At 47.7% G+C, this 54,943-nt stretch carries 67 protein-coding genes (1 of these 67 cut by a window edge); 8 read left to right on the forward strand and 59 right to left on the reverse strand.

The window, feature by feature from the left end:
* The 16 genes from ACYQ2N_RS04435 to ACYQ2N_RS04510 form a co-directional block, all read right to left on the reverse strand.
* Positions 1-617: ATP-binding protein (locus ACYQ2N_RS04435; RefSeq protein WP_459997774.1), on the reverse strand; the 617-nt coding region annotated here is incomplete at its 3' end.
* Positions 618-850: 233 nt separating this feature from the next.
* Positions 851-2,119 carry an AAA family ATPase gene (locus ACYQ2N_RS04440; RefSeq protein WP_459996751.1) on the reverse strand — a complete coding sequence of 423 codons (1,269 nt, stop codon included), beginning with the start codon at positions 2,117-2,119 and terminating at the stop codon, positions 851-853.
* A complete protein-coding gene (locus ACYQ2N_RS04445; protein ID WP_459996753.1) occupies positions 2,116-2,679 on the reverse strand; it encodes a hydrolase in 564 nt (187 codons plus the stop codon). The genes ACYQ2N_RS04440 and ACYQ2N_RS04445 overlap by 4 nt, the downstream gene beginning before the upstream one ends.
* A complete protein-coding gene (locus ACYQ2N_RS04450) occupies positions 2,676-3,065 on the reverse strand; it encodes a DUF7768 domain-containing protein (RefSeq protein WP_459996755.1) in 390 nt (129 codons plus the stop codon). Before ACYQ2N_RS04450 ends, ACYQ2N_RS04445 begins: the two co-directional genes overlap by 4 nt.
* 56 nt (positions 3,066-3,121) lie before the next feature.
* Positions 3,122-3,691, reverse strand: coding sequence for an HNH endonuclease (locus tag ACYQ2N_RS04455; protein WP_459996757.1), 570 nt, complete (start codon positions 3,689-3,691; stop codon positions 3,122-3,124).
* An 8-nt stretch (positions 3,692-3,699) separates the two neighbouring features.
* Positions 3,700-4,188: a 3D domain-containing protein gene (locus tag ACYQ2N_RS04460; protein ID WP_459996759.1), complete on the reverse strand. Its 489-nt coding sequence runs from the start codon at positions 4,186-4,188 to the stop codon at positions 3,700-3,702.
* 9 nt (positions 4,189-4,197) lie between these two features.
* Positions 4,198-4,410: a hypothetical protein gene (locus ACYQ2N_RS04465; protein ID WP_459996761.1), complete on the reverse strand. Its 213-nt coding sequence runs from the start codon at positions 4,408-4,410 to the stop codon at positions 4,198-4,200.
* Positions 4,411-4,412: 2 nt separating this feature from the next.
* On the reverse strand, positions 4,413-4,664 hold the full coding sequence (locus tag ACYQ2N_RS04470; RefSeq protein WP_459996762.1) for an AbrB/MazE/SpoVT family DNA-binding domain-containing protein: 252 nt from the start codon (positions 4,662-4,664) through the stop codon (positions 4,413-4,415).
* 19 nt (positions 4,665-4,683) lie between these two features.
* Positions 4,684-4,983 (reverse strand): CpXC domain-containing protein, encoded by a 300-nt coding sequence (locus ACYQ2N_RS04475; protein ID WP_459996764.1) that lies wholly within the window; start codon positions 4,981-4,983, stop codon positions 4,684-4,686.
* A gap of 39 nt (positions 4,984-5,022) precedes the next feature.
* Complete coding sequence (locus ACYQ2N_RS04480) at positions 5,023-5,166, reverse strand: hypothetical protein (protein WP_459996766.1); 144 nt, start codon at positions 5,164-5,166, stop codon at positions 5,023-5,025.
* A 182-nt stretch (positions 5,167-5,348) separates the two neighbouring features.
* Positions 5,349-5,546 carry a hypothetical protein gene (locus ACYQ2N_RS04485; RefSeq protein ID WP_459996768.1) on the reverse strand — a complete coding sequence of 66 codons (198 nt, stop codon included), beginning with the start codon at positions 5,544-5,546 and terminating at the stop codon, positions 5,349-5,351.
* The gene (locus ACYQ2N_RS04490) at positions 5,543-5,902 is read right to left on the reverse strand and encodes a hypothetical protein (protein ID WP_459996770.1); all 360 of its coding nucleotides are present in this window, start codon (positions 5,900-5,902) and stop codon (positions 5,543-5,545) included. Before ACYQ2N_RS04490 ends, ACYQ2N_RS04485 begins: the two co-directional genes overlap by 4 nt.
* 148 nt (positions 5,903-6,050) lie before the next feature.
* Positions 6,051-6,290, reverse strand: a complete 240-nt coding sequence (locus ACYQ2N_RS04495) for a hypothetical protein (RefSeq protein WP_459996772.1) — start codon at positions 6,288-6,290, stop codon at positions 6,051-6,053.
* On the reverse strand, positions 6,290-6,454 hold the full coding sequence (locus ACYQ2N_RS04500) for a hypothetical protein (RefSeq protein ID WP_459996774.1): 165 nt from the start codon (positions 6,452-6,454) through the stop codon (positions 6,290-6,292). The genes ACYQ2N_RS04495 and ACYQ2N_RS04500 overlap by 1 nt, the downstream gene beginning before the upstream one ends.
* Before the next feature lie 33 nt (positions 6,455-6,487).
* The gene (locus ACYQ2N_RS04505; RefSeq protein ID WP_459996777.1) at positions 6,488-6,658 is read right to left on the reverse strand and encodes a hypothetical protein; all 171 of its coding nucleotides are present in this window, start codon (positions 6,656-6,658) and stop codon (positions 6,488-6,490) included.
* Between the two features lie 21 nt (positions 6,659-6,679).
* Positions 6,680-6,970 (reverse strand): Rpo12/RPC10 RNA polymerase subunit family protein, encoded by a 291-nt coding sequence (locus tag ACYQ2N_RS04510; protein WP_459996779.1) that lies wholly within the window; start codon positions 6,968-6,970, stop codon positions 6,680-6,682.
* Positions 6,971-7,064: 94 nt separating this feature from the next.
* Here ACYQ2N_RS04510 and ACYQ2N_RS04515 point away from each other — a divergent pair, with 94 nt between their 5' ends.
* Complete coding sequence (locus ACYQ2N_RS04515) at positions 7,065-7,205, forward strand: zinc ribbon-containing protein (RefSeq protein ID WP_459996780.1); 141 nt, start codon at positions 7,065-7,067, stop codon at positions 7,203-7,205.
* Positions 7,206-7,376: 171 nt separating this feature from the next.
* Here the strand turns inward: ACYQ2N_RS04515 and ACYQ2N_RS04520 are convergent, their stop codons facing one another.
* The 4 genes from ACYQ2N_RS04520 to ACYQ2N_RS04535 are packed head-to-tail and all read right to left on the reverse strand — an operon-like array spanning position 7,377 to position 9,131.
* Positions 7,377-8,048, reverse strand: a complete 672-nt coding sequence (locus ACYQ2N_RS04520; protein ID WP_459997776.1) for an antA/AntB antirepressor family protein — start codon at positions 8,046-8,048, stop codon at positions 7,377-7,379.
* Positions 8,048-8,650 (reverse strand): GIY-YIG nuclease family protein, encoded by a 603-nt coding sequence (locus tag ACYQ2N_RS04525; RefSeq protein WP_459997777.1) that lies wholly within the window; start codon positions 8,648-8,650, stop codon positions 8,048-8,050. The genes ACYQ2N_RS04520 and ACYQ2N_RS04525 overlap by 1 nt, the downstream gene beginning before the upstream one ends.
* Positions 8,651-8,702: 52 nt before the next feature.
* Positions 8,703-8,885 (reverse strand): hypothetical protein, encoded by a 183-nt coding sequence (locus ACYQ2N_RS04530; protein ID WP_459997779.1) that lies wholly within the window; start codon positions 8,883-8,885, stop codon positions 8,703-8,705.
* Between the two features lie 12 nt (positions 8,886-8,897).
* On the reverse strand, positions 8,898-9,131 hold the full coding sequence (locus ACYQ2N_RS04535) for a helix-turn-helix transcriptional regulator (protein WP_459997780.1): 234 nt from the start codon (positions 9,129-9,131) through the stop codon (positions 8,898-8,900).
* 195 nt (positions 9,132-9,326) lie between these two features.
* Here ACYQ2N_RS04535 and ACYQ2N_RS04540 point away from each other — a divergent pair, with 195 nt between their 5' ends.
* The 3 genes from ACYQ2N_RS04540 (at position 9,327) to ACYQ2N_RS04550 (ending at position 12,005) form a co-directional block, all read left to right on the forward strand.
* A complete protein-coding gene (locus ACYQ2N_RS04540; RefSeq protein WP_459997782.1) occupies positions 9,327-9,662 on the forward strand; it encodes a helix-turn-helix domain-containing protein in 336 nt (111 codons plus the stop codon).
* Positions 9,663-9,679: 17 nt separating this feature from the next.
* Positions 9,680-10,333, forward strand: a complete 654-nt coding sequence (locus ACYQ2N_RS04545; protein ID WP_459997784.1) for an ImmA/IrrE family metallo-endopeptidase — start codon at positions 9,680-9,682, stop codon at positions 10,331-10,333.
* Between the two features lie 79 nt (positions 10,334-10,412).
* Positions 10,413-12,005, forward strand: a complete 1,593-nt coding sequence (locus ACYQ2N_RS04550; RefSeq protein ID WP_459997785.1) for a recombinase family protein — start codon at positions 10,413-10,415, stop codon at positions 12,003-12,005.
* Here ACYQ2N_RS04550 and ACYQ2N_RS04555 read toward each other — a convergent pair.
* The 21 genes from ACYQ2N_RS04555 to ACYQ2N_RS04655 all read right to left on the reverse strand — a co-directional run bounded on the left by ACYQ2N_RS04555 (position 11,940) and on the right by ACYQ2N_RS04655 (position 31,618).
* A complete protein-coding gene (locus ACYQ2N_RS04555) occupies positions 11,940-13,199 on the reverse strand; it encodes a GspE/PulE family protein (RefSeq protein ID WP_459997786.1) in 1,260 nt (419 codons plus the stop codon). The genes ACYQ2N_RS04550 and ACYQ2N_RS04555 overlap by 66 nt on opposite strands.
* A 14-nt stretch (positions 13,200-13,213) precedes the next feature.
* Positions 13,214-13,681: a hypothetical protein gene (locus ACYQ2N_RS04560; RefSeq protein WP_459998003.1), complete on the reverse strand. Its 468-nt coding sequence runs from the start codon at positions 13,679-13,681 to the stop codon at positions 13,214-13,216.
* Entirely contained in the window at positions 13,588-14,094 is a 507-nt protein-coding gene (locus tag ACYQ2N_RS04565) for a type II secretion system protein (protein WP_459997787.1), read from the reverse strand. Before ACYQ2N_RS04565 ends, ACYQ2N_RS04560 begins: the two co-directional genes overlap by 94 nt.
* A gap of 116 nt (positions 14,095-14,210) precedes the next feature.
* Positions 14,211-14,597, reverse strand: a complete 387-nt coding sequence (locus tag ACYQ2N_RS04570) for a type IV pilus modification PilV family protein (protein WP_459997789.1) — start codon at positions 14,595-14,597, stop codon at positions 14,211-14,213.
* A gap of 15 nt (positions 14,598-14,612) precedes the next feature.
* Positions 14,613-14,984, reverse strand: coding sequence for a competence type IV pilus major pilin ComGC (locus tag ACYQ2N_RS04575; protein ID WP_459997791.1), 372 nt, complete (start codon positions 14,982-14,984; stop codon positions 14,613-14,615).
* 245 nt (positions 14,985-15,229) lie between these two features.
* On the reverse strand, positions 15,230-15,511 hold the full coding sequence (locus tag ACYQ2N_RS04580) for a hypothetical protein (protein WP_459997793.1): 282 nt from the start codon (positions 15,509-15,511) through the stop codon (positions 15,230-15,232).
* A 67-nt stretch (positions 15,512-15,578) separates the two neighbouring features.
* Positions 15,579-16,664: a 3-dehydroquinate synthase gene (gene aroB / locus ACYQ2N_RS04585; protein WP_459997795.1), complete on the reverse strand. Its 1,086-nt coding sequence runs from the start codon at positions 16,662-16,664 to the stop codon at positions 15,579-15,581.
* Positions 16,657-17,181, reverse strand: a complete 525-nt coding sequence (locus ACYQ2N_RS04590) for a shikimate kinase (RefSeq protein WP_459997796.1) — start codon at positions 17,179-17,181, stop codon at positions 16,657-16,659. The genes aroB and ACYQ2N_RS04590 overlap by 8 nt, the downstream gene beginning before the upstream one ends.
* Positions 17,182-17,199: 18 nt before the next feature.
* Positions 17,200-18,348, reverse strand: a complete 1,149-nt coding sequence (gene aroC, locus ACYQ2N_RS04595; protein ID WP_459997798.1) for a chorismate synthase — start codon at positions 18,346-18,348, stop codon at positions 17,200-17,202.
* A gap of 27 nt (positions 18,349-18,375) precedes the next feature.
* Positions 18,376-18,774: a prepilin-type cleavage/methylation domain-containing protein gene (locus tag ACYQ2N_RS04600; protein ID WP_459997800.1), complete on the reverse strand. Its 399-nt coding sequence runs from the start codon at positions 18,772-18,774 to the stop codon at positions 18,376-18,378.
* 169 nt (positions 18,775-18,943) lie between these two features.
* Positions 18,944-19,798, reverse strand: coding sequence for a shikimate dehydrogenase (gene aroE / locus ACYQ2N_RS04605; protein WP_459997801.1), 855 nt, complete (start codon positions 19,796-19,798; stop codon positions 18,944-18,946).
* 153 nt (positions 19,799-19,951) lie between these two features.
* Positions 19,952-20,482 (reverse strand): YqeG family HAD IIIA-type phosphatase, encoded by a 531-nt coding sequence (locus ACYQ2N_RS04610; RefSeq protein ID WP_459997803.1) that lies wholly within the window; start codon positions 20,480-20,482, stop codon positions 19,952-19,954.
* Between the two features lie 82 nt (positions 20,483-20,564).
* Positions 20,565-21,107 (reverse strand): oxidoreductase, encoded by a 543-nt coding sequence (locus ACYQ2N_RS04615; RefSeq protein WP_459997804.1) that lies wholly within the window; start codon positions 21,105-21,107, stop codon positions 20,565-20,567.
* A 53-nt stretch (positions 21,108-21,160) separates the two neighbouring features.
* Positions 21,161-22,507 carry an acetyl-CoA carboxylase biotin carboxylase subunit gene (locus ACYQ2N_RS04620; RefSeq protein ID WP_459997805.1) on the reverse strand — a complete coding sequence of 449 codons (1,347 nt, stop codon included), beginning with the start codon at positions 22,505-22,507 and terminating at the stop codon, positions 21,161-21,163.
* Between the two features lie 4 nt (positions 22,508-22,511).
* Positions 22,512-22,739 (reverse strand): biotin/lipoyl-containing protein, encoded by a 228-nt coding sequence (locus ACYQ2N_RS04625; RefSeq protein WP_459997807.1) that lies wholly within the window; start codon positions 22,737-22,739, stop codon positions 22,512-22,514.
* 124 nt (positions 22,740-22,863) lie between these two features.
* A complete protein-coding gene (locus ACYQ2N_RS04630; protein ID WP_459997808.1) occupies positions 22,864-23,604 on the reverse strand; it encodes a 5-oxoprolinase subunit PxpA in 741 nt (246 codons plus the stop codon).
* Positions 23,605-23,622: 18 nt separating this feature from the next.
* Complete coding sequence (locus ACYQ2N_RS04635) at positions 23,623-24,606, reverse strand: 5-oxoprolinase subunit C family protein (RefSeq protein ID WP_459997810.1); 984 nt, start codon at positions 24,604-24,606, stop codon at positions 23,623-23,625.
* A gap of 19 nt (positions 24,607-24,625) precedes the next feature.
* The gene (locus ACYQ2N_RS04640; RefSeq protein WP_459997811.1) at positions 24,626-25,612 is read right to left on the reverse strand and encodes a carboxyltransferase domain-containing protein; all 987 of its coding nucleotides are present in this window, start codon (positions 25,610-25,612) and stop codon (positions 24,626-24,628) included.
* Between the two features lie 140 nt (positions 25,613-25,752).
* The gene (locus ACYQ2N_RS04645) at positions 25,753-27,294 is read right to left on the reverse strand and encodes a purine-cytosine permease family protein (protein ID WP_459997812.1); all 1,542 of its coding nucleotides are present in this window, start codon (positions 27,292-27,294) and stop codon (positions 25,753-25,755) included.
* A gap of 318 nt (positions 27,295-27,612) precedes the next feature.
* Entirely contained in the window at positions 27,613-29,571 is a 1,959-nt protein-coding gene (locus ACYQ2N_RS04650; RefSeq protein WP_459997813.1) for a hydantoinase B/oxoprolinase family protein, read from the reverse strand.
* A 1-nt stretch (position 29,572) separates the two neighbouring features.
* Complete coding sequence (locus ACYQ2N_RS04655; protein ID WP_459997814.1) at positions 29,573-31,618, reverse strand: hydantoinase/oxoprolinase family protein; 2,046 nt, start codon at positions 31,616-31,618, stop codon at positions 29,573-29,575.
* 425 nt (positions 31,619-32,043) lie between these two features.
* Here ACYQ2N_RS04655 and ACYQ2N_RS04660 point away from each other — a divergent pair, with 425 nt between their 5' ends.
* Genes ACYQ2N_RS04660 through ACYQ2N_RS04670 form a run of 3 tightly spaced genes read left to right on the forward strand, consistent with a single transcriptional unit; the run spans position 32,044 to position 38,065 of the window.
* Positions 32,044-32,211 carry a CBS domain-containing protein gene (locus ACYQ2N_RS04660; protein WP_459997815.1) on the forward strand — a complete coding sequence of 56 codons (168 nt, stop codon included), beginning with the start codon at positions 32,044-32,046 and terminating at the stop codon, positions 32,209-32,211.
* The gene (locus tag ACYQ2N_RS04665; protein ID WP_459997816.1) at positions 32,212-33,870 is read left to right on the forward strand and encodes a sigma-54 interaction domain-containing protein; all 1,659 of its coding nucleotides are present in this window, start codon (positions 32,212-32,214) and stop codon (positions 33,868-33,870) included.
* Positions 33,871-33,886: 16 nt separating this feature from the next.
* Complete coding sequence (locus tag ACYQ2N_RS04670) at positions 33,887-38,065, forward strand: hydantoinase B/oxoprolinase family protein (protein ID WP_459997817.1); 4,179 nt, start codon at positions 33,887-33,889, stop codon at positions 38,063-38,065.
* Positions 38,066-38,091: 26 nt separating this feature from the next.
* On the opposite strand, the gene sigK is transcribed toward ACYQ2N_RS04670, so the two are convergent.
* The 15 genes from sigK to ACYQ2N_RS04745 all read right to left on the reverse strand — a co-directional run bounded on the left by sigK (position 38,092) and on the right by ACYQ2N_RS04745 (position 51,563).
* Positions 38,092-38,835, reverse strand: a complete 744-nt coding sequence (gene sigK / locus ACYQ2N_RS04675) for an RNA polymerase sporulation sigma factor SigK (protein ID WP_459997818.1) — start codon at positions 38,833-38,835, stop codon at positions 38,092-38,094.
* A gap of 126 nt (positions 38,836-38,961) precedes the next feature.
* The gene (locus ACYQ2N_RS04680; RefSeq protein WP_459997819.1) at positions 38,962-39,540 is read right to left on the reverse strand and encodes a Uma2 family endonuclease; all 579 of its coding nucleotides are present in this window, start codon (positions 39,538-39,540) and stop codon (positions 38,962-38,964) included.
* Positions 39,541-39,633: 93 nt separating this feature from the next.
* Positions 39,634-40,239, reverse strand: a complete 606-nt coding sequence (locus tag ACYQ2N_RS04685) for a type 4a pilus biogenesis protein PilO (protein WP_459997820.1) — start codon at positions 40,237-40,239, stop codon at positions 39,634-39,636.
* Between the two features lie 18 nt (positions 40,240-40,257).
* Positions 40,258-40,836, reverse strand: a complete 579-nt coding sequence (locus ACYQ2N_RS04690; RefSeq protein ID WP_459997821.1) for a PilN domain-containing protein — start codon at positions 40,834-40,836, stop codon at positions 40,258-40,260.
* On the reverse strand, positions 40,837-42,141 hold the full coding sequence (locus ACYQ2N_RS04695) for a hypothetical protein (protein WP_459997822.1): 1,305 nt from the start codon (positions 42,139-42,141) through the stop codon (positions 40,837-40,839).
* Positions 42,142-42,173: 32 nt separating this feature from the next.
* A complete protein-coding gene (locus ACYQ2N_RS04700) occupies positions 42,174-44,009 on the reverse strand; it encodes a DUF6701 domain-containing protein (RefSeq protein ID WP_459997824.1) in 1,836 nt (611 codons plus the stop codon).
* Positions 44,010-44,095: 86 nt separating this feature from the next.
* Positions 44,096-44,479 carry a hypothetical protein gene (locus ACYQ2N_RS04705; RefSeq protein WP_459997825.1) on the reverse strand — a complete coding sequence of 128 codons (384 nt, stop codon included), beginning with the start codon at positions 44,477-44,479 and terminating at the stop codon, positions 44,096-44,098.
* 77 nt (positions 44,480-44,556) lie between these two features.
* Positions 44,557-45,090, reverse strand: coding sequence for a PilW family protein (locus ACYQ2N_RS04710; RefSeq protein WP_459997827.1), 534 nt, complete (start codon positions 45,088-45,090; stop codon positions 44,557-44,559).
* Complete coding sequence (locus ACYQ2N_RS04715; protein WP_459997829.1) at positions 45,090-45,449, reverse strand: type IV pilus modification PilV family protein; 360 nt, start codon at positions 45,447-45,449, stop codon at positions 45,090-45,092. The genes ACYQ2N_RS04710 and ACYQ2N_RS04715 overlap by 1 nt, the downstream gene beginning before the upstream one ends.
* 18 nt (positions 45,450-45,467) lie before the next feature.
* Complete coding sequence (locus tag ACYQ2N_RS04720; RefSeq protein ID WP_459997830.1) at positions 45,468-45,995, reverse strand: pilus assembly FimT family protein; 528 nt, start codon at positions 45,993-45,995, stop codon at positions 45,468-45,470.
* A 90-nt stretch (positions 45,996-46,085) separates the two neighbouring features.
* A complete protein-coding gene (locus ACYQ2N_RS04725) occupies positions 46,086-47,291 on the reverse strand; it encodes a type II secretion system F family protein (RefSeq protein WP_459997831.1) in 1,206 nt (401 codons plus the stop codon).
* 53 nt (positions 47,292-47,344) lie between these two features.
* On the reverse strand, positions 47,345-49,072 hold the full coding sequence (locus ACYQ2N_RS04730) for a GspE/PulE family protein (RefSeq protein ID WP_459997833.1): 1,728 nt from the start codon (positions 49,070-49,072) through the stop codon (positions 47,345-47,347).
* A gap of 115 nt (positions 49,073-49,187) precedes the next feature.
* Entirely contained in the window at positions 49,188-49,745 is a 558-nt protein-coding gene (locus tag ACYQ2N_RS04735; protein WP_459997835.1) for a prepilin-type N-terminal cleavage/methylation domain-containing protein, read from the reverse strand.
* A 228-nt stretch (positions 49,746-49,973) separates the two neighbouring features.
* Positions 49,974-50,225 carry a DUF4911 domain-containing protein gene (locus ACYQ2N_RS04740; protein WP_459997836.1) on the reverse strand — a complete coding sequence of 84 codons (252 nt, stop codon included), beginning with the start codon at positions 50,223-50,225 and terminating at the stop codon, positions 49,974-49,976.
* 81 nt (positions 50,226-50,306) lie between these two features.
* Positions 50,307-51,563, reverse strand: coding sequence for a peptidase U32 family protein (locus tag ACYQ2N_RS04745; RefSeq protein ID WP_459997838.1), 1,257 nt, complete (start codon positions 51,561-51,563; stop codon positions 50,307-50,309).
* 411 nt (positions 51,564-51,974) lie between these two features.
* Here ACYQ2N_RS04745 and ACYQ2N_RS04750 point away from each other — a divergent pair, with 411 nt between their 5' ends.
* On the forward strand, positions 51,975-52,136 hold the full coding sequence (locus ACYQ2N_RS04750) for a hypothetical protein (protein WP_459997839.1): 162 nt from the start codon (positions 51,975-51,977) through the stop codon (positions 52,134-52,136).
* 3 nt (positions 52,137-52,139) lie between these two features.
* Here ACYQ2N_RS04750 and mltG read toward each other — a convergent pair whose 3' ends face one another.
* From mltG to ACYQ2N_RS04765, 3 genes are all read right to left on the reverse strand, one after another.
* A complete protein-coding gene (gene mltG, locus ACYQ2N_RS04755) occupies positions 52,140-53,141 on the reverse strand; it encodes an endolytic transglycosylase MltG (protein ID WP_459997840.1) in 1,002 nt (333 codons plus the stop codon).
* 38 nt (positions 53,142-53,179) lie between these two features.
* A complete protein-coding gene (locus ACYQ2N_RS04760; RefSeq protein ID WP_459997841.1) occupies positions 53,180-54,475 on the reverse strand; it encodes a VanW family protein in 1,296 nt (431 codons plus the stop codon).
* 217 nt (positions 54,476-54,692) lie between these two features.
* Positions 54,693-54,943: the 3' portion of a DUF1292 domain-containing protein gene (locus ACYQ2N_RS04765; RefSeq protein ID WP_459997843.1), read on the reverse strand. 67 nt of this gene lie beyond the right edge of the window; the window shows 251 of its 318 coding nt (coding positions 68-318); the start codon falls outside the window, past its right edge; the stop codon is at positions 54,693-54,695.

The raw sequence follows: 54,943 nt of genomic DNA on the forward strand, positions 1-54,943 counted from the left end.
GCCGTATTTATGACCCGTTTGCCACCCTGGGCCTTGTTCTTTTTGTCGTCTGTTTTGACGACATAGGTTTCATAGTTCGCGAAGAGGACCATGTCAGCCCACTCCTTGACCAGTGGAGCTGTTTTTTTCTGTAGCTTCATCTCCCACCGGTCATAAGCTCCCATCTCATCAGGTTGCTCAAACTTTCTCATTTGGGCGTGAGCAGTTAATACTACATTGATACCTAACTCAATGAGCTCCTCGAGGTAGTTTAGAAGCTTGCCAAACTCTTCGGCCAAGTACACATAGCCTTTGCCGTAGCCAAAGTCCTCGATCCCTCCTTTATTGGCTTTGGCGCATATTTCAATGATACACAGTTGTTCTGCCCAGTCTGCGGTATCAATGATCAGGGAATCGCATTTCTGCGGATGGGCTTTGAAGTATTTGACTTGCTCCAGGAGCATCGCCCAGCTACTGGGTCTTGGTGTCCTTGCTACATCCATGTGCTTAGTGCTGCCCTCGGTGTCAATAAACACTGGATTTGGAAACTGAGCCGCAAAGGTAGATTTTCCGATACCTTCAGGGCCGAAAATTACGCACTTTTGAGCACTGGCGATTTTTCCTCTTGTGATTTCCATTAAACTACCTCCTCCTTATGGCTTCTTTTATTGTTGGCCTGCGTCTTTGCATCAACCCATCGACAGTTCCAAGGAGCATCCCGTTACGAAGACTGGCCGAACGTGAAAAGGTGTCTTTCCCACAGTCACATTTACAGTGCCATAATGCCTCTCGGTTTCGGGTTCCTGCTCTCTCTATAACCGTAAGCTTGCCAAAGCGCTGCCAGGTTAAATCAATAAATTTGCCCATGATATCAAAACTCGCCAGCTTTCCAGGTAGGAGTACTTTGAACAGGTTCCTCTTCACCTACTACATATCCATCAGAAATCACTATGGAACATTCAGGCCCCGTGCTTACCCGCGTTGCTATAGCCTGAAGCCCCTCGGCCTCCAGCCACTGACCGAACTCTTGGAGTGTATCCAGGTCCATCTGCTCAAGCTTGTCAAGTAGGACAAAACCGCAATTAGGATTCAGTTTTCTAACGATGGCAGTGGATACCTTGAGCTGATCAGACCCTGACATGTTATCCCACTTAAATCCGTTATAGGTTAACTCACCATCAACAACAGATAAGCCAGGTAGAGGCAGATCAGCACCATTCAATAAGTCAGTTTTTTGCTTTCTGATCTCATTGATGTCAGCAGTAAGTTTGGCATACTGGTTTGCATAATCGAGTGAATCATCCTCGGCTTTGTCTTTATCGAGATTGGCTCGAACCTTAATATTGATCTCTTCAATATTCTTGATATTGTTTTCCAGTTCTTCTGTGGATTCGTCGTGCAGATCAAGGGCAGACTTCTGAGCCATTTCTAAATCAGCCAGGATTAGCGTCTGCTTTTCTAATAGATCATCTATCTGTCTCTTTATACGATCAGCCTCGCCCTGAAGGTACTGCAAGTTCTGCCGTTTCCGCTGGTTCTCGCCATTCCTCGCAAGGATATCCTGCTGTTGCCTAATCAGCTCTGATGCTGAAACAGGTTCTTTCGGCGCATCCGGATAATACGGTTGCTCTTTGGCAAACTTCTTCTTTTGATCAGCAATTTGGCCAATTGTTGTACGGCGGTTATAAACTTCCTGCTCTTTATGATCTAGTTCGTAAAGCTTGTCACCTACGCCAATAATCTGCAGAAGAGTATTAGCCTTTTCTTTGGGGCTGGCTTGCATAAACTTGGGAAGATCAAGAGCTAACTGCTCCACGAATTCATTAAGGAGCTGCTGACCGCCCTTCTGGCCATTTGGATCGATAACTTTGAGATCACTGTTTTTGCCCTTACGCTCAACAACCAGGCCGTTTGACATTACAATGTGTAATGTCGGTGGAATCACGGAGCCGGCACGTTGCGCCTCAGAAGGGCGATACTTCTCTCCGCCTAAGGCCCAGGCAATAGAATCAAGTACAGAAGTTTTCCCCTGGTTGTTTTTACCGCCAACTATCGTTAAGCCATTAGCAGAAGGCTCGATTTTTACGGCCTTGACTCGCTTAACGTTTTCAATTTCAAGCTTGTTGATTTTAATACTCAAAATGTCCCCATCCTTTCTTGATTCTCAAGGATATAAGTTGCTTCCAGGTCCGCCATGTGGAGTAAAACTGCCAGCGGATACTTTCTGAATGCCTCTCCCATGGCCTGAATCATGGAATAGTCTTGAATACCCGGAGTAAAGCCCCCCATATGCCACCGAATAGCCATGAATTCACTGGTTTTGAGTTTTACATAACGATTAAGCAACAGAGCCGACTTTTCGCCATGTCCATAGGGAAATTGGTCTTTGATGGTGTAGAAAGGTTTTTGGACCCATACACCATTCTCTTTGACATTTCGCATTTCTTGGGTATAGAAGTTTATCTTGCAGAAGTCGTGAGATAAGGCTGTTATAGTGGCGGATTCAATGTTTACTGCTTCCCTTTTTGCCAGACAATCAAAGACGTTTAGCGAGTGCTCCAATAAGCCGTCTTCCCGGGATAAGTGATACTTTGTGCTGCAGGGTGCCGTATAAAAATCGGTAGTCTCCAGCCAGTTAAGCAAGTCCTGGACGCCTTCACGCTTGACGTTCTGCCAGAGTTCAATAAAGCGGGCCTTCATGATAGGCCTCCTGGCTTCTTGAGCCACTCCGGTGCTGGGCCTTTGAATATGGGATAATCCCCATCCCAGTCAACTACAATCCGAACAGGAATGATCAGTTCATGAGCCCATCTTAGTTCGTCCCCGCAACCATCTGACCTCTCCCACGCGCCGAATAACCAGTGTTCATGAGCGTTTTGCTCCATAAGTTCTCTCCCAAATCTAAGCGCGGTTTCTCTTTCCCCTGGCGCATGCTCGTGCATAAAACTGAAAGCATGCAGTGGGCTTATAGGCATAATCCCTATTTTCATCAAGCGCCGGCAGATTACCGTAACCTCGCGGAAGTTCTCAGTCTCATTACCCCTAAAAGGGTGAGAGACGAATATCCTTTTCACCGTATAATCCACACCTCCATCTCCTGCACCCCAAATTCCAGCGCATTCTCCCGGCTCTCTCCAAGATGTCAAATATGTGCCCAAACTTCTCGGCTGATAATTCTACCAACATGAGTTTTGCTTAATTGAAATCTTCTTGCCAATTCTGCTTTGGTTATTCCATTTGCGTATAATCTTCTTAAACTCAAAACATTGTCCTCGGTTAATTTTGAAAATGGATTATCTTCGCCTAACATGTTTCTCCTACCCTTCATTACGGCATCACGAAGATTTTCCGATTGAGTTCCAAGAAAGATATGATCCGGATTCACGCATGCGGGGTTATCACATTTATGACAGGCTTTGATGTGTTCGGGAATAGGACCATGATGCAGCGCATAATAAAATCTGTGAGCAATATAAGATTTGTGATTAGCATGGAAAATACCGTATCCGCCGTTTGCTTTGTGGCCTGTCCATATCCAGCAACTATCTGTCTTTTGTACATTGGACATAAATCTTTCCTCAACTGGCTTTATCAAAGACATTGAATAACATCCGTGTGAGCAGAATTTTTGTTTTTGATCTTTTCGGGCAATGAACGCCTTGCCACAATTAACACATATCCGGTCTTCATATTGGCGATAGTGCTTTTGCATACGACCTCCTATTGTAGAATCCAAACCTCTAGTTGCCTCCGGCCAAACTCCAACGCTCGTATTACCGCCGTCTCATCCACCGACGGATCGCCAAGGTAAATATCCATGTGCCCGCTCCCGACTCCCCTATCTTCAACAACAAAGATTCCGCGGTTAGGCTTGTCCTTGAAGTAAGGAATATAAACTTTAGTTCCAAATGGAAGCTCAGGACCGGCAGCCACCGTGTACCACTCTTCGGTTTTGGTTTGACTTGCTGTTTGCCCATAAGCTGGATCTGCAGGTGTTTTGCCTGTTGACTCTTTGCCGTCTGTGTAACCAGTGCATTCCATCACCCGGCGCTCGATCTGCGGCGCGCCCCGGCTGATCTGGTGCGGGCTATCCCGTACTACTGGAGCCGCTATCGGTTTCTCCTTAGACTCCGGAGCAAAGGCTTGTCCATGGACTGGAACCAGGCTTGAGGCCAACAAGGCCAGAGCCAGGAGGAACGCGCTCAGCATCCTCATCCTTCACGCCTGCAGAAAATGTGGCTTCATCAAACTCCCCAACGGCCTCTCGGGCACAAAGTCAGGCCGCCCTTTTTCGTAGTACCTCATCCGCGGAATCTTGTTCCCGCCCAGCTGCTTGCACTCAGCGCCGTGGAAAACTTCGCATGCTTGGGCATAATACCGGCAGCCGCTATCCCGGCATTGTTGGCGCTTCTGGCGTTCACTTTTGGTCATCGTCACCGATCCCTCCTGGCTGCCAATGAATCAATGCACTCTCGGCAAACCTGCTTCCCTCTGATCTCTACAAGATGCTCGACATTACCACAAAGCACACAACCGGGCTGATATTTCTTGAGGATGATTTGATCGTCCTGAGTAAAGGCCTCAAGTGGATCGCCTTCTTCAATCCCCAGGGTGCGCCGAAGCTCTTTAGCGATAACAATTCTTCCAAGATCGTCAATGCGACGAATTATGCCTGTAGCTTTCATCTGTTTTCGTCTCCTCTCTTTAAGGGGCAATAACTCCGGCCCATAGGAACCGGCGTATGGCTTTGAGGTAAATCCGGAAATCCCGGACCGTCCCACTGAAGCTGTCTAGGACGATCTGGTTATGATATGGTATATTTTCGGTCGAGTATGCTATACTATTGTCAAGAGTAATTTTTTCTAGGTCCGTTTGGCTTTGCAGAGTCAGCGGACCGTTTTGTTTTACGGGAATTGTGTAGCCGCAGTTCGGGCAGGTCCAGTCCAATTCTTGAGCAGAGGAATGGAATGTTTGCCCGCAGTGTGGGCATGTGCGATGTTGCATGGTTGTTGCCTCCTTATTCTCCTTTGCATCGTATCAGTGTTAGGCTTTACTCCAAAATACTCTACCAATGAAGCGCGGCAAGTTTATTTTTAACTTCAACGGGTGGAAATAAAAAACGTATGTTTCACGCCCACCTTTTGCAGCTTGCTTATCGCTGGCATATCGAATGACTTTGCTTACCATTACAACTCACCTCCCCTCCCTACGCCACTCTCTGCATCACAATCCAACATCTCACCGCGATCTCGACCGCTTCGCCGGGGCTTGTCCTCTGCTTATAGCCCACGCGATTGACCATGATGTCTAAAGTCGTGAGCTCCATGATCTCGCGGAATTCGCGGTCCGTGAGCTTGCTAAGTCAGGATTCAAGGAGTTTGCGGAGCATTGAGTTCATCCTCCTTAAGCCATCTGATACAGCATTGCAACTCTTTATTTCCCTCGCATACAAAGTTGTCAGCTACGCTACAGTCGCTCTTGCAATATTTGTCTGTAATATCTCGGCTAATAATCTGTTCTGCTACTTCCGCGATTGACATAGCCTTGATTCGTTCGAACCTGGTCAACTCGTTTCTTCCTCCTTCAACTCAGCAATCTCAGTCACCATTTGCCTGATGTCATTCCGGAGCATCCGTAAATACTCAGTTAGCATTGTAGGTTCATCTAATGCACTTTGTCCTGCGGCCTTTGCAGCCTTGAGGTCATCCATCAATTGATCTCGTTCCTTGGCTGTGATAGCTTCCCAGCCGTAAGCTTCCTGGATTTCGTCCTCGGTTTCGTAGTCACTCAGGACGGCTGTTCTTTTTTCGATTTTGGCAATCTCCTTGGCCCGCTTGGCTATTGCTTTGCCTTGGAGCTTTTCGAGTTCTGCTAAGTACATCTCAAGCGCTTTAAGGTTTGCTGGCGGTGTTTCTCTTTGCATTAAGCTTTCACCTCATTCCCGGCTTTATTTCTTCGCAATAATCACAATCCTGGCAATTGTAATCACAGTCACCAAGACCATCCGTTATGTCCTTAGCATCTGAGCACCAGCAGCCGTAGTAGTTGCACCATTTATGCATTTTGGCTTATCACCTCCGATTTTCTAAAAGAGCAACCGCATGTATAAAATAGTCTAAATCTACAGGCGCCCCACCAGCATTTAAGAAATCTTCAATGATACTGAAAACCGTATCGTCAAACCCTGGTATCCTAGCGCATAGATCGGGCCTTATCTTCATGGCCTTGATAGCCCCGGCAAAAGGCGGAGGTATCTTCGCATCGCCAAGCGACCGTTCAAAATAATCGGCGATTTCGGCATAGTTTGTCATCATTTAACCTCTTCTTGTTTCAGCCAATTAAGGCAGCATTCGTAGCAATTAGCAGTATCGGATTTTGTGCACTCGATATCTGCTAAGCCCATTTCATTGGGGCACATAATAGTAACTGCCATCTCCTCAATAGACATGCTCTTAATCAGCTCATAGTTTGTCATACTGGCTTCTACCTCCCTTAGATGCTTGTCCACCTACACCGGCCACCGCTTCGGCTCCCGGCGTATCGTCCGCCCGGCGGCAAAATACGTCGCGTTCCAGTGCCGGCCATACCGCTCCTCGCGGATCCGGCGGACGCTCTCCTGGATGCGCTGGTCGCCGATCAGCGCGCGGAGCGCGGTGCGAAGGAGGTTCTTGATGTTCATATCTTTATTCTCCTTTCTCTCCTACCTGGGGAATCTCGAGCAGCCACTCTCCTCCATCCAGTCGCATGCTGCCTGGCACTCGTTGCATGGCAGGATGCGCTCTCCGCACTCCGGGCAGAGTGACGCGCGGTAAGCCGGAATTTCAACTTCGATCATGCAGTTCGAGCACACCTCAAGGGTCTTGCGTTCCGGTTCCGCCGTAACCATGGCATGCACAGCTTCACGAAGGGCTGCCTTTGCTTCCCAGTCCAGGTTGATACCCCACTTTTCGAGCCAGGATTCTAGCGGGGATTTAGGGGTTTGTTCTGCCACCGATATCACCTCACTTTTTGACAGGGTTTTCCTCTTTCGCGTCGAAATGGTAGTTGTCCAGACTATCATCTTTTGACGAAGGGAGGTGCCTCTTATGCCAAGTACTGGCGAAAAACCAGGTAAAGGAAGTTATCAGTGCACTAAATGCGGCCAAATTATAAGACTGGATGACAACACTGATACCCTACCGCCATGCCCAAGATGCAATGGGACAAACTTTAGAAAAATAGGCTAGTCTCGCTGGAAGGGTGTTCTATTATAAGGATTTTTGGATCCTGTGGAAGAACACTCTTCCTAACCACATCCACCACCTGGAAGTAAATCGCCCTTGCTCTGTGCTGTACTGGCTTAGATATTTGCGCGGTATAAGTTGCCCTGTTTTCATGCTTTCTCGCCTCCTTTCCCTCTAAGCTATCCGCTTGCGCCTCAGCCGCTCGTAATACTCGCTGAGCGTCTGTTTGCGTTGCTCGTAGTCTGGGATCGCCAGGATGAGGCCGATGTCAGCTCTTTGTAGTGCCTCAATGGCCTGAATCTGCGGAAGAGTTAAGTACGGTTTGATGACTGCTCCCTTGTCGATTCCATGCAGCTCCCTGAACTTCTTTGCGTCCACTCCGAGCACAATGCGGTAGATCATGTTGATCTCGTTCGAGAAGTGGTAGTGTTTGGGTTCCTCGTGTGCGTCCATGATGGCTGCGGTGAAGGCCGGGAATTCGATTTTGGTGGCTTGGAGGGATGCCCTTCTTTCCATTTCTAAGCGCCAGCGCTTTTCAACTTCGATGAAATACTTTCTTATTTGCCTGCCGATTTCATTACTTTCAACCATTGCGATCTCTTTAGCGACATCAAGTTTCAGTGCATATTCCATTGCTTTTCTGCCGCCCTTACTTTTACTCAAATATGAGTAAAAGTCCTGACCTGCGAGAAAGTCGTAATCCCGTATTTTTCTTGAGATCCAATCATTGAATCTTGTTTGGACTTTAAGAAGAGAATGAAGTTCCCTACCATCGACGATTCCTTCTTGTTGCTTATTTTCATAAACGGCCAACATCCCTGATTCAAAAAGTTTTAAGCCTTTCATTAACTCACCCCGCCTAAGGCTTGAGTTCTATATATTGCAGTAAATAATCTAAGTGACATATCTACATCTTCATCATCCGTAACGGTAATTTCGCCTGTCTGCTTACAAAAATATAATCTGAAGCCATTTTCTTCTAAGTACTTTTTGAATGTAGGATGTTCGTCTAGGAATAGCTGCAATTCTCTTTTCATGTACGCCTCATCAAACTCCCGAAATAAATCAAAAAGGCCAGAACTTTCCTCTCGTTCTTCTTTTTTGCTTAAATCAAGTTCAAATGAATTCAAGGCGTTGCATGCCTGCTCAAATGAAGTTTTAAACCACTCTCCATTGAGCCTTTCTTTTTCAAATAAGGCATGCATTGAATTTTCAATGTCCGAATAATTGCTGCATGGTTTTGTAAAGCAGAGCCTTTTAAGATTCCTTCCTGATTGAGTTCGAATTGCGTTTATTCTTGAAACCAGATTCTTGGTTCTACCAATTTTGACGCAGCCGTCTGCCTCGACAATATAAACGTGTCCTTGGCCATGCACGGCAATAACCTTGGAAGTGGTAAATGGTATTTCATTGAGGTCATCGGGATCAAGAAAAACTAATTTATCCATGAAATCACCTCAAAAACGTGAAATGTAATTGGAATAGGTTTGGCTTATTAAGTTAAGCAGGCCTATCTACTGATTCACGCTGTGCCATTTCCATCAGTATTGGTTGGCAAGCTCGTTCAATGTCGGCTTTGACCTTCGCTATCCGCTCCGGAGATTGATCTATCGGGGCAATGATGTAAACCGTTCCGTTGCCAACTTTAAGTGTCATAGCGGGGATTGCTCCTTCGGGTAACATGATGGCTCCCTCCTACCCGGTTTGCTCTTCATTTTTATCACTATTAGTTGTAATAAAGGGTAAAAAAATATCCTCTAGTTTACACCCAAATAGATTTGCCATTTTAACAGCTAGTAGAGAACCCGGCTTTTTCAACCCTTCCTCAATTTGGTACATCATTCCTGCGCTTATATTAAGCTTTTGCGCAGCTTTTTTTGCTGTTTCAATTCCGGCCTTAACTCTAAGTGCTGTAATATGATTAGCCACTGTTTCACCCCCCTTCGGATCAAGAATACAACTATCTGTTGCAGACAGCAAGACCAAATACAACCTATGGTGAGAAATTAGGCCGAGTTTTCTCCTAATAGCTTTGGAATGCTTAATATCTCTTAAAATATCACTTATAGTTGGATTGACTAAAATTGCAACCGTTGGTTATAATTACAACTAGAGGTGAATAAAATGATCGGCAAGATTATTAAAGACTTAAGAGCACAAAAAGATATAACTCAAGAAACCTTAGGTAAAGCTATAGGAGTAACTACATCTATGATCGGTATGTATGAAACAGGGGCTAGAAAACCAAGTTTCGAGGTATTAAATAAAATAGCTGATTATTTTGGTGTTTCTACAGATTACCTTTTAGGAAGAAATGATTTAATAAACCAATCGACAGACAATATTCCTGCCGGTATATACCTTCGGTTAGCTAAAGAAGCAGAAGAAATGCAACTCCCTGAAAAAGATGTACAGCTTATTCTTGAAATGTTTAAACGCTTTAAGAAAGCTAATGAATGATTCAGGGGGAGCAAGAGATGACAAAAGCCGAATTATATAGAACAGTAAATGACATTAGAAATTTTTATTTTCTTCATAATTATCCGCTTAATTCTAAAGAAATCGCCAATTATTTGAGTCAACTTACCGTGATGGAACTCGATTTTTCTGGTCCAAAAATCGGTGGAATTTTAATGAAGGGTGAAAAGCATAGCTTTATTGGTCTTAACTCATGTAGAGACAACTGGGAGCAAAATTTTGATTGTATGCATGAATTATTTCATTATTGGATGCATCCCCCTAATACATACACGTGCTATTCAATTCCCAGAGATACATATTTAGAATGGGAAGCTAACGAAGGTGCCGCAGAAATGCTTGTGCCTTATTATAAATTTATACCTGAGGTTTATGATATTTATTGTCGTAACATTAATACCCAATATTCTATAGATTATTTAAACTATTTTGCAGAAAAGTATTTTGTGACTCCGAGAGTTATTCAGCTACGAATAAAAAGTTTATCATATGAGATTAGTCAATATGCAAATGGTGTACCTTTAGATAACCTTCGAATTTTATCAAAGAAATCCCAGGAACGTTTAAGAATAAGGGTTCCAGATTTTTCTTTGTGCCTTGATTTTGGGCATGCTCTTGAGTGGGATGCAGCAATTGGCAATGGACGTTTCTGATTTTTTTTGAAAGGATGCGAAAAGAAGTGAACCATTATCACAAATAAATAAGGGAAATACAAGAATGAGGTGATAGCCAATGACTACCCAAAATGAGCGTATCTTATTACACCTGCGCAAGTCTCGAGCTGACCTGGAGGCTGAGGCACGTGGTGAAGGGGAAACGCTCGCTAAGCATGAAGCCTACCTGCTTAAATACGCCAGTGAAAAAGGATTGAATATCGTTGAGATTCGCAGAGAATTAGAATCCGGAGAGCATCTATCCCACCGGCCCAAGATGATGGAAACATTACGAGAGGTCGAAGCAGGGCTTTATTCGGCTGTCCTCTGTATGGATGTGGATCGGTTAGGCCGTGGGAATAAGCAAGATCAAGGCATTATTTTGGAAACATTCAAAAAATCAAAAACAAAGATCATAACCCCGCGCAAAGTTTATGATCTCAGCAACGAATGGGATGAGGATTTCTTTGATTTCGAGCAGTTTATGGCAGCGAAGGAATTAAAGTACATAACCCGCCGTATGCAAAGGGGGCGAAGAGCATCCGTTGAAAACGGTAACTTTATCAACCCAATCCCTCCCTACGGATACAAAATTACAGTTCAGGACCGTTGCCGTATCCTTGCCCCACATCCAGAGCAGGCTGCCGTAGTGCGCATGATCTTTGATCTCTATACGCGAGAAGATCTAAACGAACGGATGGGATCCAGCAAGATTGCCAATTATCTAAATGATATGGGTTATCCGTCAGCAACGGGGAAATTGTGGTCAAGTGCCAGAGTATCAGATATAATAAAAAATCCGACATATGCCGGATTTATGCGCTGGGGAAAAAGAGATAAGCGTAAGTCAACGAAGCCGGGATTTAAAACAGAATCTACCCAGAGAAAAGACGATGAGATAGTTTTTGTCGTTGGAAAACATGATCCGCTCGTATCGGTTGAGCAATTTAGAAAAGCGCAGGAGATTATCGGTAAGAAATATCACCCTCCATATCATCTTATCAACGGCATTACAAATCCGTTAGCTGGCCTGATTAAGTGTGGTTTATGCGGTAAGACCATGGTTTCCGCTCAAGGGCAAAAAGAACAGTATACGAAGTGTAGAACGCGCGGATGTCAGACGAAAGCAGCGAAAACCCGTTATGTTGAGGAAAAAGTACTAAACGCGCTTAGACAATGGTTAGCGGAATATGAAGTAAAACTAAAACAGCAGAGTGATGTTGCCAAGCATTCCACGCCGGTAGAGTTTTTCAAAAAAGCATTAGATAAGCTGAATAGGGAACACAACTTACTATTAAAACAGAAAAGTAGCTTACATGATCTATTGGAACAAGGAATTTACTCCAAGGAAGATTTTCTTGAACGCTCAAGGGTGTTGCTGGACAAGTTAGAAGAATCACGTGCTAGAATGGAGGAATTAACCAGTCAGCTTGAACAGGCTCGTAGCAAAGTGAGTCTACCGAGGGACATTGTGCCAGAAGCAAGGCGAGTCATTGACCTCTATTGTGTTACGGAAGACACGGCTAATAAGAATGAGTTGCTGAAGTCACTATTAGATTATGTCGTGTATACAAAGTCAAAGGGCCAGCGTGAGGATGATTTTGAATTAATTATTTACCCAAAGTTGCCACAGGAAAAGGTTTATCCCTTGGTGCCACCATATACGGGATGATTCTTCATCCCGGATTTCTCCTACCATGATTACATCCGGGTCCTGACGCAAGATTGCCCTTAAACCAGCTGCAAATGTCAGCCCAATGCGTGCGTGTACTTGAACTTGATTTACTCCGGCCAGCCTGTACTCAACCGGATCTTCCACTGACACTACATTAAGGACATTTGCGTTCAATTCCCTGAGCAAGGAGTAAAGCGTGGTAGTTTTCCCGCTTCCTGTAGGGCCTGTAACAAGAATAAGGCCGTGATGCCGCTTAAGCAGCGACCTTAATTCACGTTCAATTTGCGGACGCATACCCAAAGAATTCAGCGAACGGCGTGCGGTCTCGGAGTCAAGAATCCTCACAACCACCTTTTCCCCATACACAGTAGGCAAAGATGATACCCGCAGGTCAATATTACGGGCTAGTAAGGGCATGACAATACGTCCGTCCTGGGGGAGCCGCCGTTCGGCCACATCCATTCCGGCCATCACTTTAAGGCGGGCTGTCACGGAGCGTGCTGCGGAAAGCGGCAGCCGCCGTTCAAGGTTAAGCTGCCCGTCTAAGCGAAAGCGCACGGACAGTTCCCGTTCTCCCGGTTCCCAGTGTACATCACTTGCTCCTAGCTCGATCGCTTGCTGTAACAGGGAGTCTACTATCCTGACCGTGGGACCGTCGTGTCCCAAATGCTCTCCGCTGTCCAGACCCCACAAGCCAGGTTCCTCGCCCAAACGGGCAGGCTGAGAAGACAACTGAGCTACCGATTTTTCCACCGTCAGATGTTGGCGAATCGCAGCCAGGATGTCATGATCCAAGGCCAACATTGGTTTAATTTTGTACCCGGTTGTCAGTTGAACATCTTCGAGGGCGCGTACATTAGTGGGGTCAGCCATCGCCAGCTCTAATTCACCATTGCTTAAGCGCACAGGAATTAAAAGATGCCGCCGCGCCAAATCTTCCGGAATCAACTGAACTGCTGCAGGGTCAACTTTGACTTGGGTCAGAAAAACTCTGGGTATGCTTAAATATCCGCTCAGAGCATCCGTTAGCTGTTCCGCGGTCAGTAAACGCAAGCGAACTAAGGCCTCTCCTATTCTCTCCCCCGGCGCTCGCTGCTCCCGTAACCCCTCGGACAAAGCCTGCGCCTCAATATACCCGCTCCGCACCAGGAATTGTCCGAATTCTTCAACAACTGCCTTAGCTTTATTCAATCGAATCACCTGACTTAATTATGCAGTTCTTGATATTTGCTTATAACCCAATTTCCTTCATTCAACTGCAAATACACCTTAATCTTCCTCCTGGCCAGAGCTGCCTGCGCGCCTGATATTACATTATAGCCCCCACTCACAGGTACTGCGGTAACTTCAGCCCTGCCGCCTTCCCAGGCAAAAATTCCACCCTGCCAGGATGGATTTAGAGAAAGTTGAGACTTGGCCCACTCGATACCGGCCTCAGCCGCGTACACCGCCTGTCTGCCCTGCGCCTCCCGGTGTGCAATCCGGTTTTCTCCATTGGCTTTAAGATATATTTCAAGCCCCAGGGACACCGATGTGGTCAAAATCACCAGGACCAGCAAACTCGCAAACCCCGTTTCGCCTAGGAAGCGGGCAGGACGAACGTGCGCTGTCTGATTAACCCTTTCCACTCTACCTGTTGCCTGCCCTGAGAAGACTGAAGCCTTACCTGCCATAATCCGGGCTCCACCTCCTTGCACTCCCAGGCTGTAATCCTGCTGGCAACAGGATTAGGAACGTTTAGATGCTCCCAATAGAGGTCAATTATGCCGTCGGAGTCTTTGTCGTCAAGATAATAGCGGTCAGGAGTAAACACAGTCTCAGGGGGCGAGATCTTTAAGACCCCAGGCTCGACCCAGCGAATTCCCTGAGCCGTGCGAATAGCGTCAGAAACTGTTTTTCCTGCCGAGACTAGCGCATACTGAAGCTCGAGCCGGTCTTTGAGATCCTTAGCTGCGCGCCACTGCCCCACAAGGAAATAAAGGGCTGTAGACAGAAAAATCCCAGAGATCAGGAGGGCAAACAACACCTCAAGCAAGGTCATCCCCGCTGTGCTTTTTTCTATCCACTTGGACATACCTCTGCGCATTTTCTCTGACTCCCACGCTCTCTGCTTCAGAGACTTTCCACTCGCACACTCTCTGCTTCAGAACTCTCCACTCCCGCACTCTGCGGCTTTCACATTCACTGACTGATGCACAAAAATTATTGCACATAAAACACGCTTCCCAACGTATAAGTGCCGGTCTTCCCCTGTTCAGGCCAACTCACCCGCACGTTTATCCTAATAAGGGTCGAGGGAATGTGCCAGTCAGAATCAATAATCCAGTTAAATTTTCCTTCTTCGCCCAATACACTCGCGCCAGGGACTACTAGACCCTGGGCCAAATTTTGGCTCCAGGGCTTGGCGGACAATCTTTCAATTGTCTGCTGTGCCAGGTTAGCTGCCTGGGTCAGATTCTGGGCGCTTTCTGTCTCCCGCACGGCAGATTCAATTAGGCCAAAGAGGACTGCAAAACCTAGACTAAAGAAAAAAACCGCCATCAGGGCATCGAGCAAAACATACCCCTTTGACTTAGTTGTCCGCGCCATCTATTTCAGGGCTCCTTAATTAAACTCCTTAACCTGACCAATTGAGTTTAATTCATATGTTCGAGTCGTCTCAAATGGATTAGTGGGCAACTCTTTAAGATAAGGGCCATTCCAGTTGCTCATCCCAGACGGAGGCTCCAGCAAGTCGTCAACTGTCCCCGGAAATGAGCCCACATCAAGGCGGTAAAGTTGGGTAGCTCCTTCAATCTTTTTAATGTTAGCCAAGTCTACGTTTTCCTTAATCCTATCCCGCGATGAAGAGAAGTTTGGAGTAGCCACTTGGAGCAAGATGCCCATCAGAAACAATACGAGCAAAAGTTCATAAAGGGTAAAACCATTGTCCCTACCCTTTGGTCTGGCAGAGCAGGATCGTGTCACTCCTTGCATAGACTTCCCCCTCGGAAGAGTCTTAGCGATTCGCCTTCATATCGATTCATCTTAATACTGCAATTACTTCAACTTTGCTTGGACAAATCCTGCTCGTACGACAGAGGTTGTCTATTTTCGACATAAGATTATATGTTCGATGCACTTATCCCAATGCCCTGCGAAATTCTATAAATTCCGACAATTTATATATACCTTCTAGCCAATCATCTCACTGCTTTTTCAAGTCTGCTTATGCGCTCATTCTACAACCTATCAGACTCCACCAAAACTTTCATATTGCTCACAATTTCATTTTGTACATTAGCCATCTGCGACAGTTGGGTAATGATCTGCTGTTGTCCTAACTCAAGTAGGTTAACTTTTTTTGCTATGGTCTCTATTAAAGATTCATGTGAATCCAAGCGCTCATCCATCTTGTCAAAACGCTTCTCCATCCTGTCAAAACGCTCGTCATGCCTATCAAGACGCTTTGATAGACCCGTTAACTGCTCAAGCACTAACTCCTGAAACTTTTCAGATTTCACCTAAATCACCCCTTTACCTCATTATACCAAAAATGTGTTCCTCGTGGGTGATAAAATGCTCCGCTCTCTAGTCCACTACTTTTTCCCAAGCCTTTAAGATTTCCTCATCACTGCAGTCTTTAACCACAACAGCCTGTCCAATCCCTTTAGGTAAAATCAGCACCTTGCGGCCACCTTGATTTTTTTTGTCTGCTTCCATCAGACGCAAAAGCTTGTCCGTAGGTTTATCAGAAACTACTGTCATAAGCCCGAAACCTTGAAGCAATTGCACAATCCGCTCAACTTCCGTCTCTGAAATATACCCCCGTGCCCGCGCTAAATTGGCTGCCGCTACAATCCCTAAGCTTACACCTTGTCCATGCGTGATCCCTTGGTACTCCATTTCTGTTTCCAGGGCATGGCCAAAACTGTGGCCCAAGTTTAGTAAGGCCCTGATTCCAGCTTCCCGTTCATCCTGAGACACTATTTTCACTTTAACTGCCAGGGAACGGGTAGCCATCTCCCGCCAAATTCCCTGCTCGCGCTCTTTTATTCGCTCCCGATGCTGCTCTAAGAAAGAAAACAACTCATTGTCCGCAATCAGGGCGTGCTTCACAGTCTCGGCCAAACCATTTTGCACTTCATTCCAGGGCAAGGTCGCAAGGACAGAAAAATCCGTCCAGACTGCGAGCGGGGGATAGAATGCTCCTAATAAATTCTTACCCGCAGGATGATTGACAGCCACTTTGCCCCCAATGCTGCTGTCTACCTGAGCCAGCAGGGTGGTCGGGACTTGAACAAAACGGATACCGCGCATAAACACACTGGCAAAAAAGCCCGCCAAATCCCCGATAACCCCGCCCCCTAAAGCAATAACCAAAGTCGAGCGGTCCGCACCCAGGCGCACGGCTTCAGACGTTAGCAGGCTTAAGCGGTCAAGAGCCTTTTCCCCTTCACCCTCAGGAACGCTCACAACATCCACCTTAAAGCCCTTTAGACCTTCAATTAAACGCTCACCATGAAGCTTTGCTATCACAGACTGTGTCATCACTAAAATGTGAGTGTCAGCAGTCTGCCGGGTCTGAAGATATTCTCCTAAATCTTCAAGACTGACACCCAAAAATACCGGATATGGGCGGCTAGCCGCCACCTCTATTTTTTGCCAATTAGCCAAGTTCTTCAATCCTCCCCTCAAGGTAAGTTAAAATTTCCCCCTCTACTTCTTCAACACTTTTGTCTGTCGTATCTACCGTGTATTCTGCCCGCGCGTACGATACTTGGCGCGCCTGCCATAAAAACTCGATTTCCTCTCTGCCTGTTTTGAGCAATGGCCTGTCTGTCCGTTGCCCTACCCTGTCGAGAATTGTTTCAACCGGAGCATAGAGGGAAATAACCACGCCTATTCCGGACAAAATTGCTTGATTCTCCGGATTAAGCACTGTACCGCCCCCGGTAGCGATCACACAATTTTCCCTGGTCATCAGCCTTTTGACCATCAGGTTCTCTTCCGAACGAAAACGGGTTTCCCCGTGGCGGCGGAATATCTCGGCCACACTCATCTCGGTAATCCTTTCAATTTCCGAGTCCGTATCAATAAAATCCCAGCCCAAGGTTCTGGCCAGGCGTCTTCCTACTGTGCTTTTTCCTGTACCCATAAAGCCGGTTAAAATAATATTTCGGACTTGCTCCATAAATACACCCGTCCTAAATTAAATACTTCTTAAGTATTCAAGGTATCGCCGCCAGGCGTCCTCTACTTCCGCAAAGCTGTCCGCTCCAAACTTCTCCAGGACTGCTTCCGCCAACACCCAAGCCACCACATGCTCTAATACCACCTTAGCGGCCGGAACAGCACAAACATCCGACCGTTCAATACTGGCTTTCACTGGTTCTTTAGTTTCCATGTCCACAGTTGCCAGAGGCTTGTACAGGGTCGGAATCGGTTTCATTACTGCTGTAAGGATAACATTTTCCCCATTAGTCATACCGCCTTCAATCCCGCCGGCATTATTGGAAGCGCGGCTATAGCCATAGCCCGCAGTATAAGTAATCGGGTCATGGGCCAGGGAGCCTGGCAAATCTCCGAGCTCAAAGCCACGACCGAATGAAATTCCTTTAATCGCCTGCACGGACAAAACCGCCTGGGCCAGGCGTCCATCCAATTTGCGGTCCCACTGAACATGTGAACCGAGTCCGGCAGGCAGATTGAGAGCCTGGATCTCAATCATTCCACCCAGGGATTCCCCTTCAGCCCGAGCTTGTTCTAAACGTTCCCACATTTTCTGTTCTGCCTCAGGATCACCCACAGCCCACTCTGAAGACTCAACCCTTTGCCAGTATTCAGGGCTATTCTCAACGAGCGCCCTTACTCCGCCGACAGCCAAAACACGGCCCCTAATCTGTACCCCCAGCGCATTCAAAAGTTGACGCGCTACACTCCCTACAGCAACGCGCATAGCCGTCTCCCGCGCACTCGCCCTCTCCAAAATATTGCGCACTTTAGTGCGGTATTTCAAAGCTCCGGCTAAATCCGCATGTCCTGGGCGGGGAGCGGTAACTTTGCGACTCACAAGATCGGCATCTTCGCGCCAGGTCATTACTTTCTCCCAGTTGACCCAATCCCTGTTTTCCACTTCTAAAGCCAGCGGTGCCCCTGTCGTTAAGCCTGCGCGCATGCCGGAAACTATCTGCACTTCATCCTGTTCAATCTTCATTCTCCCGCCGCGGCCGGGGCCGCCTTGACGCTGGCGCAAAGCCCGGTCAATCTCAGTTTTCTCAATCTTGACGCCTGCTGGAAGGCCTTCAATAATCCCTATCAGCTTGGGGCCGTGGGACTCTCCCGCTGTCAGAAAACGCACTCATCTTCCCCCTTGCTTTTATTTAGATCACTCTTCGCGAATCCGCCCTGCCACCGGAGCCACAATTACCTTGCGCTCTTCCCCGCTCTTTGTCCGGAGCAAAATAGTCATCCCCACATTCGGGATTCCCGCAGCATTAAACTGTAAATCCTGAGGCGCGGTAACAAATGAAACCCCGTCAGGCAGGCGCACATTCCTTACCTGAGTGCCGACGCGTAAGATCTGATAATACTTGTCCTCATAGAAGAACCGCACCTGGTACCAGGTATTTTCAGACATAGCAGCCTGGCGGGCATCCCTAAGCTCTTCCAGGAGCTGAGTGGACGCCTGCGCCAAACGCCCGCTTTGCAGGTGCCCGGGCAGCTTCACTCCTAAAACAAAAGTACTCCCAGCCAGAATGACGAGTACCAACAATAATTCCAGCAAAGTTGCTCCCCTGACCCAGGACTGTGCTTCCTTTTCCTTACTTATCCCACCACAAGCTCTCAACCCTTCTCAACCACCAGTATCCTATTCCTTAAAACCTTCCATCTTAACCTCGGATCTTTTTTCCAACTGTATTTTGTCAAGCTATGACCCGGCATGACTTTAACTTCTATCCCTCAACTAAAGCCTTGGTTAAAGCGTCCCACATTTCTGCAAGCGGTGCCCTCTCTTCGAGCCAGAACTCCCAGGCCAAAACCCCTTGATGCAGTAACATTCCTAAACCGTTAAGAGTATGGCAGCCCCTGGCCTTAGCCTCGCACAAAAACGCTGTTTCCCGGGGGCGAAAGATAATGTCAACAACAAACGCCTTTGGGTTAATACCATCCAAAGAAAATAAAAACTTCTCTCCCTTAAGCCCAACAGATGTAGTCTGAACAACCAAATCAGCTTGTCCCAGCCACTTGCCGGGAAGCAGTTCCCCGCCCGTGGCCTCTCCGCCTTGAGCCCGTACAAGCCCGGCCAGTTCATGAGCTTTTTCCTCTGTCCGGTTCAAAATATGTAACTTCGTCCCTCTGTCTGCAAGCGCAAATGCTATCCCTTTGGCAGCTCCTCCTGCACCAAGAATCACCGCGTTTTTGCCGTTAAACCCTATCGTGTTCGGATCAATGGACTCCGTTCGAAGAAACTCCGTTTCAATCGAGCGGACGAAACCCAAGCCGTCTGTGTTATGCCCAATCAATCTCCCTGAATTCACTTTTACCGTATTAACCGCGCCTGCCCTTGCAGCCTCCGGAGTCAGCTCATGCAAAAACGGAATGATTTTTTCCTTATGCGGAATCGTCACATTCCAGCCGTCAATCCCCAAAGCCACCAGGCCGGAAACCGCCGCCCCGAGATTATCCGGGCTGACCCTAAAGCGCTGGTACTCGGCCACGATTCCTTTGGCCTTAAAAGCAGCTCTATGCATAACAGGAGAAAGAGAATGTTCAATCGGATCTCCAATAACGGCAAAGTGCTTCTCCATAAGTAACATAACCTCTCTATGTAAGTTCTCTTTCTATGTATTCATACAAAAATACAGCCGTCATTAGAGTACAATGGACACTGGTTGATCATTCACTTCCATTCGACAGAAAACGGAATGGCCTAACCATTCCGTATAAACTCCGAAAACATCTTAGCGCACTTTCGAACCATGGAGTTCAAAGCGGGCGAAATGCTTCATCGCCCATACCAGCCCCCGCTCCAACTGCCGCATAAAGCGAGTTCCAATCCATTCGCGCTCGCTGATTGGCAAGACCAGAATCGTAAACAGCCTCAGTCTATTCCCACCTAATATGTCCGTAAACAATTGATCTCCAATAACAGCTGTATCCTTAAGACCCGTACCAAGTATGTCCATTCCGGCCTGAAAGGCGCGACGTCTGGGCTTGCTTGCTCTAAACACAAATGGGATTCCCAGTTTTTCCGCCACCACTGCCACGCGCTGGCGCTTTTTATTGTTAGAGACAACACAAGCGCGGATACCGGCTTTCTGCAAGCGCATGAACCACTTGGCAACTTTCGGTCCCACTTCCACGTCATTCCATGGAGTCATGGTATTGTCAAGATCAATGATCAAGCCCCGAATCCCCGCCTGCGCGAGCATCTCAATTTGAATGCTGTCAATGGAATCAGCTTGAAAACTAGGGCTAAAAAGCTCGAACATGAGGTTTCCTCCAGCCTGTGTCAAGAGTTGAATCTATTATACTCCAGGAAAACCAGAGGAAGCAAGGGCACTCTTAATGTTACTAGACTCTATCTTTGGTTAGCGACTCTAAGAATGTAACCAACGGCTGAAAGCATTGGTTACATCTTTCGGCGATCACCTGGTATTCAGCCCGGCCTAGAATGAGTGGCGCTTCACCCATTTCTGCCAGTTTTCCAGCTGCCATAGCATATTCGTTGATCCCCTGACCGTTGGGATGGAAATCATCCGTATTAATTTTCCACAAGATCGGAAATTCATCGCCCACAGCTTCCCTAACAGTTGAATACACTTCAAGCAGAAACCGCAGGCGTTTTCTTAGGTCAGGAATATATTCGTCGTCCCAGACTCCCAATTGGTGATTAAAAGTACGCCCCTGCGGATCGACAGCGCCCACACCTGTGATAATTACTCCTGTGCCGCCAACCGCCAAGTCATAATAGAGTTTCACCAACTGATCAGTTAAATGGCCGTTGAAATCAACCATTGATTCCGCAGTCGCCGAGCGTAAAAACCGATTCTTAATTTTTCGTCCTTTTAAATAATAAGGGTCTTTGAGATCATTAATTGTTAAATCCCCCTCCATACTATGACATAAAATTCTGTTTAGAAAGATCTGTTGAGTCCGAGAATAATCATTTATCCACGTTTGATGTAGTCATCGATGAACCCCGTGTAAAGAAGTCCTTGCTTAAAGGCCTCGTTTCGCAAGATCTCCAAATTCAGCGGAATGGTGGTTTTTACCCCTTCAATTTGGAATGCCGCTAAGGCTTCGCTTAGACGGTTAATTGCCTCCGGCCTGTTTACTCCCCAGGCTATAACTTTGGCCAGCATGGGATCGTAATAAGGCGGCACATTGGCTCCCGAAGCCAAGGCATGGTCTATCCTCAAATAGAGGTCTTCTGCAGGTATACTAAGTTTTTGGATCGTACCAGGCGACGGCACAAAGGTAGCCGGATCTTCGGCATAAACCCTGGCTTCGATGGCATGCCCGTTCAATTGGATATCTTCTTTCCTAATCTCCAACTTTTCTCCGGCGGCAATATTTAATTGGTTTCTGACAATGTCTATCCCGGTAACATACTCGGATACGGGATGCTCAACTTGAAGCCTAGCGTTAACTTCCATGAAATAATACATCTCGTCATCTGCCCTTAAAAATTCCATTGTCCCAGCGCCATAATATCCCATTGCGCGGACTATCCGTACCGTATAATCATAAAGAGTTTGACGTTCCTGCTCGGAAACCACAAGGGACGGAGATTCTTCAATTATTTTTTGATATCTTCTTTGAAGCGAGCATTCCCTTTCGCCGAGGCAAACGCAATTGCCCTGCATATCTGCTATAAACTGAATTTCTATGTGCCTAGGTCTTATGATCTCCTTTTCGATATAACAATCAGGTGAACTAAAAGCCATTTGGCCAATTCTCGAAATGCGCTCAAAGACTTCTTTTATTTCTTCTTTTTTCTTTACATGCTCAATGCCTTTTCCACCGCCACCTTTATCTAGTTTAAAGATAATTGGAAAACCGTGATCTGAAACAAAGCGGTAAACATCATCCAATTCCCGGACAGGCTGAAAAGTACCGGGCACAACGGGCACGCCGGCAGCGACAGCTATTTGCCGGCAATAACTTTTTGACTCAATCGATTTGAGAATCCTAGGTGGCGGTCCCACCCATAATGCACCGGCAGCAACAACTTCATCAGCGAAAGAAGCATTCTCGGACAAAAAACCGTAACCTGGATGAACAGCATCTGCTCCCGACTCATGTAACACATTTATAATTGATTCTACATTAAGGTAGCTTTTAAGAGGATTTGAGGGGCCGACATAATATAATTCGTGGGCCTCTTGAAGATAGAAGGCGTCCTTGTCGGCATCTGAGAAAATAGCAACCGGTTTTATATCTAAGTCCCGGCACGTCTTAATAATTCTGCGCACAATTTCACCGCGGTTAGATATCAATAGCTTTTTTATCATCACTTTAACCTGCCTCAGTTTCCACAATAATCATCGGACTGTCGACTTCCATCTCGTCCCATTCTTTAACCAGGATACTTTTTATCACTCCAGCCCAATCCGTCTTGACCGGCAATTCTGTTTTCATGCAATTAATTACAGCTACTTCCTGACCCGGTTGTACGGTATCACCTTCATTAACCACAACTCTGGCAACTAGCCCAGGCATATGTGCTTGTACCGTCTTCTCCATTTTCTTTTCCTCCTTCATTAACTATCTCATTTTTGGTTGATGCAAAAGGCAGCAAGTATCATTGTAGAGTAAGCATGATTAGAGGAATTTTGCCTAACTATCCAGCAAAACCAAGAATCATTTATTAAATGGCTGCTAACTGAATGCCTTGTTCTACAAAAACCTCTTTGATTTTAGCTACTACTTCAGCCGCATTGGGAGAGTCCCCGTGACAGCAAATTGTGTCCGCTTCGGCAGAAATCTTATTTCCGCTAACAGTAGTAATCATTTTTTCCTGAGCTACCATAAGGGCACGCTCGGCAACTTCTTCCGGCGACCTTGCCTGTTTGTTCCTCTCCAACACCCAATTGCCGTTATCATCGTAGCTAAGATCAACCAGAATCTCTGCGGCCAGCCTCAGACCCATATTTTTTCCCATATCCCAAATCAAGGTTCCTCTGGGTACATAGATGAATAATTCAGGGTTAAACTGCATTACCGCCTTAAGATAAGCACTGGCGTACTTCTCTTCATCAGAGACCATGCGGTAAAGTATGCCATGAGGCTTAATATGATGAATTTTCATTCCCACTGGGTTCGCAATTCCGTTTAAAGCCCCTAGCTGATAAAGGGTATCACTGGTTAGTTCCTCGGGAGTAACTTCCATCTTCCTGCGCCCAAACCCTTGCAAATCAGGTAAACCGGTATGAGCACCAACAGCAACCCCGTACTGTTTAGCCAATTGCACAGTTTTATACATGACTAACGCATCCCCGGCATGAAAACCGCAGGCGATATTAGCTGAAGTAATATATGGCATTACACTTTCATCATCCCCTAATTGATACCTGCCGAAACTCTCACCCATGTCCACATTCAAATCCATCCTGACTACCCCTTTCATCTAAACAAGAGAGTCCTCGCTCAACCATTTTCTTTGTTGAACACGGGCCTGAATCGCTTCTTCCTGGGTGCAATATTCAAACTTGATAAAATCCCTGCCAATAGCTCCTTGACCTATTTTCCATAAATCAGCGTTAATTACGCTTAGGGCACACATATAACCCCCTAAAGTCGGGCCATCTGCAACCAAGAGAATGGGGGTATTACCGCAAATATTTAGAGCACCCCTGATGGCATAAGCATGGTCTAAGACATTAGAAGGATGGCTCCCCGCAACTCCGCCATCTTTCCTGGCAAAAGACAACCCTTTAGCTTCTTGCAGACGGTAAGCAGACCTATTAGAACTGTGCTGTATCTTTAATGGATTGCCAAATAAAAAATCCATTCCTTCTTCAGTTAAGTAATCCGGAGAGGAGTTCGGCCCTGGAACAGCTCTCAAGATCCACTCTCTGCTGTATTGCGGTCGGGCATCATCTTTGACTTTTCTTCCTGCCAATCCCTCAAGCCCCTTGTTTACAGGCCCAAAGTTTACTACATCTCCGGCCTGAAGTTTACGGCCGTTGAATCCGCCGTAACTGCCAAACAAGCACGTAGACTTGCTGCCGAGGTAGACCGGAACATCAATTCCACCCGCAACCCCCAGATACGCTCTAAAGCCGAATTCTCCGAAATGAGAAAACTTGATGATGTCCCCTTTGCTTACTTTCACCGACTCCCACAACGGCAGCTGCTGATTGTTGATCGTAGGTTTCATGTCAGTTCCGGTTACACTGATCACCGTGTCAATCCCAAACTCAGCTTCAAAATATCCTCCGGTGATCTCCAAACCGGCCTCGCCGGGAGGGTTTCCTACCAACAGATTGGCAAACCCAAGCGCGACATTGTCAAAGGCACCGGAAGATGACATGCCGTTATCTAAATAACCGATTCTACCGGGCCAGTCTTCGACAACTGTTTCAATCCCTCCGTTAAGCACTTTAAACATGTTGGTTTCCTCCTTTCTCTCAGACTTTAGGGGCAATCTTGGTTCCCGCTTCTTGCTTAGCTAACAGTTCCTTAACCTCTTGGTGAACGGAGTCTGAATGATAGAAATCCTGCCATTCCTTGACCACAAACTTCCCAGTCTTAATGTCATACTCATAGTCTGTTTCCTCATGGACATGCTGATAGATTTTTAAGATTTCTTCCTCCGGAACCTCAAAAAACTTAATCCTGTCGCCGGCCCGGAAAAAAGTCGGGTTTTCTTTGAACAAAGGGTGTTTTTGACTGAACTGAAAAATCGGAATGGTACGGCCAAATACCTGGTATCCTCCACCTGTGGGTGTGGGGTAAACGTATAAGCAAGGTCCCCCAATACCGACCGTGCCTTCCGGGGTCCAGGTTCGGGGTGGATTATACTTGGGCACAACGATCGCATACCTTGGATCTAAGGGCCAGAAAAACCCGCCGCCTGGCCAGAAACCGTTGCCGCTGTTATACCATTCCGTGCCACAGACCATCTTTTTTATTTCACTAACTGTTACCCCGTTACAGAGGGCCATGTATTCGATGTTATAGTCATTAATCACATTCGGGGCATCCGGGCGTACCTCTTTAACGTACTTTTGGACGCATTTTTTAGTTTCGCTGTCTTCAAAAGCGATTGGCAGAGTGATTAATCTTGATTCGAATTCTATCTCCTTGACATCGGAAATAGACTCTTCTACTTCCTTAATCTCGCCAATTAATTTCTTGACCGGAAGAATCTCAGGATCAAAGTGATAGAGATTCGTCCTTATTCCCGGCACTGTTTCAAACAACCCGGGAATTTTTTTACTCTTAACTGCCCCATTAACCGTTAATACTCTGAAAGAATCCACCAGGTTAAATCTTGGATTTTCTCCATACTCCACCTGCAGAAAACCGTCTCCGGCCTGCCTAAACAGCACTTTCGGCCGCGAACCCTCTTCCGGCAAACTGTCTAAGATGACGTTGAAATTCCTTCGCTCCATCTTCAATCCCCCTCGGCGAATAATAAAGGATAAAAAATTGGCGACCGTCCCGAATATTGTACAGCCGCTCTCACACCTTCCTAATATGAATACAATGTTTCCGGGACGGTCTTTATTACAAATATCTTCTAAAATTAACCTTAGACTTGACAGGCAGCCGCACAGGCAGCTTCCGCGCAGCACTGCGAGCAGTAATGCCCTTTATGAACAGAGCAGGTCAACATATCCTCCGTAATGAATGCTTGCCCACACTTGTTGCACTTCACCAACTGCTCACCGTAATTATTGATTTCGATAACTTCGGCCTTGAAAGTCTCTTCCCTTTTCCGCGCTTCATAATATTTACCTTGAGTAGCTACGGCCATAATGATATGAAGTACAAATGCGATCACCGCGGCAGCAAAGGCTGAGATTGCGGCCCAGAAAGCGCCAAACATTCCGAAGGCCATTAAGGAGCCGATGACGCTGGATACAACCAAAGAAACCACTCCCACTGGGTTCCATTCGCGCAAGTGCCCACGCCTGTGTTCAATGTGAATCGGCCCGAGTTTCAGCACTCCTTTCACGACCAGCAAATCAGCAGCCATCAGTGCCACCCAGGCGAACAAAAACACTCCTTGGAATGTCAGCATCGGCCCGAGATGATCCAGTGCACCTGCCAGCATTGAGATAACTGCCGCAATCGCTGTCACTACAACCCAGAAAACCCTACCCGGCGCAAAGTGCAAAACCCGGGCGAAGAAATTCGCGAGCGAGAGCGAACCGCTATAGAGGTTTGTCACATTGATTCTGAGCTGGGTCAAAATAGTATAAAGCGCACCCCAAACTCCCATTGCGGTGACAAAGTATTTTCCAGGGTTTGCTTCCCCGAATCTAACTCCAAACCACACCCCGATTAAACCGCTTAAGAAGAAAGCAACGAATTGAGGAACAAACCCAACGGCAATCACCCCGATTTTACGCTCATTGGGCTTAATGAACCTGGCATAGTCTGAGACCAACAAGGCCATAATACCGACCAAGCCGTTCATAACTCCAATTGAGGTCAACAAGCCGACTCCGCCTACAGAACCGCCGGGCGGCAGAAATGTCAGCCAGTCCGAAGAATGCGGAAGATTCATGCGCGCTGCCGTAATAATTCCAGCCACCAGTAAAATCACATAGATCGGTACGGAAAACTTCTGGAACTTATCGAGTTGAGCCACACCGTACCAGTTAAGAGGAATAATTGCCAGACCGACAGCAACCATTAAAAGCCAGACCGGAATTGCAGGGATATAAGCATTAATGGCATAAGCCATGATACTGCCTTCAATGGCGGCATACATAATAAAGTTAATTGCATAAATGAAAGAAGTAATGGACGAACCGGTAAAGCCAAGGCCGGCTCCGCGGGCCATGAGATTGACATTCAACCCATTCTTAGCCGCAGAATAAGCTATGGCTATGCCCAAAATTCCACCGACAACGGTGGCATAAATTTCCGCCAGCATCGCATTAACACTGCCATAGGAAATTGCCATCAGACTCCCCATTTGCATGAAGACCATTGCCGTTGCTACTCCAAGCGCAACATTCATGATCGAATACCACGGCCAACGCCAATGCTGCGGCACCTTGCGCAAGGCATAATCCTCTTTCATCTCTTGCTTGGCGTCAGCTTGAATAGTACCTCCTGCCATGTAAATTGCCTCCTCACTCTCCAATATGGATTATTTATTTAACTCTCCTCTACACCCCAAACACCCGCTGTTATCTCTAAGACTACTAGATGCTTTTGTCACCTCCCTTCATTGTTAAATCCGGGATCTTCCCAATAACTTTATCTACCCAATAATCCCAAATTTCTGATTCTTTAAGCTGGTAAACTACTTTTCTTTTTGCGACTCCAGAGCTTTTGCAGTCCTGAAGCTTAATGTGCTTGACTCCGGGAGTGATGGAACACTCCCGGAATACAGACAATCAACCTGAACAAAGCACAAAAGCTTACCTCGGAACCGTTACTCCTTCCAATGAGCAATAGTTCTGGTCCCAAGCATCTTCCGGTATTCCTTGGTAGTCTCCGGCAAAACTTCGTTCGTTTGCCAATCAAGAATGACTCCGTATTTCCGGATCACATCCAAAAGCTCAATTTCCCCCTTGACAAACATATCTCTCACGGCATAAGGGTCTTCTTTCATCCAAGCCTTGCGGTTTTGCCGGATATACTCGCGTTCCTTCTCTGTTCCTTCCAAGTCAAGCTCGTATTCACTGAGTTCCTCATCAAGCGTCTTAATCACGACTCCGTAATCTTTGGCTGCCCTTTCCACGGAAACGTAATCATCGATCACATCTTCGAGCACGAGCTTCGGCTCTCTCTCTAACGGATCCCCCAGTCCTCCCCCACCTGCTGATGGTCTGGTGAAGGAGACCCCTTGTTGCACCGGAACATTGGAAAAGATTGTACCTAAGTAACGCTCATTCTCCTTGTTTGGATTGAGCCGGACACCATGGGGATTAGACGGGAGACCACCGTTGATTCCCCAGGTGATGGAACGGGCGCGGTCACAGCTATACGACATAACGGTCCGCTCCAGGCTTAAAAGTGTGCCTCCCTTTTCCACCCCGCAGCCCCCGCGAAACTTGCCCGGGCCTCCGGAATCCCGGACAATGGCGTGAACATTCGTTAGTACCGGTGACAATCGTTCCTGCCCTTCGCACGGCTGCACACTCAACCCCAGTCCGAAAAGGGGCGCGGAAGCATTTGAGCCGTCTTTATAGCTTCTGCCGCCATGACCCCCGGCCATCCAGTCATACCACATGAAATAACTTTTTTGTTGGGAACGAAGATCCCAGCCCCCGATCAACAAATATTCAAGATTAAAGGAACAGGCAAGCGCCCGTTCTGGCATAATCTGTGACCAGAGGCTAAAGATCGCGTTCATTATCTTCTCATAACTTCCCGAACAATACCCTGTTACCGCCGTCGGCCAAGGTGCATTCACAACCGTCCCTTCCGGAAGATAGGCTTTCACTGCCCGGTAAAAACCTGAGTTTAACGGGATTTCCGGGAAGAACGTCTTGGTACCGGCAATGACTGCGGAAAAGGAAGCGCTATAGGCTGAGTTAAGGAAGCAGCCAATCACCGGGTTGCTCCCGGAAAAATCATACTCAACCGAATCTCCCTTAATAGTCATCTTCACTCTAATCGGAATCAAGCCCTCTTCCTGCTCCGGGTCCATATCAATATAATCCACGGTTTCCCACGTGCCATCCGGGAGGGCACTGATTTTAGTGCGGGCCACCCTTTCCACATAATCCTGACACTCTTTAAAGGCCATTAAAACCGTATCTTTCCCGTATTTATCCATCATATTGATTAATATTTGTTCCCCGACTCTGGTTGCTTCCGCTTGCGCCCTTAAGTCCCCCAACCGGTCTTCAGCCACCCGCATATTGGCTACCAGGAGATTGGCTACATCGGCCAAGTAGCGACCCTGGGACCAGACCCGGGTCGGCGGGATGCGCATTCCCTCCCCATAATGTTCCTTGGCGGTAATATCAAAGGAGCCTGGAACAGAACCGCCCACATCGGCCCAGTGTCCGTTGGAAAGCATATAGGAAACCAGTTCACCCTGGTAAAAAACCGGCCGAATGATACGCGTATCATTGAAGTGAGTTCCTCCAACATAGGGATCATTCATGATAAAGACATCCCCGGGATTGATATCTTCTTTGAAGGTATTGATCACCGCTTTTGCCGTCAAATGCAGAGTTCCCACGTGTACAGCCACATCCTGGGTTCCCTGCATAACCGTATCTCCGTTGACATCACACAACCCTGAACTAAAGTCGCGGGCATAGATGACAAAGGAATAACAGGTACGCAGGATTTGCTCAGACATCTGATCGACCAAATTAATAAAGCCATTCTTTAAGACTTCAAAAGTTACCGGATCTAAATGGTTTGTGTGCGCCATGTTATCTCCTCCCCTCTCCAATTTGCATAATAATATTCAAATACTCATCGACCTCGGCTTTCACTCCCGGGGGAACAACCACCGTGGAATCAAGTTGCTCGACAATGACGGGACCATTTAAAATGGCACCCGCAGGCAAACCCTCGCGATTATAAATCTTGGTCTCGATAAACCCGCCCGCTTCCTCAAAGAAAACCGGCCTAGTGCCTATGAGCGCATCTTCCGCGTCCCCGCCTTTGGGATATTTGGGCAGATTCGGCTTGGGAACCAGACCGACAGCCGTCACACGCAAAACATAGATTTCTACGCCCTGCTCGTGGCTGGACCAGGCATATTCCCGCTGGTGCTCACTGTGGAAAGTTTCCAAAGTTTCTTCCAAGGATGAGATTGGATTTGCCACCGGAACTGTTAAGGAACGCCACTGCCCCGCATAACGCATATCAGCAAAACGGAGAAACTGCATATTTTCCGGAGGCGTACCCTCTGCCTCCAATAGTTCTTTACCTTCCCGTTCAAGCTCGGCATATACTTTTTCCAAATCTTCGATGCTGACTGTCTTCGCATCGACAAGATACGTCTTCGAGAGATCGTGGCGCACATCAACCAACAAGCAGCCCATTGCGGAGGTAATTCCGGGATAGCGGGGAACGATAACAGTGGGAATCTCCATTTCCCGGGCCAGGTAAGCGGCATGCAGAGAACCTCCTCCGCCAAACGCTACCAGGGCAAATTCACGGGGATCATACCCGCGGCGGATGGAAATGAGTTTCATAGCATCACACATGTTGGCGTTCGCAACTTTGACAATGGCATTGGCGGCTTCAACCACACTGTAATTAAAGGGGTCAGCAATCTTCTCCTTAATCGCTTTTTCTGCTGCTTCTTTATCAATTGTCATATCACCGGCTAAGAGCTTGGTATCCAAACGGCCCAGCACGAGGTTGGCATCCGTGTTGGTGGGCTCAGTGCCCCCTTTTAAGTAACAAGCCGGTCCAGGATCGGCACCGGCGCTCTGAGGGCCGTTGCGCATCGATCCCCCTTCATCAACCCAGGCGATACTGCCGCCGCCGGCCCCGATCGTTAACACTTCGATACTGGGGAACATGATCGGATACCCGTATTCAATATTCCATTCCTTAGTTACCCGCACCTGACCGTTATACATCAGGGAAATATCTGTACTGGTCCCGCCCATATCAAGGCCGATGGCATTTTCATACCCGCACAGTTTTGCAATATGGGCACTGGCAATTGCCCCGGCGGCAATACCGGAACTCGCAATCCGGGCCGCATAATTCACCACAGTTTCTGCCGTCATCACCCCACCGCCGGAGTGTAAGACCAGAACTTCCCCTCCGTATCCCATATCAGACAATCGGGTAGTGAGTTCCCTGAGGTATTGTCCGACCACAGGCCCAAGTACCGCATTAGCCACTGTCGTACTGAATCTTTCATGCTCAAAAATCTCCGGTAGAATCTCACTGGAAGCGCAGATAAATACCCCTGGCAGTTCTTCCTCCAGGATTTCCTTCATCCGCTGCTCATGAATTCCGTTAATATAAGAGTTAATGAAGCAAACCGCGACTGCTTTGACATCTTTTTTCCTTAAGAGCCGGGCAACTTGTCGTGCCTCTTCTTCATTCAGCGGTTTCACAATGCTGCCTGCCGCATCAATTCTTTCTTCTACCTCTAACCGATCGCGGCGGCGCACATGCGGAGGGTTTACATCTTTATAGACATCCCACAAATCTTCCTTGGTCGAACGCCGGATTTCTATAACATCCCGGAATCCTTTGGTATTAACCATTCCCGTAAGCGGAAGATTGCGGGTAATCAAAGCATTGGTGCCCACGGTCGTACCATGTGAAAACAAAGTAACCTCAGACAACGGTACTCCGGCTTTCTCCACCCCGTTGACGATTGCCAGTGACGGATTAGACGGAACCGACGGTACTTTTGTCACCTGAATTTCACCCGTCTGCTCTTCGAAGATGAAGACGTCTGTATTCGTTCCTCCGACATCGACTGCGACCCTGTACTTAGACACTGTAAAATCCCTCCTCAAATAAATCAGATCTGCTCTAGTGCATTAAAAAAACTAATACGGACTTAAGCTTTTGCCCCTAATCTTCAATAAGCACTCCTTTCTTCTTTAATCCAACAAATACTTCTATTCTAAATTTTCAGATTAACGGCTTGCTTAATGATCTATAGCAAATCTCATACCAAATGAGTTAATATTCGAAAAATCCAAATTGTATCGCATTTTGGAAGCTGAAACGGAGTAAGCATAAGTTATTTTTGACTCAATAATTTAGTCCTGACTGATTCACCCTTGACTTACTACTCAGATCCACTCCCTGAATTTCAACAATTCAGAGGGAGAAATGATCTAGACAGACAGGATAAATTGATTGATTTGCCGAAATATAATGTATAGTTAGAGGATTTGAAAGGAGGGAACACAAGATTTTGAAAGTCAAGGACTTAATGGATATTGAGTTCCCCCTCTTAATTCCTCAACAAACCGTTGTCTCAGCTCTCAGTCAATTAGCCGAATGGGAGGTTACCGCGGCACCGGTCCTAGACCGCTTGGGTAATATCGGAGTTTTCATGCTCAATCGACAAGTGCTGAAGTAAGTGCTGGAGGAGCGCGGCAGAAATCCCCACCTCTGTGTGAAAGACTTTATGCATCTTGGTATCCCGGTTGCAAGGGAAGAACAGACAATAGCAAGCATTTCCCTATCCGCCAGCCCGTTGATCCCGATTATTAATGACAAAGAACGCCTCATCGGCGTTCTCTGGATCCACAAACTCGTTTCCGCAACGTTGAAACAAAATTCCGCTTTTTTGTCCGCTAACCACACGAGCAAAGATGAGTTAAACACTATTATGCAGAGCACGCACGATGGAATCGTGATTACGGACGGTCAGGGAGTCATTCTTAGAGTAAACCGGGCCACGGAAAACATCTTCGGCCTCGCCATTCAAGAAATAGTTGGAAACAATGTCAGGGAACTCATTGAGCGGGGGCTGATCGATCAATCTGCCACGTTAGCGGCTTTGTCCTCTCAAAAACCCATATCTCTTAAAAAGACTGCAGCGACCGGCAAAGAGTATGTTGCAACTGCAATTCCCGTATTCAATCAAGATGGCAACATCAAACGGGTAGTGACCAGTATTAGAGATATAACCGAATTAGTGGAACTAAAAGTCGCGCTGGAAGACACCAAAGTGCAAGCTGCGGAGTTTTCTGCGGATGCCGCCCTTTTACGCACCCAGCACATGCTTGAACACGGGATTGTCAGCAAAAGCCCCCAGATGCTTCAGGTCATCGACTTAGCGTTAAAAATGGCCCAATTTGATGCAACCGTATTAATCTTAGGAGAATCAGGCGTTGGCAAAGAGCTGATCGCAAAACTTATTCATAGCGCCGGCAAACGCAAACAAAATGGAAAGTTTATCAAAGTTAACTGTGGCGCAATTCCCCGCGAATTACTGGAATCCGAGTTTTTCGGGTATGAAGCGGGTGCTTTTACCGGGGCCAAAAAAGAAGGAAAACCCGGCTATTTTGAATTAGCCCATCAGGGAACGCTTTTTTTGGACGAAATTGGGGAACTGCCGCTCGACTTACAGGTCAAATTGCTGCGGGTCATTCAGGAACGCGAGTTGGTCAGACTGGGTGATACCCGGCCCAAAAAAGTAGATGTTAGAATTATTGCCGCTACGAACAGGGAATTAGAGCAAATGGTAGCTCAAGGGACTTTCCGCGAGGACTTATTTTATCGGCTTAATGTACTGCCGATTCAGATCCCGCCTTTACGCTCCAGACCGGAAGATATCCCGGCGTTACTTACAGCCTTCTTAGAGAAATACTCCCGCAAATACGGAAGCGGCAAGATGCTTGCCGGGGACAGCTTAGACCTGCTATCCCGGTATAGCTGGCCCGGAAACGTTAGGGAACTGGAAAATGTCGTCGAACGGCTGGTAATAACAGCCGACGACCATATTATCTTACCGCAGCACTTGCCAATTCAAGTACTCAAACGCGAACAATCCGTGTCCGCGAACAGCCCGGTGTTGCCTGACCAGCCGTTTGAGCAGGAACACAACGGTGACATGAGAACCCTGCAAGAGGTAATGGACCAGGTGGAAAAAGAGATGATTATTAAAGCACTCACGATTTACGGAAGCACCTACCGCGCAGCGAAAGTGCTCGGAGTAAGCCAGTCCACCATCGTCAGAAAGGCCAAAAAGTATCACCAAAAGACTGAGCGTTTCTGGCGTGAGGATGAATAAAACGGGGTGAATAATCTTGGGAATTAGAATAGGTATTGATATTGGCGGCACTTTCACAGATTTAGTCGCAATCAACGAGGACACCGGGGATGTTGTATCTGTCAAAACACCCTCTACCCCCAGCAATCCTGCACTGGGAGTAATGGAAGCCATCCGAAAATCAGGGGTCAAGGTGGAAGAAATCTCTTACCTTGTGCACGGCAGCACCTTAGTACTGAATAGTTTGGTGGAACACAAGCAAGAAAATGTGGGCTTAATCTGTACGAAGGGTTTCCGCGATACTTTGGAAATCAGAAGAGTATGGCGTGAAAAGCTTTTTGACACAACCTGGGACAGGCCGGAAACTTTAATCCCCCGCAAGCTGCGCCGGGGAGTCAGTGAAAGGATCGATTGGCAGGGAAATGTCCTCACCCCGCTTGACGAAAAAGAAGTCATTGAAACCATCCGCTATTTTCGAGCTCAAGGAGTACATTCTTATGCTGTAAGCTTCCTTTTCTCTTTTCTAAATCCTAACCATGAGCGCAGAGTCAGAGAACTCATCCTGGAACAACACCCTGAAGCCTTTGTCTCTCTCTCCTGTGAGGTACTTCCGGAAATCCGGGAATATGAACGGACCAGTACCACTGTGCTTAACGCGATTCTTAAGCCCATTATGTTCAACTATATCCGGAACTTGCGCCAATGCTTAGAAGAGATGGATATTAAGGCACCCCTGCGTATTCTTAAGGTCAATGGCGGTGTCGTTACGGCTGAATCTACCTTAGAAAAACCCGTAGAGGCGTTTGCTTCCGGTCCTGCCGGGGGCGTCATGGGAGCTGTGTATTTTGGACTGCACATGCAACTGCCTAATTTAATTACCTTGGATATGGGAGGCACAACCACAGATGTAGGGGTTATTCAAAATTATCAACCCCTCTTTACCATGGAAAAAGATATTGCCTGGAATATTCCTGTGCGGGGCTCAATGTTAGATGTAAAATCAATCGGAGCAGGGGGAGGGTCTATCGCGTGGCATGACAGAGGAGGCAGGCTTAGAGTGGGGCCCCAAAGTGCGGGTGCCCTGCCCGGGCCTGCCTGCTACCACCTGGAGGGGCAGGATGCGACAATTACTGATGCCCAACTCACTTTGGGGAGAATTAACCCGACTAATTTCTTAAGCGGAAGTATGATCCTTGATCAGCAAGCAGCGGCTTATGCTTTGGATAAATTAGGCGGTGGCGAGCAAAGTAAAGAGGATATTTCCCACCAAATATATCAGCTTTCAATGAGCGATATGGCTCAATTAATTCGGGAAATGACGACGAACCGCGGACAGGAGCCGCAGGACTTTAAACTGATCTGTTTTGGTGGAGCCGGAGCCATGTATGCCGCCGACCTCGCTGAAGAATTGGGAATCCCGGAAGTTTATATCCCGGCCAACGCCGGTGTTTTCTCCGCGTTTGGCAGTTTGTGCGCGGATGTGATTTTAGATTATCTACAAACTTATTATGTTCCTTTGGCCAAACTCGATTTTGCCAGGGTTAATCGCATTTTTTCACAGCTTTATGCGCAAGGAATCGCTCAGATTGAGAAAGATTATGGTGATGCTTCCTCCCGTTTTACTTACCTGTTCGACCTTCGGTATATGGGTGAGACCTTTGAAATCACCGTACCCCTATCTTTTCATAAGCATCTTACCGCCCTCGCGCTTGATGAAGCGGTGAACATTTTTCATGCTGAACACAAACGCTTATATGGCTTTAATAGGCCGGACGAACCTTTGGAATTGGTTAATCTGCGGGTCAAAGTTTTAGTCCCCCAGCCTAAACCCAGCTTTATTCCCCGTTTTCAAGCCGGGAACCTGGAGGATGCCTTAAAAGCACAGCGGCCGGTATACTTCCGCAGCACGTTTGAATATGTTCCTACCCCCATCTATGATTGGCATCTTCTAGGTAATGGGATTGTGCTGGAGGGGCCGGCCATTATCGAGGACGGGGAAACCAGCGTGATCATACCTCCTCAACACAAATGCACACTTGATGAGTTTGGCAACATTAGGATTATTATCAATCAACGCTTAATGTTAGCCGGGGACGAAACCGAATCTGAACAAGATCCTATCACCACGCGCCTGTACCAGATGGAGAAATCTGCGTACATTGAACCCGTAGGTAATGAAGTTTTTATAAGTTCCCTCGAATCGATCTGCAGGGAAATGGGCACAACCATGCTCCGCACCGCCTATTCCCCTATCTTTGCCGATGGCATGGATTTTTCGTGTGGCATTCTTGATGAACTAGGGGAATTGGTGGCAGCCGTCAATTACTGCCCTGTGCATCTGGCTGCTATGGCTCTTGCTCCTGAATGGGCGCTGATGGAAGTCGGACTGAACGATCTCCAGCCGGGGGATGTCATCCTCACCAATGACCCCTATTGCGGGGGCACCCATATCACTGATTTTACGATTATCAAACCCATTTTTTATGAGGGAAAAATCATAGCAATGGCAACCAACCGGGCCCATCACTTGGATGTAGGCGGCAAAGCGGCCGGCGGTTTTCCCGGAGATGCCACGGAAATATTCCAGGAAGGCATCCGCATCCCTCCCGTGAAGTGGTTTCGCGGCGGCGTGGAAAACACGGATATTTTCGACACCCTCTTGTCCAATGTCCGTCTGCCCTGGGTTCAGATCGGAGATTTCCGGGCCCAATTAGCTTCTGTGCTTACAGCAGAACAACGTGTGATCCAGTTGTGCCGCAACTATGGGATTTCAACTTTTAAGCGAAGCATGAAAAGGTTAAAGGAGCATTCAGAAGCGTGGATGCGTAAAGAAATCCTGGCGATACCGGATGGAACTTATGCCTTTTCCGACTTCATCGAAGATGATGGGATCACAGCCTTGGCGCGCAAGATTCAGATCACAATAACCGTTGACAGTGATCATATGACCGTAGATTTTACCGGTACCAGCCCCCAAGCCATTGGGCCACTAAATGCCGTTTACGGGGTCACCGCTTCGTCCGTGTTTAATGCCCTGCTCCAGATTACCGATCCCGGTATTCCGATAAATTGCGGTCTGTTTCGCCCCGTCAAAATCATTGCTCCCCGTGGCACCCTGGTAAACCCGAACTACCCCGCGGCAACTTTCGGAGCCAATACCGACACCAACCTGAGAATCGTTGAAGTAGTAATCGGTGCTTTGGCCAAGGTATTACCGGACAAAGTAACGGCTGCTACTTACGGTACGTGCAATAACTTTACCGGTGGCGGTTATGATCCCCTAAGAGAGAGTCCTTTTGTTTTCTATTTCTTCAACGAAGGCGGCTGGGGCGCACGTTGTGACCGAGACGGCTTAACCTCGACCTTTAATCCGATTGGGAATTGTAAAGATGTGCCGGTAGAAGTTGTAGAGAGTAATTATCCTTTTCTCTATAAGACGGCTGAACTTCATCCTAATTCAGCCGGTGCGGGAAAATTCAGGGGGGGATTCGGCACAATTCGAACCCTGCAAGTTTTGACAGATCATATTGAAGTGAACGCCCTTGGGGAACGCCATAAGCTCAAACCGTACGGCCTCTTCGAGGGCAAACCAGCCGAGACAAATGCCTTCCTGGTCACTAAAGCGCAAGCTATAGGGACTTCTGCTCAAACCACAGGAACTTTTGCCGAAATCATGGGGACTGCCTCCCCTTCTAAGTTTTCCAATTTACGGTTGCGCACGGGGGACCAATTTTCCATCATCATGTCCGGCGGAGGAGGATATGGAAATCCTCTGGGCAGGGACCCTCTGCACGTTCTAACTGATGTAGAAGAAGAAGTAATCTCCCCGGAACGGGCAACTGAAGAGTATGGAGTAATCCTGCTTAGAAATAACGGGAACATGGATATTGACTGGGACGCCACCGCCCAGCGGCGTGAGGAAATGAGACTAAGACCCAGCGAGCATGTAATTAATGATGTAATTGTCGTGGACGAACTATCCTATAAACTGCGCACAGAGTCTGAGGAGGAAATCCCGCCAGTGGAAGACAAAGTCGCAGAAAGACTTGCCTGGGTTAAAGAACAACTTGACCAGGATTTTTGTCTGAACACCTGCCCTCATAAAGCGCATGCTAAAATCTGCCCCATGTATAATGATGAAGCTCTGCAATATTGGAGCATTGATTCCATTCAGAGATGGATGCGGAAGAAGTGTCTACTAAGGGTGAAAATATAAATATCTTTCGAACAATCTCTTTTCACTTATCTCGCCTCACTCATTTCTTCCATCAGCTTCTGAATGGCCCTTTTCTCGATGCGCGAGACATAGGAGCGGGAAATTCCAAGAGCCTTGGCTATTTCGCGTTGCGTGCGTCGCGGGCTGTTCATGAGGCCGTAGCGCAACTCTAAAACGAGCCGTTCCCGTTTGGTGAGTTTCTTCACTTTTTCAAGGAGAGCCTTCTGTTCAAATTCGCTTTCCACCTGATCAGAGATAGCTTCCGCATTGGAACTCAGCACGTCGATGAGTGAAATTTCATTGCCTTCTTTGTCAACCCCAATTGGGTCATAGATCGATACTTCCCCACGCGATTTTTTAAGTGAACGCAAGTGCATAAGAATCTCATTTTCAATGCAGCGCGCAGCATAAGTAGCAAGTTTGGTGCCTTTGTCCGCATTAAAAGTATTAATCCCTTTGATTAAGCCGATGGTCCCAATCGAGATTAGATCATCACTGTCTTCTCCGGTGCCATCGAACTTTTTAACGAGATGGGCCACTAAGCGCAAGTTGTGTTCTACCAACTGATTGCGCGCGTGTTCAACTTCCGTTTTCTCTTTGGAAGTCAGGAGTTTCTTGAGCTTGCTCTTCTTTAGTACACCCAGGTAACGCGCTTCTTCCACTTCGCTGAGCGGTTGGGGAAAAGCGTTGTTGTTAATATAGGAAACGAGCAGCGTTATTCCTTTAAGGACGGACAAGGCAAGCCCGGTCAGGAGAATTTCGCTTAGCATTCCTCCACCCCTTTCGCGCGTTGTCTTAATATTTATGCGCCAAAAGGGGGATTACTGCTTTTCCCACTGCTTTTTTTCTCAATTCTTGCTTGATTTGTTCTTAATCATATCTTGACAATAAGATTTTCAACCACCATTAAAAACTGCACTCAAATTTATCGTTAAGTCAGGAAATAAAGATACTTTTATGTCATCCTCATCCGTGTACATTTCCGGGCGATTAAATCTTTCATGATGCTGAAGCAGAAAAACGCTAACGAGTTTCTGATCGGGTTCCACGATCCAATATTCTTTAACCCCGGCTTTTTCGTACTTGTTAAACTTTATAACTCGATCCTTTTTGGTTGAAGACGGGGAAATTATTTCAATAATCATATCCGGTGCCCCATTGCAACCTCTATCGTCGATTTTGGATTTATCGCAAATGATGGAGATATCGGGCTCGACCACGTTTTTAACTTCTTGTTCATCATTTTCATCGTCTTGCGGCAACCTTACGCAAAAAGGTGCCGGGTACACTTTGCAGGGTTTACCGGTTAAATAGATCGCAATTTGTTTTGATAACTCCATAAGTATCTCTTGATGTATTGGCGCTGGAGCAGCCTGCATGTAAGGTATTCCGTCAATAATTTCCCATCTTTCATCGTCCGGCCAGGTCAAGTAGTCCGCATAAGTATATTTTTTATCCGATTGTGGTATAGGCATAAAACCAACTCCTCAGTTCAGATATCATTATAGCATAACACCTATTGGTGAGTTCCATGCAGGGGCCACTGCCTTAAGTTAGTTGTTTCCTACCTACGGTTGAAAGAGCTGCGCTGCGTTGTCCACTCCAAATGAAGCATTCATGAACGGCGGTTTTTCCCCGGGAAGGGCATCCTGGCTAAAGTAGCCGGTGAGCTTAAGTTCCGCCCGCAGTGTTCCCTGCTGCTGGGTCAGATGCACTGCCTGCAAAGCCAGTTTGGAATTTTGATCGGCCACCAGAGCTGAAATTAAACTGAGGATAGGCTCCGGCTGGCCCAAACAGGAAAAGGTCAGGGGAAGCTCCAGATATCCCGCTTTCGTTTGGGGCTCGGCAAACACCACGGTTTGCGGATAAACCCCCTTTTGCTTAGCTAGAGTGTAAAGCTCAACCATGATCTGCGGCTTGTCTAAACGGGCCGGGGCCATCGCCGCTAACCCTTTCATTTCCTGTTCAAGGGTCTGGATTTCTTTATCCAGTCCCGCTTCATTGTCAGCATAATTTTGCAGACGCAGGTAATACGTTCCCCGCTCGGAAAGCTGCCCGGTTTTTTGCTTGATCGTCTCAATTTCCGGACTTAAAAGGTAGGTGTAATAAGCATACACTAGTCCTAATCCCAAAAGCACAGCAAGTGCAATAGCCTCAAGTTTTTCCTTTTTCATGCCTGTCAACCTCTGTCTTTACTTAGTGCCTGTATCCGGTTTATTATCTGTCTTCAGTTTTAGGGTCAAGGCTAACTGCTGTTCCTTATCTTCGAGGGATACCGACTTAATATCCACGTCCTGGAACAGGCCCGAGTCACGCAGGCTGCTCCAGAGCCTGGCAACGTCTACCGGAGTCGGCACAGTCACACTTAAATTAACGGTATTGTCACCCTGCAGCGAAAAAGAACTGACTTTTGCCCCCGTGGGCAGGAGCTGACTTAACTTAGCCAGGAGCGGCCCCGGGTCTTTAGTATTCTGCTTGACCGCCGCCTGAAGCTGCTCTTCTTTATTTTTCCGGGCCTGGAGCGCCGTAAGCTGCTGCACTTTGCTTTCCAGCCGGGACAGACCTGACAGTTTCTGGTTTACACCGGCCAACTCCTGATCCAGCTTATATTCCCAGAGCCAGGGCGCACCTGCTCCTACGAGGATTATCAATGTTCCAACGATCAGGGCAGCCATCGCTAGGGGCGAAAGCCGCGAAATCCGTTTGCCTGCAGCCCTGGCTTGTTGTCTTTCCCAAGCCGACAAAAAATCAAATTCAATCTTTTCGCGCATCTAGTCCTCCCGCAGGGCCAACCCGTACAGGCTCCCATACTTCATCCAGTCTTTTTGCAAACTGCGCGCCCTCCGGCCGAACCTAGGCCTCCAGCTTTGAGGAAACCCGGCTTGAACCGGAACATCCAAATTACTCTCAAAAAGCTCGGGCACAAAACTCCAGTTCGCGTATTCGCCCGTCAGGTATACCCGGTCAACTGGTTTCCCAAAATGACGAGCGGCAAAAAAGTTTAAGAAGTCAGCCATCGTCCGGAAAATGGGCAGTAAGGCCATTTCAATCTCTGAGCGCACCCATTCCCGGGTAGCGGTCTTCGATTCTGAAAACCCAAAGGCTGATTCAGTTTCGGAAGTTCCCGCAGCGGACTCACCTGTCAGTTCCAGCTCTTGATCTATTCCAGATTCTGCAGAAGTATCTGTGGTTAGTTCCTTCGCAGATTCTATCCCCGCATCAGCTTTCCGAGAAATCATAAAGTCCGCGAATTCTTCCAAATGCAGTTCCAAATCCGAATAGAGAAAAAGGATCCCATGCTCCAATAAAACGAACTCTACTCTGCTACTGCTTAAATCTATGATCGCCACATCTTCGCTCACCGCTTTATCTTCCGACAGATTGCCGGCAGCGGCAGTTACGCTTGTATCACTGCTGGTAGCATTGCTTGTAGCACCGCGTATTTCTCCGTGTACCGCCTTCTGACCGTGGACGGATGAGGGCTTGCCTAAAACTCCGTAGAGCCGGGCCAGGCTATCTGCCACCAGATCAACAGCCCGAGGCTTAAGTCCGATTTTCTCCCACTCTGACCAAAACCTTTCCCACTGGAACCTTGGCAGGGCCGCCAAGAGTATACGCTGGCGATCCTGCCCGTCTTCCTTAACTTGCTCTAGAATCCTATAATCAACAATGTAATCTTCGATATTCAAGGTGAAATACTGATCCACCTGTTCCGTAAGAAGTTTATCCAACTCTTTGGCCTTAAGCACAGGTAGGGTTATCATCCGGGTAATTACTCCCGGGCAAGAAAGAGCTAGATGGAGTTTATGCAGCGGGATCTTTTCCTGACGCAGCCAAGAGGCAAGATCATTTTCCACAGGGGAATCTGCCCGGGCGCGCGCGCCACCCTCAACCGCTTCAATATCAAAGTTTACGGGAGGAGTATTCAGTGTCATGTCAGTTCCAGGGGATGAAGCTCGTTTTGCTTGATATGTCTTGAGTTTTAAGACTTTGACATTATTCTTAGCGCGTGCGACTTTGGCGACTACCCAGTTATCATCACGCAGGACTGCTACCCATTTCCGTTTGTTGAACACCTGCTTTAACTCCTCTATGCTAAAAGTTGTTGTTAGGGCTCTTCCTTTTCCCAGATAATATCGCTGTTCCCCGGAGACCCACCAGGCTGGAGTATTTGCCCCCAAGCCAAGTTCTCAGAGTAGAAGTCGAAGTAGGAAGGGATCGCAAGCGGAGCAAGCGTACGTGTAATATTGCTGCCACCGTTATTGGTGATAGGAAGGCCCTCCTCTCCGTCCCTGAATTCCAGAAGTTTGTTAGAGATACTTAGGACATTAGGCGGACCTCCGGACTCAGTTAACCCCCCCTGAGGAATGGATGTCTGGGAATCCAAGGTATTTTTAATAAATTGTCCATTATCCCAGCGCTCCACATATAACGGTACTGTTACGGTCGGTTCGGTATAGTAACCCCCGATTACGTGAATCCGGCCTCCATAAAGACTAAACGGTCCTGAAAGTGAGTTGTTTCTCCCTATAATCAGCGCCGGGGCCGCAGCGTTTAATGTTACTCCGTCCGGATCTGTTGGCTGCACGCTTAAGCTTAACCCCGTAAGGGTTTCTTGGCTATTCGAAGCTTTCCCTACTTTAACCGTAGCAGTTAAAGATGCTACCCCCTCGTTAAAAGCTCCCACCCCCGGTGACAGTTGCAGACGCCCTGTGGTATCCCCGGCATCCGAGCTCAGCTTAAGTCCCCAGCCGGGATTAGAGGCGCTTCCGAGTACGCTGTTAAACTTAGCGAAGTCCCCGATATAATTTTCGGTCGTGCGCCCATTCGCGGAAACGGCTTTAACGGTAAGCTGAAGGTCCACCGGCTCCCCAATATAGCCCCAGAAGCGTTCAGCATCAGGTAACGAGTCATACTCAGACCCGATGTCGCCTCTGACCTTTAAGACCGGACCTGCCGTAAGTTCGAAATGGTCAGGGATAAAACGGCCTACCGATTTAGAATCAGACTCAACCCCTTCGATTCCGTCGACACGCAGCTTAATAATTCCAACATCATTAAACTCTGCGTTAATCCTGCCAATACCTGGGCTTACCTGCTGCGGTTCTCCTATAACAGCAAAAACAGTCTCAGGATAGGGGTTACCGGAAGGATCAAGTGCAACTATTTTCCAGCCTGCCGGCAAATCATCAAAAGAAAAACTTGTATCAGTAGTGTCATCAGGTTTTTGGGCCGTAATCTTAATATAGAATCCATGTCCCGCTTTCCATTTCGGTTCAGTGGCATTAGGATCTGAGGCATCAAGAGCCTGATCTAATGCAAAATCTTTAAAACCTTCTAATTTTAGTTTGTTGGCAATAACAGCAATATTAAACACATTGCTATTACCGCATATAGATTCCCAGTGTTTTTCACTTTCGTTACCTTTTCCACCATCACCGGAATTTTTGTTGTTGCCATTTTCGTCCTTATCATTGTCACTTCCACCCTTACGTATTTCCCCTTCTACATGAAAATACACACGGGCCGGCTTGTCATAAGTTACGCTTAAAGCGTGATTCCCTCCTTCAGGAATGTCAAACGAGCCAAAAGTTCTGATTGTTGCTTCAGTATCCGCATTAATGAGAGAAACCTTCACATCTTTGGCCTCATTGTCTTTAACCTTTTCCCCGTTATTGCTGACATAAATATAAACCGTAAACTCTTGGCTAACATATTTGTCTTTGATCAATACATCCTTATTCGATCCGGATTCCCCGTTTCCGTTGCCGGAGCCGTCCGGCAATGTGTCAGATACCGCAAACGTACGCCCCCCTGTTTTATCGCACTCAGAAGGAGGTTTATTATTATCGTTCTCACCGCTGTCACATCCGGCCAGAAGCAAACTCACACCCACAAGTATTACAAATAACAACCGCGGTAAATACCTTAGCGATCTCTTCATTGCCTCCACCTCCTGCATTGTTAGCCCGTGGATATAGATACTTAGCCAGTAACAGCGGCTTGATCGGAGAAATCATTAATCTTCAATCAGGGATTGGGCCCCGTGGGGTATTTGTATTGTTCCTTCAGCGTCCTCCTGATCCCCTGATAGCTACCGGAACTGGTAACCGTAAATGTATGCCCGTTCCCGTCATCTACCCATTGCACTGAGAATTCCCCGCCGTAATCGGAGCCAAAAGGAGAGCTAACCGATACAAGATCGTTTTGGGGCGGCGGAGTAGCCTGGTTTAAGACTTGGGCAATCTCATAATTAATTCCTGCTTCTGCTAAATAATATGCTTTAAGCGCCTTTTCCTCCGAAGTTTCCAGTCTCGTTTGATACATTACTATAGAAAAAAATACTCCGGAAATAAGGAATAAGACCATCACCACGATCACGGATGTCAGTAGGGCTGAACCCCTTTGGCGCATATGACACCACCACTCTGGCCTAACGCACTCCGGCCTGAATTCTATACTGTTGCTTGTTGTCGAAAATTTATTCTCACCTAATACAAACGGGCCCAAGTAACGAGCCGGTAAGACTCTGGGGAACCCGGATCTCCCGCAGTTATTTCGATTTTAATTAAATGTTGGTTGGCCGGAGGGCTTACTTCAGTAATACTGAATGCAGAAATTTGGTCGGCAACCAGATACTTTTCCGTATTATCCCGCTTAAACCAGAGCCTCTGTCCGGCTGCATCCCAATAAATCGTCCCCTGTGGCAAGTTATCAGGGTCTGCGGGACTCGGTACGACCAAGGCGGTAATCGCACCGTTGTTGTTAGTATCATTATAATAAACCCCGCTGTCAGAAGCCTGCCCGCTGCGGAAATAATAGGTGAAAGCATGCAGCCGGATTTCATCAAGGACATGCATCATTGAGGTACGGGCTTTCTGCTGCACTTCGTTTTCCTTTAAGGCCGAGTTGAACAAGCGGATCTCCTGGCTCATGAGCTGCGAAGTATACAGCATCAGAAACCCGAAAATAGCGATGGCAATCATTACCTCTAATAAAGTAAAGCCGTTGTGTTTGTGCTTCATCATGGCTTAATCCTATAGGTATAAATACTGACAGGTTCCGGAGCGCTCGCCGCATTACTCGTCACCGTTAGGCGCACTTGTTCAAGGGTAACCTTGTCTGAAGGCTGCGAATTTACTTCAGTAATATCTGTCTGCACACTGAAGTTACTGAAAGGAGGGTTGGGATCTGAGACATTCTGCCCTTCCAACAGAACTTCGGTTTGTCCGGCTGCATAAAAAAGCATCTGCTGTCTGAGCTCTCTTTGTGCCCGGTAGTGGTAGGACACCGCGTCACTCTGTACTAAAAATCCTATTCCAATGATGAAAATAGTCAAGGCGATAACTACTTCGAGAATAGTCATTCCTTTTTCGTTTCCCATCCTGACCCCTCTTTCCGGTTAAGGAGAGCCGATTGTCACATACCCGGTGCCACTCCCGATATTGATGTGCACACTTTGCCCTGTCCGGGCACTGGTTAAAGGGATGCAGGCGGCAAAGCCCGGATTTGAACTGCAGCCGCCAGCCAGCACAAACCCCCGATAATCATAGGCGACCCCGGTATACCCTGTGCCCAGGATCGAGCTTAGTCCGGAACCAGCCTGGTCTGAAAAAGAAATACCTGCGTCAAAAGCCTGGAACTCGCCCACAGGACTTCCGGATGCATTAAAAACTTGCACCCCGTTGTTGGTTAAACCGACATAAACGGTCTGGCGCAGATCCATCGCCGCCTGTTTGGCGTAGCGCAGACGCCCGGACACCGCTTGGGCTGAGGACTCTAAGTGATAATGATCCGTAAGCGCCTGGTATTTCGGCACAGACACGACAGCAATAATGCTGATTACAGCGATCACCAGCATGACTTCGATTAAGGTGAAACCCGCCTTAGACTTGAACCGTCCGCGTTCCACTTTGGTAGCAGGAGTCATGGCAAACTTCCTATCTAATCCAATATGTTCGGGTTTAGCGCTATCCTTCAATGATCTCAGAACCCTATTAAACCATTCTTATTCTTATTCTTATTTGACTACATTAGCCATGTTGAAGATCGGCAAAGCGATCGAAATAATCATCCCTCCGGCAAAAATACCGATGATGATGGTAAAGATGGGTTCCACCAAGGCCACCATGCGGGCAATGCCAATTTCTACCCGTTTATCATAGTTATTCGCCACTTCTTCCATCAATTCCTCCAAGCGCCCCGTCTCTTCTCCAATCGACATCATCTGAATAACCAAGGGATCAAAAAATTTTTCCTGACCAAAGGCCAAAGCCAAGGTTTCCCCCCGGATTACCCGCTCGCGGGCGCGCACCACCGCCAAGCGGGGAACCTCGTTGCCCACGATGTTCTCCATCGAGTTGAGGATGGGAACGATCGGGATCGAAGAGTGCAGAAAAAGGGCCAACGTCCGGGAAAAGCGCGCCGTCACGACATCGCGGGTGTTCTTGCCCATAAGCGGCAGCCGCAGGAGAAAGTCATCCAGGTAATAACGGTATTTGGGTATGCGGAAAAGCCGGGACAGCGCGGCCGAAAGTCCCACGAGGACTACAACTAGCACCAAGCCATAAGCCTTCAGGAAATTGGAACTATCCACAATAAACTGCGTGATCGCCGGCAGCTTTTGTCCGTTCTGGGTCAGGAGATCCATGATCTCCGGCAGGATAAAACCGAGAAAAAAGGCGATCAAGCCAACGAGCACCACCGTCATGATCACAGGGTAAATGGCCGCACTGGCTATTTTTTTTCGGATAAAATTCTCCCGCTCATAATACTCAGCCATGCTCGTTAAGACCGAATCCAGCATCCCGCTCTGCTCTCCGACTGCAACCAGGTTGACGAGGAGATCGGGCAGGGCTCCCTGGGTATCGCGCATAGCCTGGGCCAAAGAATTTCCCCGGCTCACGCCGCGAAACACCGTCTCAATGACCTCTTTCAGGCGTCGATCCTCGGACTGGGCTTGCAGGATTTCCAAACCGCGCACCAGATTGGCCCCCGAACGAATCATCATCGCCATCTGGCTGCAAAAAGCCGCAACGGATTCGTATTTCACCTTGCCCTTGAACTCTTGGCCGAGCAAACTGCTCCAGCCTTTGACCTCAGAGAGTTCGATCAGTTGCCACGCATTCTCGGCCAACGTGCGCTTGGCGGCGTCCAAATCCACCGCCTCCAATACCCCGGCAGCAATCTGCATCTGCTCATTGATGACTTTATAGCGAAACTGCATCGACATCACTCCCAGCCCTGACGATTACAATAATTCCATGCTTCTAACTGGGCCTAATCATTAACATACGTAACTCTCAGAAGTTCATCGACGGTGGTTACCCCTTGTTTCACGAGCTGGGCGGCCGCTTCTTTCAAGGTGACCATTCCCTCAGCGATCGCGTGCGCTTTCAATTCATCCGCCGTCGCGCGGCTATCGATCAAATGCCGGTGCCCGGCGGTGATGCGCATGATCTCGAAAATGGCCACCCGCCCTTTGTAGCCGCTGTGATGGCAGTAGGCACAGCCTCGGCCTTTCTTTAAACTGACCTTCTCTCCCGCTTCCAGCCCTAACAACTGCAGGTCCTTCGGGCTTGCCTCATACTCAGCCCCACATTGAGGGCAAACGCGCCGCACGAGGCGCTGGGAGATAATCCCAAGAAGAGAAGCGGAAATCAAGAACGGCTCGATATCCATGTCCACCAAGCGGGTAATGGCACTCGCCGCATCATTCGTATGGATCGTGGACAAAACCAAGTGCCCGGTCAAGGCTGAACGCACCGCAATCTCGGCCGTCTCATTGTCCCGCATCTCACCCACCATGATGATATCCGGATCCTGGCGCAGAATGGAACGTAGCCCCGCCGCAAAGGTCAGCCCGGCTTTCGGGTTAACCTGCATCTGATTGACCCCTTTGAAATTGAACTCCACCGGATCCTCCAAGGTTACAATATTCTTCTCCGGTGTATTGAGCTGGTTCAGCATCGTGTACAGGGTTGTCGTCTTGCCGCTTCCTGTCGGCCCCGTCACCAGGACGATCCCATACGGTTTAGCGCTCAGCTCATCAAAAAGCTCCAGATCCTGGCCCTGCAGGCCCAGCGCACTTTTCTCCAGGATGACACTCGATTTATCCAAGATACGCAAGACGACCTTTTCCCCGTACATCGTCGGGGTCGTCGAAACCCGCAGGTCGATCGCTTTGCCGGCCGCCAAGTAAGAAATCCGTCCATCCTGGGGCAGCCGCCGCTCGGCAATGTTTAAGTCCGCCATGATCTTCACCCGGCTGACCACCGGCCCGGCCATGCTGATATGCGTGCGCATGATTTCCCGCAACACCCCGTCAATGCGAAAGCGCACTCTCAGCTCTTCTTCAATGGGTTCGATGTGAATATCACTGGCGAAATTGTTAACCGCATTTTCGATAATCGTATTCAGGAAGCGGATGATCGGGGTCGCTTCATCTTCATTCTCAGCCGCAGTCGGTCCGGTGCCTTGGGGGAGCACCGCAGCCGTCTGAGAGGTGGCGGCCGTTTGCACGACTCCTAACTGTTTGGCATACTCGCGGGCCGCTTTCACCGCTTCACTGCGCCCATAGAAACGGTCGATAGCCTTCAGGATATCCCCTTTTTTCGCCAGGCAGGGCTTGATCATCATGCCCGATGCGAGCCGAATGTCATCCAAGGCGAAATAATCCGTAGGGTCGCTCGTCGCCACCATCAACTGCCCATTCGTCAGTTCAATCGGCAATACCGTATATTTGCGGACAACCGTCTCCGGCAGCATCTTTAAAATTTGCTCCGGAACGACAACCCGGTTTAAGTCAATCGAGGGCAGCCCCAACTGGCTCTGCATGGTGCGCAGGATGTCATCTTCCGTGACCAGACCCTGCTTAATCAACACTTCGCCAAGGCGCAGGCCAAGGTTCTTTTGCGCTTTCAGAGCTTCTTCCAGCTGAGATTGTGTGATCGCGCCCCCAGCGATGAGGATTTCGCCGAGGCGTTTGCGTTCTTGGCGTATGGCCATGGGATGTGCCTCCTTAATGGGTAGTAGAATAAGTGTATAACGGTTGCGGATATAAGAAAAGGGTGTTTTGGTAAACACCCTAAAAGACTTTTTAATCCTAACAAAATATTTTTACTTAAGGAGTAATACGGATGGTTTTGTCATTCATTAGCTTTCCCGCATTATCATGGGCATAAATCGTTATTCCACTGGAGGGAGAACTTGAAATTACTGTAACATCCGGAACGACTACAATAGTACCTGCCACTGTTGCTAGTGTACCTGGATCACTACTATAAATATCCATAGCATCATTTCCCCACGTTCCACCACTAATCAAATTGGCTACCATTATATCTCCCGAAAAAGGATTAGCCATTTGACCATTACTACCACCGGTTGAAAATGCGCTGGCAATATCAGCCGCAATAACAGCTTGAGTTGTCCCTGTCAAGTTTCCGCTGTTGTCTGTTGCATTAGCCCAACTATTGATACGGCTCTGGGCATAAGCCTCAACCATTCTGATATTAGTATCAATCCCTGCTGCTTTCGCTTGTGTCTTCACCGTCCCCACCTTCGGTATCAACACAATCGCCAAAATCCCGATCACCGCGATCACGATCATCAACTCGATCAACGTGAAGCCACCCTCTTTTTTTCGGCTCATTCTTGCCGCATTAACCTGTCTCATCATTCTTTTTTCCTCCCACCAATTTTAGTAGTTTCGCTTTTGAGTTTACCCACCGACCAAGAGCTACATGGGCAAAAAAGCCTAACTCAACCCCCGTTATGTAATAAATATTCCGAATATTACCCGATAGTCCTATTGACTTTAAGACTATCTGCACATATTGTAATTGATTTAGGTATAGCTCGTCAATGCAGTTTTTTCTGAAAAGCCGACCAATTGCGAGTAAATTTTTTAATCCATAAGTTCTACGTAAAAAGGCATGCTAAGAATCGCTGTCCTTATGTCCGGCCAGCAGTCCTTAGTGGACTGAATGACGACTTCCCCTTCGACTTTGTTAATTGTCGTAACCACCCCAAGGTGTCCCAGACCTTCGACCAGCTTGACCAGCATCTGGATGTCCTCGCGTTTAACCTTGGCCTTAACGAGTATGTCAGCGTCAGCATAGGAGGGCATTCGTTCTTGTGCATTAAGCTTTTCTACCATGTAAATTCCTCCGCAGCAGTTTATACTCCAGTTTATCCCATAAGGGGTCTGGTGCTTCCCGATATTTGTCGAATCAAAGAGTTACCCCTTCTTCTCCACCTTAGCCCTTCGCAATATGCTATGGGGCTCAAGCTCCCTCGGCACTTCCAGCAGCAATAGCTGTTGCGCATGGCGGGCTACTTCCACGGGATTCCCTTCCGTATCCCACATTCCTTTGACTTCGAAGCTCCAGGATTCTCCGCGTGGGGTAAGAACCTCCAATACTTCTCCTATGCGGAAGTTATTGCGCTGTTCCACCCAGGCGCGGGTACTTTCAGCGGAACTCATTTCACGCACCTTCTCCTGCTCCGCCGCTACTCCCACAAAGTCATACTCCCGCACATAATGTGATGTCTCAAGGTTGTGCGCTTGGGGTCCGGGCTTGCCAAACAAGAATCCTGCCGAATAGTCCCGATGGCTTACTTTGTCCATCTCCTCCAGCCATTCAGGCAAACGGGCTTGAAAGGCTTCTTCCCCCTGCTCCCATAGGGTGTCAATCGCTTCACGATAGACTTTGACCGTGCTGGCCACATAGTGCACGCTTTTCATGCGGCCTTCAATCTTCCAGCTCTCAATATTCATGGGTTTCAAGAGAGGTAAATAAGGCAACAGGCATAAGTCGTGCGAGTTGAAAATATAAGTTCCACGCTCATCTTCCTCAATCGGAAAAAGCTCTCCCGGACGCTTCTCCTCTTGCAAAGAATAGCTCCAACGGCAAGGCTGAGTACACTCCCCACGGTTGGCATCCCGGCCTGTGAGATAATTACTGATAAGGCAGCGTCCGGAATAGGACATGCACATGGCCCCGTGGATGAACATCTCCAGTTCACCTTCGACCTTGGCTCGCACTTGCCCCAGTTCCTCCAACGTGAGTTCACGTGCTAATACCACCCGTTCCACTCCGTGCTTAAGCCAGAAACGGACAGTGTGAGAATTCGTGTTATTCGCCTGGGTGCTAAGATGCAGAGGAAACTTAGGCGCGACTTCGCGGGCTAAGGCCAAAACCCCGGGGTCAGAGATAATCGCCGCATCCAAGCCTAAGCTTTCGAGCTTCTGCAAGTAAGTCGGAAGTTCGTCAAAATCCTGCTCATGGGCAAAGATATTCACAGTAACATAGAGTTTACGTTTAAGACTGTGAGCGAGCTTCACCGCTTCCTCCATTTCACCGTAATCGAAGTTTCCCGCATACGCCCTCAGCCCAAAGGCACTGCCGCCGATATAAGCAGCATCTGCTCCGTACACATACGCAAATTTTAGTTTTTCCAAGTCCCCTGCGGGTGCCAATAATTCAGGTTTCATCCAAAGCTCCTCAATTCTCGCCGAAATCATTTGTGTGCAAAGATCATTCCTCGCATACCCAGGACTTATGTAGCAGTAAACACTTACAGGATATCATACTTAGGTAATAAGACAAACGTTTGCTTACAGCTTACACCACTGCTATGCTTTAAGTACTTACTAAAATGACAAACTAAAGACAAATCACAGCTTGTACTGGTAATATTTTGGAAATGAAGAAGTAATAAAAATAGTCAGAACTACCAACCATTTTGAGAAAGGATTTTATACCATGAAGAAATCCTGGGAAACTGCAATTAAAGCCTTAAGCGAGTTCAGACGGATCGCGTGAAGTCTCCTCTGCGCTCAAAAAGGCCGAAACGGCCACGTGAAGTTTTGGGTTACGGTCAAAGCATAGCTGGAGAAATCAATATGGTGGCAGCTTCTTCACAGGAAAATGCTGCCGCAGCGCAAGAGATTGCCGCCTCAGCCCAGGAGATGAGTGCCGCCGCCGAATCGATCAGCTCGCGCGCCCAAGAGCTTACCACCTTAATAGAGGAGCTTGACGAAGAGAGGAAAAAGTTCAGCCTGTGAACATCATGGTTGGTATTTCTGTTGGTTTTGCAGGTGCTCAGCGAACGTCTTGGCAAAGACATGGTAGCCGTCACTTTTCGCCACAAAATAGAAATAATCGGTCTGTTGCGGGTGCAAGACGGCATCTAACGAAGCATGGCCGGGATTGGCAATCGGACCCGGCGGAAGTCCGGTATTAAGATAGGTATTATAAGGAGAGGGAATCTGCAGGTCTTTGTCATATAGCTTGGGTTTAGGTGTGCCTAAGAGGAACTGGATAGTAGCACAAGACTGTAAAGGCATGTTTATCCTAAGGCGGTTGAGGAAGACTGAGGCTATGAGCGCGCGGTCAGATTCGTGAACCGCCTCTTTTTCTACCAAAGAACTTAAAGTTACCCAATCATGTACAGACATGCGCATCTCCTTAAGCCGGGCTGTTGCCTCAGCTGTCAGCTCTTGCCCAAACCGCTTAAGGAAAATATCTAGGATTTCATTCGGACTGCTTTTCTTGTCGATAAAATAGGTATCGGGAAACAAAAATCCGTCCAGCCTGTGCTCTCCTTTGGCTGCTCCTGTGAGAAAGCTGTACGGGAAGTCATATGATGAGATAACCTGCACAAAGTCCTCTTTCTTTCCCAGTCCTTTTTCCACAAGCACCCCAATGACCTGTTCGGTCGTGAACCCTTCGGGAATGGTTACCCTGACCGCCGCGGCCTGAGGACCTTTGAGCAAACTGTCGATTATTGCGGCAGGGCTCATGGCCTGAGACAGCAGATAATCTCCGGCAAAGAGCTTGGAATCAGCCTGGTGGGAGCGAACTAAGACCCTGAAGGCCCAGGCGCTGCGAATGAGATGACGTCGTTCCAATTCTGCGGCCACCTGACTTGCCGTCATACCCGGAGTGAGCACGAATAATTCTGTTTTATCTGTCTGAGCATAAGCTTTACTGGCTGTATTCCACCAGGCAGTAATCCCCCCCAAGGTGATAACTACAGCTAGCAGCAATACTAAAATTTTTTTACCCACACCCACACTCTCTCTTTCTCCTGAAGCACCTAAAAAACCTATTCCTTTACCCCAACGCGCAGAATCCGGTTAGCAGGCTTGTACTCATCCCGGCTTAAAAGCTGGCGCACCTCGTTACCCTGGCTGTCTTTCACTATACGCCAAGTCTTGACAATGTACCCTTTGCTTCCTGTCTGCTCTTGAACCACTTTACCAACCTGCAAGCGGGGGTCTGGTCTTTGCTCTGTCTGAAAGTCTATTTCCTTTTCAACTTCATGCTGAAAAGTTATAGTCTTGTCATTCTTTTTTCCCCACAAACGGATCGTGAGTATTCCCGGACGCACTTCCGTGCGCAGATAGAGAATGCCTGTCGTATCATTTTTGAACTTGAAGTCGAGATTAGGGTAGTTAACCGTAGCGTCAAGCCCCGGCTGAACGTAAGTAACGGCGACAGCATGAGGCACTCTTTCCATTACGGGCTGGTTAGCCAGAAGAACAGTATTATATAAGGTGGAGGAAACCTGACAAATTCCCCCTCCTGTGCCCTGGACGTACTCATTATTAATTATTACATAAGCATCTTTGTACCCTGTATCCGGAGTTCTGGGACCTACTGTTTGATTAAAAGAGAAGGTTTCCCCTGGCTTGATAACTTTCTTATCGAGAGCTTTGGCTGCTGCCGTTAAGTTCGCTGTTCTGTTCTCCTCTTGCACTGCAAATTTCGTACTAAAATCCCCAATCACCCCGTCAAAAGCCAATTCTTTCATACCCTCGGTCGTAACCGCTGCGGGAACTTCGGCCAAGGACACTTCGATCTGGGGCGGCAAGGAAGCCAAAGAATATTCCTTAGCCTTGTGGATGATCTGATCAACATTTACTGAGAGTCCGGAAACAGCAGGTTTGATTACAAACTTGTCATCCTTAATCGTGTAACTGGCATCTTGAGCCGGACGTTTGAGGAAGGAAAGCTTTTCATCGAGAGCGTTGCTTGCCTTTAAGGGGTCTATCTTTAAGATGCTGGCGCTCACCTGGCCGGGCATGCTCGCAACCCTATTCAGAGTCTGATCTGCATCTAGCCCAACTCCAAGCTCCTTCCAAGTTACACTTACCCGTTTATCATTGTACACTAGGAACAGACTTTGTTCCAGCTTGTCCTTTGCATACTGCGTTAGTTTCTGTCTCCCTTCTTTCAAGGATAAGCCACTTAAGTCTGTGTCGTCAACTTTGGTTCCGGCAGGCAGCGGCGTATCCGCATTTAGAGTAGAAGTGCCCGCACAGCCAGCAAGAAATCCTGTAAGGGCCGTTAGAGCCAAAATGAGAATTACCTGGAATGCTGACTTTTTTGTCAAGCGCACATCTTCACCCCCTGTTCACCTTTTTAGTCTTACCTTTCTCAGCACATTTTTTGCACGCACATAGAAAAAACTCGCCTCTTTAATTAGGCGAGTTTTTCTACTGCGTTCGATAACCCTGCTGCCAAGTTCAGCTTGGTGTCCGTAAATCTTACGTAACACTTTTTTTAGAATAGACCCCAGTAAATATGTACTATCCCCCGCGACTTCGGGCTTCGGACTACTCTTCTTCGTCCTCCAGGTTCTCCCAGGCGTCTGCGACTTTTTCCCATTCTTCGTCATTTTCGATGTCGAGCAGCATTTCATTGCCGTTTTCATCGTGCCCAAGCTTCAAAATAATGGCCTCATCAGCTTCTTCATCATCTTGTTCATTAATAGGCATTAAGACAAAGTACGTAGAACCGTCAACTTCCAAAGTGTCAAGGTGGAGAAATTCGTGATCTTTCCCCTCATCGTCCGTGAGGATGATTG

Source organism: Paradesulfitobacterium aromaticivorans, from assembly GCF_054657415.1.

What these genes read in the sequence shown, in the direction of transcription:
- ACYQ2N_RS04445 (WP_459996753.1), bottom strand. Translation starts at nt 2,679, where the DNA reads ATGAAGGCCCGCTTTATTGAACTCTGGCAGAACGTCAAGCGTGAAGGC.
- ACYQ2N_RS04455 (WP_459996757.1), bottom strand. Translation starts at nt 3,691, where the DNA reads ATGCAAAAGCACTATCGCCAATATGAAGACCGGATATGTGTTAATTGT.
- ACYQ2N_RS04460 (WP_459996759.1), bottom strand. Translation starts at nt 4,188, where the DNA reads ATGCTGAGCGCGTTCCTCCTGGCTCTGGCCTTGTTGGCCTCAAGCCTG.
- ACYQ2N_RS04465 (WP_459996761.1), bottom strand. Translation starts at nt 4,410, where the DNA reads ATGACCAAAAGTGAACGCCAGAAGCGCCAACAATGCCGGGATAGCGGC.
- ACYQ2N_RS04470 (WP_459996762.1), bottom strand. Translation starts at nt 4,664, where the DNA reads ATGAAAGCTACAGGCATAATTCGTCGCATTGACGATCTTGGAAGAATT.
- ACYQ2N_RS04475 (WP_459996764.1), bottom strand. Translation starts at nt 4,983, where the DNA reads ATGCAACATCGCACATGCCCACACTGCGGGCAAACATTCCATTCCTCT.
- ACYQ2N_RS04480 (WP_459996766.1), bottom strand. Translation starts at nt 5,166, where the DNA reads ATGGTAAGCAAAGTCATTCGATATGCCAGCGATAAGCAAGCTGCAAAA.
- ACYQ2N_RS04490 (WP_459996770.1), bottom strand. Translation starts at nt 5,902, where the DNA reads ATGCAAAGAGAAACACCGCCAGCAAACCTTAAAGCGCTTGAGATGTAC.
- ACYQ2N_RS04495 (WP_459996772.1), bottom strand. Translation starts at nt 6,290, where the DNA reads ATGACAAACTATGCCGAAATCGCCGATTATTTTGAACGGTCGCTTGGC.
- ACYQ2N_RS04500 (WP_459996774.1), bottom strand. Translation starts at nt 6,454, where the DNA reads ATGACAAACTATGAGCTGATTAAGAGCATGTCTATTGAGGAGATGGCA.
- ACYQ2N_RS04505 (WP_459996777.1), bottom strand. Translation starts at nt 6,658, where the DNA reads ATGAACATCAAGAACCTCCTTCGCACCGCGCTCCGCGCGCTGATCGGC.
- ACYQ2N_RS04515 (WP_459996780.1), top strand. Translation starts at nt 7,065, where the DNA reads ATGCCAAGTACTGGCGAAAAACCAGGTAAAGGAAGTTATCAGTGCACT.
- ACYQ2N_RS04520 (WP_459997776.1), bottom strand. Translation starts at nt 8,048, where the DNA reads ATGAAAGGCTTAAAACTTTTTGAATCAGGGATGTTGGCCGTTTATGAA.
- ACYQ2N_RS04525 (WP_459997777.1), bottom strand. Translation starts at nt 8,650, where the DNA reads ATGGATAAATTAGTTTTTCTTGATCCCGATGACCTCAATGAAATACCA.
- ACYQ2N_RS04530 (WP_459997779.1), bottom strand. Translation starts at nt 8,885, where the DNA reads ATGTTACCCGAAGGAGCAATCCCCGCTATGACACTTAAAGTTGGCAAC.
- ACYQ2N_RS04540 (WP_459997782.1), top strand. Translation starts at nt 9,327, where the DNA reads ATGATCGGCAAGATTATTAAAGACTTAAGAGCACAAAAAGATATAACT.
- ACYQ2N_RS04545 (WP_459997784.1), top strand. Translation starts at nt 9,680, where the DNA reads ATGACAAAAGCCGAATTATATAGAACAGTAAATGACATTAGAAATTTT.
- ACYQ2N_RS04550 (WP_459997785.1), top strand. Translation starts at nt 10,413, where the DNA reads ATGACTACCCAAAATGAGCGTATCTTATTACACCTGCGCAAGTCTCGA.
- ACYQ2N_RS04560 (WP_459998003.1), bottom strand. Translation starts at nt 13,681, where the DNA reads ATGGCAGGTAAGGCTTCAGTCTTCTCAGGGCAGGCAACAGGTAGAGTG.
- ACYQ2N_RS04565 (WP_459997787.1), bottom strand. Translation starts at nt 14,094, where the DNA reads ATGCGCAGAGGTATGTCCAAGTGGATAGAAAAAAGCACAGCGGGGATG.
- ACYQ2N_RS04570 (WP_459997789.1), bottom strand. Translation starts at nt 14,597, where the DNA reads ATGGCGCGGACAACTAAGTCAAAGGGGTATGTTTTGCTCGATGCCCTG.
- ACYQ2N_RS04575 (WP_459997791.1), bottom strand. Translation starts at nt 14,984, where the DNA reads ATGCAAGGAGTGACACGATCCTGCTCTGCCAGACCAAAGGGTAGGGAC.
- ACYQ2N_RS04590 (WP_459997796.1), bottom strand. Translation starts at nt 17,181, where the DNA reads ATGGAGCAAGTCCGAAATATTATTTTAACCGGCTTTATGGGTACAGGA.
- aroE (WP_459997801.1), bottom strand. Translation starts at nt 19,798, where the DNA reads ATGGAGAAGCACTTTGCCGTTATTGGAGATCCGATTGAACATTCTCTT.
- ACYQ2N_RS04610 (WP_459997803.1), bottom strand. Translation starts at nt 20,482, where the DNA reads ATGTTCGAGCTTTTTAGCCCTAGTTTTCAAGCTGATTCCATTGACAGC.
- ACYQ2N_RS04615 (WP_459997804.1), bottom strand. Translation starts at nt 21,107, where the DNA reads ATGGAGGGGGATTTAACAATTAATGATCTCAAAGACCCTTATTATTTA.
- ACYQ2N_RS04620 (WP_459997805.1), bottom strand. Translation starts at nt 22,507, where the DNA reads ATGATAAAAAAGCTATTGATATCTAACCGCGGTGAAATTGTGCGCAGA.
- ACYQ2N_RS04625 (WP_459997807.1), bottom strand. Translation starts at nt 22,739, where the DNA reads ATGGAGAAGACGGTACAAGCACATATGCCTGGGCTAGTTGCCAGAGTT.
- ACYQ2N_RS04630 (WP_459997808.1), bottom strand. Translation starts at nt 23,604, where the DNA reads ATGGATTTGAATGTGGACATGGGTGAGAGTTTCGGCAGGTATCAATTA.
- ACYQ2N_RS04635 (WP_459997810.1), bottom strand. Translation starts at nt 24,606, where the DNA reads ATGTTTAAAGTGCTTAACGGAGGGATTGAAACAGTTGTCGAAGACTGG.
- ACYQ2N_RS04640 (WP_459997811.1), bottom strand. Translation starts at nt 25,612, where the DNA reads ATGGAGCGAAGGAATTTCAACGTCATCTTAGACAGTTTGCCGGAAGAG.
- ACYQ2N_RS04645 (WP_459997812.1), bottom strand. Translation starts at nt 27,294, where the DNA reads ATGGCAGGAGGTACTATTCAAGCTGACGCCAAGCAAGAGATGAAAGAG.
- ACYQ2N_RS04650 (WP_459997813.1), bottom strand. Translation starts at nt 29,571, where the DNA reads ATGGCGCACACAAACCATTTAGATCCGGTAACTTTTGAAGTCTTAAAG.
- sigK (WP_459997818.1), bottom strand. Translation starts at nt 38,835, where the DNA reads ATGCTAAGCGAAATTCTCCTGACCGGGCTTGCCTTGTCCGTCCTTAAA.
- ACYQ2N_RS04680 (WP_459997819.1), bottom strand. Translation starts at nt 39,540, where the DNA reads ATGCCTATACCACAATCGGATAAAAAATATACTTATGCGGACTACTTG.
- ACYQ2N_RS04685 (WP_459997820.1), bottom strand. Translation starts at nt 40,239, where the DNA reads ATGAAAAAGGAAAAACTTGAGGCTATTGCACTTGCTGTGCTTTTGGGA.
- ACYQ2N_RS04690 (WP_459997821.1), bottom strand. Translation starts at nt 40,836, where the DNA reads ATGCGCGAAAAGATTGAATTTGATTTTTTGTCGGCTTGGGAAAGACAA.
- ACYQ2N_RS04700 (WP_459997824.1), bottom strand. Translation starts at nt 44,009, where the DNA reads ATGAAGAGATCGCTAAGGTATTTACCGCGGTTGTTATTTGTAATACTT.
- ACYQ2N_RS04705 (WP_459997825.1), bottom strand. Translation starts at nt 44,479, where the DNA reads ATGCGCCAAAGGGGTTCAGCCCTACTGACATCCGTGATCGTGGTGATG.
- ACYQ2N_RS04710 (WP_459997827.1), bottom strand. Translation starts at nt 45,090, where the DNA reads ATGAAGCACAAACACAACGGCTTTACTTTATTAGAGGTAATGATTGCC.
- ACYQ2N_RS04715 (WP_459997829.1), bottom strand. Translation starts at nt 45,449, where the DNA reads ATGGGAAACGAAAAAGGAATGACTATTCTCGAAGTAGTTATCGCCTTG.
- ACYQ2N_RS04720 (WP_459997830.1), bottom strand. Translation starts at nt 45,995, where the DNA reads ATGACTCCTGCTACCAAAGTGGAACGCGGACGGTTCAAGTCTAAGGCG.
- ACYQ2N_RS04725 (WP_459997831.1), bottom strand. Translation starts at nt 47,291, where the DNA reads ATGCAGTTTCGCTATAAAGTCATCAATGAGCAGATGCAGATTGCTGCC.
- ACYQ2N_RS04730 (WP_459997833.1), bottom strand. Translation starts at nt 49,072, where the DNA reads ATGGCCATACGCCAAGAACGCAAACGCCTCGGCGAAATCCTCATCGCT.
- ACYQ2N_RS04735 (WP_459997835.1), bottom strand. Translation starts at nt 49,745, where the DNA reads ATGATGAGACAGGTTAATGCGGCAAGAATGAGCCGAAAAAAAGAGGGT.
- ACYQ2N_RS04740 (WP_459997836.1), bottom strand. Translation starts at nt 50,225, where the DNA reads ATGGTAGAAAAGCTTAATGCACAAGAACGAATGCCCTCCTATGCTGAC.
- ACYQ2N_RS04745 (WP_459997838.1), bottom strand. Translation starts at nt 51,563, where the DNA reads ATGAAACCTGAATTATTGGCACCCGCAGGGGACTTGGAAAAACTAAAA.
- ACYQ2N_RS04750 (WP_459997839.1), top strand. Translation starts at nt 51,975, where the DNA reads ATGGTGGCAGCTTCTTCACAGGAAAATGCTGCCGCAGCGCAAGAGATT.